At 43.7% G+C, this 49,164-nt stretch carries 44 protein-coding genes (1 of these 44 cut by a window edge); 16 read left to right on the top strand and 28 right to left on the bottom strand.

What is annotated here, in order from left to right:
* Together MD535_RS14645 and MD535_RS14640 are read left to right on the top strand one after the other, a co-directional pair.
* A partial coding sequence (locus MD535_RS14645) for a HAMP domain-containing protein (RefSeq protein ID WP_265675760.1) occupies positions 1 to 622 on the top strand: 622 nt, incomplete at its 5' end.
* Positions 606 to 3,017 (top strand): tetratricopeptide repeat protein, encoded by a 2,412-nt coding sequence (locus tag MD535_RS14640; RefSeq protein ID WP_265675759.1) that lies wholly within the window; start codon positions 606 to 608, stop codon positions 3,015 to 3,017. The genes MD535_RS14645 and MD535_RS14640, both read left to right, overlap by 17 nt.
* Positions 3,018 to 3,189: 172 nt before the next feature.
* Here the strand turns inward: MD535_RS14640 and MD535_RS14635 are convergent, their stop codons facing one another.
* The 10 genes from MD535_RS14635 to MD535_RS14590 form a co-directional block, all read right to left on the bottom strand.
* Positions 3,190 to 3,684 carry a YcxB family protein gene (locus MD535_RS14635; protein ID WP_265675758.1) on the bottom strand — a complete coding sequence of 165 codons (495 nt, stop codon included), beginning with the start codon at positions 3,682 to 3,684 and terminating at the stop codon, positions 3,190 to 3,192.
* Between the two features lie 679 nt (positions 3,685 to 4,363).
* On the bottom strand, positions 4,364 to 4,654 hold the full coding sequence (locus tag MD535_RS14630) for a hypothetical protein (RefSeq protein WP_102250172.1): 291 nt from the start codon (positions 4,652 to 4,654) through the stop codon (positions 4,364 to 4,366).
* Complete coding sequence (locus tag MD535_RS14625; RefSeq protein ID WP_265675757.1) at positions 4,635 to 6,665, bottom strand: PHP domain-containing protein; 2,031 nt, start codon at positions 6,663 to 6,665, stop codon at positions 4,635 to 4,637. The genes MD535_RS14630 and MD535_RS14625 overlap by 20 nt, the downstream gene beginning before the upstream one ends.
* 410 nt (positions 6,666 to 7,075) lie before the next feature.
* Complete coding sequence (locus MD535_RS14620) at positions 7,076 to 8,506, bottom strand: aspartate kinase (RefSeq protein ID WP_265675756.1); 1,431 nt, start codon at positions 8,504 to 8,506, stop codon at positions 7,076 to 7,078.
* 95 nt (positions 8,507 to 8,601) lie between these two features.
* Positions 8,602 to 8,988, bottom strand: coding sequence for an ectoine synthase (locus tag MD535_RS14615; RefSeq protein ID WP_265675755.1), 387 nt, complete (start codon positions 8,986 to 8,988; stop codon positions 8,602 to 8,604).
* Positions 8,989 to 9,002: 14 nt separating this feature from the next.
* Complete coding sequence (gene ectB, locus MD535_RS14610; protein ID WP_265675754.1) at positions 9,003 to 10,268, bottom strand: diaminobutyrate--2-oxoglutarate transaminase; 1,266 nt, start codon at positions 10,266 to 10,268, stop codon at positions 9,003 to 9,005.
* A gap of 10 nt (positions 10,269 to 10,278) precedes the next feature.
* Positions 10,279 to 10,833, bottom strand: coding sequence for a diaminobutyrate acetyltransferase (gene ectA, locus MD535_RS14605; RefSeq protein WP_265675753.1), 555 nt, complete (start codon positions 10,831 to 10,833; stop codon positions 10,279 to 10,281).
* Between the two features lie 512 nt (positions 10,834 to 11,345).
* Positions 11,346 to 12,458: an NADH:flavin oxidoreductase gene (locus MD535_RS14600; RefSeq protein ID WP_265675752.1), complete on the bottom strand. Its 1,113-nt coding sequence runs from the start codon at positions 12,456 to 12,458 to the stop codon at positions 11,346 to 11,348.
* A 312-nt stretch (positions 12,459 to 12,770) separates the two neighbouring features.
* Entirely contained in the window at positions 12,771 to 13,349 is a 579-nt protein-coding gene (locus MD535_RS14595; RefSeq protein ID WP_265675751.1) for a hypothetical protein, read from the bottom strand.
* 178 nt (positions 13,350 to 13,527) lie between these two features.
* On the bottom strand, positions 13,528 to 14,427 hold the full coding sequence (locus tag MD535_RS14590) for a LysR family transcriptional regulator (protein ID WP_265675750.1): 900 nt from the start codon (positions 14,425 to 14,427) through the stop codon (positions 13,528 to 13,530).
* Positions 14,428 to 14,552: 125 nt separating this feature from the next.
* Between MD535_RS14590 and MD535_RS14585 the strand changes: the two genes are divergently transcribed.
* Together MD535_RS14585 and MD535_RS14580 are read left to right on the top strand one after the other, a co-directional pair.
* Positions 14,553 to 15,617, top strand: a complete 1,065-nt coding sequence (locus tag MD535_RS14585; RefSeq protein ID WP_265675749.1) for an HlyD family secretion protein — start codon at positions 14,553 to 14,555, stop codon at positions 15,615 to 15,617.
* Positions 15,618 to 15,620: 3 nt separating this feature from the next.
* Positions 15,621 to 17,183: a DHA2 family efflux MFS transporter permease subunit gene (locus MD535_RS14580; protein ID WP_265675748.1), complete on the top strand. Its 1,563-nt coding sequence runs from the start codon at positions 15,621 to 15,623 to the stop codon at positions 17,181 to 17,183.
* Between the two features lie 99 nt (positions 17,184 to 17,282).
* Here MD535_RS14580 and MD535_RS14575 read toward each other — a convergent pair whose 3' ends face one another.
* The 3 genes from MD535_RS14575 to MD535_RS14565 form a co-directional block, all read right to left on the bottom strand.
* Positions 17,283 to 17,657 carry a hypothetical protein gene (locus MD535_RS14575; protein ID WP_265675747.1) on the bottom strand — a complete coding sequence of 125 codons (375 nt, stop codon included), beginning with the start codon at positions 17,655 to 17,657 and terminating at the stop codon, positions 17,283 to 17,285.
* A gap of 319 nt (positions 17,658 to 17,976) precedes the next feature.
* Positions 17,977 to 19,029 (bottom strand): permease, encoded by a 1,053-nt coding sequence (locus MD535_RS14570; protein ID WP_265675769.1) that lies wholly within the window; start codon positions 19,027 to 19,029, stop codon positions 17,977 to 17,979.
* Positions 19,030 to 19,369: 340 nt separating this feature from the next.
* The gene (locus MD535_RS14565; protein WP_265675746.1) at positions 19,370 to 20,662 is read right to left on the bottom strand and encodes an alpha/beta fold hydrolase; all 1,293 of its coding nucleotides are present in this window, start codon (positions 20,660 to 20,662) and stop codon (positions 19,370 to 19,372) included.
* A 245-nt stretch (positions 20,663 to 20,907) separates the two neighbouring features.
* On the opposite strand from MD535_RS14565, the gene MD535_RS14560 reads away from it, so the two are divergent.
* Positions 20,908 to 22,098, top strand: a complete 1,191-nt coding sequence (locus tag MD535_RS14560; RefSeq protein ID WP_265675745.1) for an alpha/beta hydrolase — start codon at positions 20,908 to 20,910, stop codon at positions 22,096 to 22,098.
* Between the two features lie 78 nt (positions 22,099 to 22,176).
* Here MD535_RS14560 and MD535_RS14555 read toward each other — a convergent pair whose 3' ends face one another.
* From MD535_RS14555 to MD535_RS14545, 3 genes are all read right to left on the bottom strand, one after another.
* The gene (locus MD535_RS14555; protein ID WP_265675768.1) at positions 22,177 to 22,797 is read right to left on the bottom strand and encodes a glutathione S-transferase family protein; all 621 of its coding nucleotides are present in this window, start codon (positions 22,795 to 22,797) and stop codon (positions 22,177 to 22,179) included.
* 93 nt (positions 22,798 to 22,890) lie between these two features.
* A complete protein-coding gene (locus MD535_RS14550) occupies positions 22,891 to 23,922 on the bottom strand; it encodes an NADP-dependent oxidoreductase (RefSeq protein ID WP_265675744.1) in 1,032 nt (343 codons plus the stop codon).
* 138 nt (positions 23,923 to 24,060) lie between these two features.
* Positions 24,061 to 24,645 carry a TetR/AcrR family transcriptional regulator gene (locus MD535_RS14545; protein WP_265675743.1) on the bottom strand — a complete coding sequence of 195 codons (585 nt, stop codon included), beginning with the start codon at positions 24,643 to 24,645 and terminating at the stop codon, positions 24,061 to 24,063.
* 417 nt (positions 24,646 to 25,062) lie between these two features.
* On the opposite strand from MD535_RS14545, the gene cspE reads away from it, so the two are divergent.
* Positions 25,063 to 25,275 carry a transcription antiterminator/RNA stability regulator CspE gene (gene cspE, locus MD535_RS14540; protein WP_102468934.1) on the top strand — a complete coding sequence of 71 codons (213 nt, stop codon included), beginning with the start codon at positions 25,063 to 25,065 and terminating at the stop codon, positions 25,273 to 25,275.
* A gap of 101 nt (positions 25,276 to 25,376) precedes the next feature.
* Here the strand turns inward: cspE and MD535_RS14535 are convergent, their stop codons facing one another.
* Positions 25,377 to 26,153, bottom strand: coding sequence for an AraC family transcriptional regulator (locus MD535_RS14535; RefSeq protein WP_265675742.1), 777 nt, complete (start codon positions 26,151 to 26,153; stop codon positions 25,377 to 25,379).
* A gap of 99 nt (positions 26,154 to 26,252) precedes the next feature.
* On the opposite strand from MD535_RS14535, the gene MD535_RS14530 reads away from it, so the two are divergent.
* Positions 26,253 to 27,434: a multidrug effflux MFS transporter gene (locus MD535_RS14530; RefSeq protein ID WP_265675741.1), complete on the top strand. Its 1,182-nt coding sequence runs from the start codon at positions 26,253 to 26,255 to the stop codon at positions 27,432 to 27,434.
* A gap of 121 nt (positions 27,435 to 27,555) precedes the next feature.
* On the opposite strand, the gene MD535_RS14525 is transcribed toward MD535_RS14530, so the two are convergent.
* The 6 genes from MD535_RS14525 to MD535_RS14500 form a co-directional block, all read right to left on the bottom strand.
* Complete coding sequence (locus tag MD535_RS14525; RefSeq protein WP_265675767.1) at positions 27,556 to 27,816, bottom strand: YdcH family protein; 261 nt, start codon at positions 27,814 to 27,816, stop codon at positions 27,556 to 27,558.
* A 100-nt stretch (positions 27,817 to 27,916) separates the two neighbouring features.
* Positions 27,917 to 28,678 carry a regulatory protein RecX gene (locus MD535_RS14520; protein ID WP_265675766.1) on the bottom strand — a complete coding sequence of 254 codons (762 nt, stop codon included), beginning with the start codon at positions 28,676 to 28,678 and terminating at the stop codon, positions 27,917 to 27,919.
* A 228-nt stretch (positions 28,679 to 28,906) separates the two neighbouring features.
* Positions 28,907 to 29,059, bottom strand: a complete 153-nt coding sequence (locus MD535_RS14515; RefSeq protein ID WP_250617636.1) for a hypothetical protein — start codon at positions 29,057 to 29,059, stop codon at positions 28,907 to 28,909.
* Between the two features lie 356 nt (positions 29,060 to 29,415).
* Positions 29,416 to 30,072, bottom strand: a complete 657-nt coding sequence (locus MD535_RS14510) for a Qnr family pentapeptide repeat protein (RefSeq protein WP_265675740.1) — start codon at positions 30,070 to 30,072, stop codon at positions 29,416 to 29,418.
* A 192-nt stretch (positions 30,073 to 30,264) separates the two neighbouring features.
* Positions 30,265 to 30,825: an HdeD family acid-resistance protein gene (locus MD535_RS14505; RefSeq protein ID WP_265675739.1), complete on the bottom strand. Its 561-nt coding sequence runs from the start codon at positions 30,823 to 30,825 to the stop codon at positions 30,265 to 30,267.
* A 377-nt stretch (positions 30,826 to 31,202) separates the two neighbouring features.
* On the bottom strand, positions 31,203 to 32,603 hold the full coding sequence (locus MD535_RS14500) for an alpha-amylase family protein (RefSeq protein ID WP_390902937.1): 1,401 nt from the start codon (positions 32,601 to 32,603) through the stop codon (positions 31,203 to 31,205).
* Positions 32,604 to 33,076: 473 nt separating this feature from the next.
* On the opposite strand from MD535_RS14500, the gene MD535_RS14495 reads away from it, so the two are divergent.
* Positions 33,077 to 33,451 carry a hypothetical protein gene (locus MD535_RS14495; protein WP_265675738.1) on the top strand — a complete coding sequence of 125 codons (375 nt, stop codon included), beginning with the start codon at positions 33,077 to 33,079 and terminating at the stop codon, positions 33,449 to 33,451.
* A 171-nt stretch (positions 33,452 to 33,622) separates the two neighbouring features.
* Here MD535_RS14495 and phnE (MD535_RS14490) read toward each other — a convergent pair whose 3' ends face one another.
* From phnE (MD535_RS14490) to phnC, 4 genes are all read right to left on the bottom strand, one after another.
* Positions 33,623 to 34,510 (bottom strand): phosphonate ABC transporter, permease protein PhnE, encoded by an 888-nt coding sequence (phnE, locus tag MD535_RS14490; protein WP_265675737.1) that lies wholly within the window; start codon positions 34,508 to 34,510, stop codon positions 33,623 to 33,625.
* The gene (phnE, locus tag MD535_RS14485) at positions 34,507 to 35,382 is read right to left on the bottom strand and encodes a phosphonate ABC transporter, permease protein PhnE (protein WP_265675736.1); all 876 of its coding nucleotides are present in this window, start codon (positions 35,380 to 35,382) and stop codon (positions 34,507 to 34,509) included. Before phnE (MD535_RS14485) ends, phnE (MD535_RS14490) begins: the two co-directional genes overlap by 4 nt.
* 130 nt (positions 35,383 to 35,512) lie before the next feature.
* Positions 35,513 to 36,436, bottom strand: coding sequence for a phosphonate ABC transporter substrate-binding protein (gene phnD, locus MD535_RS14480; protein ID WP_265675735.1), 924 nt, complete (start codon positions 36,434 to 36,436; stop codon positions 35,513 to 35,515).
* A gap of 64 nt (positions 36,437 to 36,500) precedes the next feature.
* Positions 36,501 to 37,340, bottom strand: coding sequence for a phosphonate ABC transporter ATP-binding protein (gene phnC / locus MD535_RS14475; RefSeq protein ID WP_265675734.1), 840 nt, complete (start codon positions 37,338 to 37,340; stop codon positions 36,501 to 36,503).
* 227 nt (positions 37,341 to 37,567) lie between these two features.
* Here phnC and MD535_RS14470 point away from each other — a divergent pair, with 227 nt between their 5' ends.
* Positions 37,568 to 37,996: a MarR family winged helix-turn-helix transcriptional regulator gene (locus tag MD535_RS14470; RefSeq protein WP_265675733.1), complete on the top strand. Its 429-nt coding sequence runs from the start codon at positions 37,568 to 37,570 to the stop codon at positions 37,994 to 37,996.
* A gap of 86 nt (positions 37,997 to 38,082) precedes the next feature.
* On the top strand, positions 38,083 to 39,294 hold the full coding sequence (locus tag MD535_RS14465) for a multidrug effflux MFS transporter (RefSeq protein WP_455433334.1): 1,212 nt from the start codon (positions 38,083 to 38,085) through the stop codon (positions 39,292 to 39,294).
* Between the two features lie 92 nt (positions 39,295 to 39,386).
* Here the strand turns inward: MD535_RS14465 and MD535_RS14460 are convergent, their stop codons facing one another.
* Positions 39,387 to 39,863, bottom strand: a complete 477-nt coding sequence (locus MD535_RS14460; RefSeq protein ID WP_265675732.1) for a peptide-methionine (S)-S-oxide reductase — start codon at positions 39,861 to 39,863, stop codon at positions 39,387 to 39,389.
* A 469-nt stretch (positions 39,864 to 40,332) separates the two neighbouring features.
* Here MD535_RS14460 and MD535_RS14455 point away from each other — a divergent pair, with 469 nt between their 5' ends.
* The 6 genes from MD535_RS14455 to MD535_RS14430 all read left to right on the top strand — a co-directional run.
* On the top strand, positions 40,333 to 40,863 hold the full coding sequence (locus tag MD535_RS14455) for a DUF3332 family protein (RefSeq protein ID WP_265675731.1): 531 nt from the start codon (positions 40,333 to 40,335) through the stop codon (positions 40,861 to 40,863).
* 71 nt (positions 40,864 to 40,934) lie between these two features.
* Complete coding sequence (locus MD535_RS14450; RefSeq protein ID WP_265675730.1) at positions 40,935 to 41,855, top strand: LysR family transcriptional regulator; 921 nt, start codon at positions 40,935 to 40,937, stop codon at positions 41,853 to 41,855.
* 163 nt (positions 41,856 to 42,018) lie between these two features.
* A complete protein-coding gene (locus tag MD535_RS14445; RefSeq protein WP_279348288.1) occupies positions 42,019 to 43,488 on the top strand; it encodes an MltF family protein in 1,470 nt (489 codons plus the stop codon).
* Positions 43,489 to 43,629: 141 nt separating this feature from the next.
* A complete protein-coding gene (locus MD535_RS14440) occupies positions 43,630 to 44,802 on the top strand; it encodes a MerR family transcriptional regulator (RefSeq protein ID WP_265675729.1) in 1,173 nt (390 codons plus the stop codon).
* 1,136 nt (positions 44,803 to 45,938) lie between these two features.
* The gene (locus MD535_RS14435; protein ID WP_265675728.1) at positions 45,939 to 48,668 is read left to right on the top strand and encodes a DUF1592 domain-containing protein; all 2,730 of its coding nucleotides are present in this window, start codon (positions 45,939 to 45,941) and stop codon (positions 48,666 to 48,668) included.
* Between the two features lie 4 nt (positions 48,669 to 48,672).
* Positions 48,673 to 49,164, top strand: the 5' end (the start) of a protein-coding gene (locus MD535_RS14430) for a DUF1552 domain-containing protein (RefSeq protein WP_265675727.1). The gene runs 741 nt beyond the window's last position; only the first 492 of its 1,233 coding nucleotides appear in the window; its start codon is at positions 48,673 to 48,675; its stop codon lies beyond the right edge, outside the window.

Genomic DNA, 49,164 nt, shown 5'->3' with positions numbered 1-49,164 from the left:
AAACGTTATGTTGCGAGCATTACGGCTGCCCACCATGCTAAAGGGAATACGAACATGGTCATCTAAGCGATTGATATGGCGAATATTATTTATTGCTTTGTTCAGTGCCGTCATCAACGCAACACAGTTTTATTTTTTTTATGCACAAACCCTGGATGTCCTTGCCCAACGGCTTTCTTTCCAGTTATTGCCTGAAGAGTTGAACGCCGTCGCGCAATCTTTACCATCTATGTACGATGCGATGAGTAACTGGCTTGTGCTACTGCTACTCTTACAGCTCGTGTTGGCAACATGGGCGGGGTGCTGGCTGAGCTATCGCCTATATGGACCCGTTGCTCGAATTCGCCATGCCTTAGTCGATATTTCTATGGGTAAACTCGCTACCGTCATTCACGTCCGTGATGGCGATGAGCTCACCGACATTGCTGAAGACATCAACGACAGTTCAGCGAGATTGCAAATTATGGTCATGAGTATGAAAGACAACCTCGACATGATAGACGGCTGCGATCTGCCCACAGAAACCGCGTTACACCTGGAGACGATTAGAGAGAACTTAGCCTATTTTGAGACCATCAACCTGGCCGACACTGCAGCGAATCCAAATGAGCCAACACAATAGTCATCAAAAGCGCCCAAGTTTACCCTTTGCGATTCTCATCTCGATGCTCATCGTAAGCTACGCATCACCGCTTAGCGCCACTGTAAACACCGATCCGATTGGCATCGGTATACAGTTTATTCAACAGGGTCAGCTCTCTCACGCTAAAACTCAGCTCGCCACGCAAACACCACCCTATCAAGGCGAAGCGTTATTTTTGGCGGCACGTATTGCTGAATTTGAGCATCGCTGGAACGACGCAATGTCACTGTATCGACGCTACCTCGCTCAAGATCCCTTTAGCGTTCATCGATTAGAAGCTCGAGCGGCCTTTGCTTTGCTGCGAGCGTATCGAAATGACCCATTACTCGGTGACTACCTTACTCTCATCCAGCTGCGTGATAAAAACCCGCTTTCAGAAATGCAGCAAGCCAGCCTTCGCTTATCCACTCGTTCTCCCCTTGAAGCGCTAGCTATAAAAGGCCAACTGCTTGTTGCTCATAGCCTATTGGAATTTGCCCAGCAACCTCAACAAGCATTGGATCATTACCTCAAGGTTGTTGCTGCAACCAAAAATATGGAAGCAGATTGGTATATTCAAGCTCTATTCGGTGCGGTGTTTTCTGCGCTCAGAGACCAGAAACCTGAACAAGCAAAACAATTTGCCAATCAACTGCAAACGAAACTCGATTCAAGTTGGGGCAGCCGAAATAGCCTGCTTGCCCGAAGTTGGCAGCAACGCTTGGACGCTATGGCGTTTATGTTTAATTTACAGCAACAGACTCGTGCCACGCCAAGCGACCCTTTTCTGTGGGGGGTCGGTGCTCGGTTATTGCTGGATCATCCTGTGGGCAGCGGACAAAACTACGCGCCTGTATGGGAGACCTTATCGGATAACCAACTCGACGTACAAAGTGTCACTTTGTGGATCACACAACACAGTGACTGGCACTGGTTACGTAGTGATCTACTTCGTGGCGCACATCAGCATGGTTATGTTCCCATGATCAATTATTGGTTTTTTGGCGATCAAATCAGCCCTAGCTATGTACAAGCTAACCGACAGCGCTATCTCGATGAGGTCAAAAAAAAACTTATTCCACTATTACGTGATTTACCTCAAGCCTATTTGATCCTTGAGCCCGAGTTTAATAAACAAGGAATTGAAACTTGGGATGGTTGGGATCCGCTGATGTTGGAAGTCATTGCGTTAATTCGAACGCATGCGCCACAAATTAAAGTGGGCCTTGGTCTTGGGGACTGGGATCAACCAGGCAGCACGCCCAGCTATAACAGCGCGAAAAAAAGCATTGAAGCAAGCGATTTTGTCGCCAGTATGTTAATGCTATCAAGTTACACTGAACGCGCGCACTCGGCTCCGGATTGGTCGCCGTGGATTCGAGCGCTTCGCTTAGGCGAGCAATTGCAACAGCGCTTTAATAAACCCTGGATGCTCGCCTATTTATCGATAGCCTCTCAACCTAACTGGCAAGCGCAACAAGCCAATGAGCTGGACAAACTGACCTTTTATTTACCCATGTTACGTCAGCTCGGCTTATTTGCACTCAATTGGTTTTCCCTCACAGACGAGCCCAATCAGACAGGATGGTTTTCTGATGCCGAACAAAGCTTTGGCTTACTTGATGCCAACTACCAGGCGAAAACAGCCTTAACCACTTATCGCTCACTCACCGCTCAGCACACCACGAACGCGTCGACGCCAAAGATCGAAGATTTCAGTGTGGAAAAACAACAAGGCAACCCATTACCTCACTGGCAAGTCAACGCGACAATGAGTCACTGGAGCCGATGGGAGCTGAGTATCTCACAAGACAGTAATACCTGGACAACTCGTGGTGCGGGGGATGCTTTCACCCTTAGCTGGTATGGGCAAATGCTGCCTAACTGGGCAGAAACAGGAACAGTGACCATTCAACTAAAACTTAATAATAAATCCGTCAAACAAGTGACCACATCTTGGATCGCCTCCTCCCTTCCACGTATGGAAATTAACGAACAAGCTAACCTCGCCACTTGGCACACCTGGCAAAAATTGCCTTGGCGCTCCCTTGAGCCCAGCCTGCTAGGGCGCCCCAACAGTGGATCGCTCGAGTTGGTGGTGACGGGGCTCAACACTGATCAACTTAATGGGCTCTATATCGGGTTTATCGACCAACATGGCTTCTATCAAACATTGTCAGCGTCTGGGTACACCTATAGAAACGAGGCCGAGATTGCAATTCATGTGCCCCTTTCTGATTTTAAGCAAAACTGGGGGAAATTTGAAAACGGCGTGCCGATATGGCGTGAAGAAGCGGTTGGAAACCTTGCCATTGTTATACAAAATACTCGTCAGCAACCACTGGCATTTAGAGTGAAAACCATGCAGTTGCTACTCCCTAAAGGTCAACAGTAGTGAGCAAGGCGTAAATAAGAAAGTTTCACACGAACGCCGACAAATCACCTAAGTCGAGAGACAACCGAGTATGAATGCACCATACTCGGCCGACTGATTGTGAGTCAAAGGCTTTTACAAACGTCATATTACAGAGTTAACTCGGATAACCTCAGCCATGCGCGCATTAAGGTTAGTTCATTTTTGATATGGCGTGCTGCTCTACAATGAACGCGATATTTTCATCATTTAAGCAAGATTTACTGACATATTGCCGCTGCTTACCCATATGAAAAATAAACCCTAAATCGCTTTGCTCAAGTTGGTCAATTTCACTCCAAGCGATGCTACGCGTGTTATTACCGTTTTTATACGTCACCCCGTTAGCGTCACCCTGAAATACCACTTTGCTACCAGCGCTCATACTGAGAGTTTGTCGCCATAGCCACCAAGTTCTCTTAAAGTAAACACTGAGCGCTTCAATAACACTCAACACAATAAAGAACCAACCAATGTAACTACTGGGCAATAGCTCAAACATAACTAAAACCGCGCCAAAAAGAAGAAAAAGTACGCCTTTTAAATAGGATTTTGGGAATGTAGTAGGCAGGCTAGTTTGATCGTAGCACTCTGCAAAAAAGGGTTTGTCGAGAGTGTATTCTGTGGTGAAACCAATATCTTTGGGCATATGTGGCAACTTTAAGGTTTTCTGTGAATGAGTATCGAATGCTGCGAGCTCGCAACTCCGGTATTGTATCGCTTCTTAGTGCTTATCTTTAGCTATTTTGCCGCTCTTTTGTAAATCAATGATACCGCTATGAGCGACTCACTCCATAGCCACTTTGCTATTAAATGAAGCATATAAAATAAAAACGAGGCATATAGTAGGGCTACATAAAGCTAATAAGGCACTGAGGGCGGTAAACGCTTAGGTCAGTGCCTTTTCCCCAGTCTGGCCGTCACCTTCCTAAAAACGGCGACCTTCCAACACGCATGACTCAGTTAAAGTAGAAATGAATAAACAAAGCGCCAATATCTTGTGTGTGCGTATTAACACGTTTTTGGGCAGAAGCTCCTCTGTCAGCAACTAAAACAACTAAAACAACTAAAACAGCTCAACAATTCGTCATTCAAACGAAGACAGGTATCTACCGACAACGCCCAACGAATCGCACGCTATACCATAGTTAGCTCTCTCGCGAGGCTAGCTTACTTTTGCCCCAAAATTTGTTAACCCGAGCTACGCCTCATTGTTCAACTTCAGTATTTGCAATAATTTAACTAATGGAAGCAAAAAGCAAGACGCGACCCCACTAACTCGTTAATATACCTTTTAATTGATACAGTCGATTAAATGCATTTGAAAACTATGAACTATATTTTTCAAATGCATGTTTATATCTCAATTTACTTTCCTCTAAGAAGTCGCTGCGCTCACTTATTAAAGAGCTGAATTTTTCATAGATACTGGAATAAATTATTTTATGAGCGCCATTTGCTATAGTCCCTTCCTCAGGAGAGTCCATCTCAAACCCTTCCGACGTTGCTTTGTCGATTAGAGCCAAAACATCTTCTTTACTTATTAGGTCAATGTTTTTCCAAATAGAACCATCAAGTGAGTATTGTGCTAAGTTATTTTCAATCTTGAAGTGCTTCATATTTCTCTCTTCTTTTATCATATGGTGTAAAGCCCGCTTCTAGGCAGTTAAGGGTAACGCTATGGTTTGGAATAGTGTCTCCATCCACACTGACCAGCTCGGTATCCGTTGGATAACCGGAATATAACTTGTATTCGAGATTCCCATCTACTAAGTTTTTGCAGGTATAAACAATGTAATTTGGTTCAATGGAGGCACCAACAGTGTTATTATGGGTGACCACAACGACGGGCATAGTTTTGGATATGTCTCTTAGCAATGCGTTAACTTTTGTTAGAAGGAACACGTTGTCGAAAGAGGATTCAGGCTCATCAATAAGTAATATGTCGAACTTTTGTGCTTCCTTAATCGATTCTAATAACCTAAATTCTGAACGCTCTCCACCGGAGACTCGACTTCCATAGGAGTTTTGTACTTCATAAGATATTTTGGCGAAAAAATTGTAATAATCGGATTGTGAAAGAGCATCTATTTCTTTTAATTCACATAGGTACTGGAAAGGAGAATAGTACTTTGAAAAAGCCCGCTGAAAAGAGCCTTGCCTTTGGTTACTTTCATTCTTAACTTCAGAAGTAGTCTTAAATACACCAACTTTAGCAACGACATTGTAACCATGCAGCGAGTCTAGATCTTTTTCTTTTGGAGTACGAACGAGTTCAACTAGGTCGTTAAATTTTTGAATACAATCTTTTTCTTTAGCTATGTCTTTAAAGTTTATATCTTCTATCTGGTTTGTGGCAGTCTGGACGCCTAGCTTAGATTTAATGTCATTGACGATAGAGTTTGCTTTCTGCTTTTTTCTATTGTGAGCTTCGTCATCACAATGGCGATTAATTAATTCCATGTACATATTAATCAAGTTTTGATGGCTAATATGTTTACTTATGATCGGCTCATACTTACTACTATCCATAAGCTCTTTGGTTGCCTCAATGAGCTTACTTAGAGCTGATAAATTCTGTACCTCAAATTCTGTTTCTGAGAACATAGCTGAGGAAGAATAAACGTCCTCACGATCTCTGTTAAAGGCAAACTGTTTTAGGCTATCTAAATACTTTTCTACTTTCTTTTCGGTGAAAGTGAAGTCGTAGTGGATTACCTCATCAACTACCTCTTTAAATTCTTTAAGGTAGCTCTGTTTATAGAGATCTCTTTTCTTCTTTATATGTTCTTCAAACTTATTTTCATCCTCACCAGAGCGCTCTAGTAACTCGAACTGTCGGATATATTTGATATCGTCAAACTCTGCTGTGGAGCAGATTTTATCAAGAGTATATGACTTACCAGTTGATCGTTGACCTAATATTACGTTCAGACCTGTTGATAGCTTGAGACCATCATCGAGCACTTGGAAAAATTCGTTACCTTCTTCCTTAGTTAACGATAGTCGACCTCTTGTATTGAGAGCATCCTTAAGAGACCCAAAATTAAGTTCCTGTACATCTACAAAAGTAGCTTTAGTAGGTATATTCTTGAGCCCGGATTTTGCTCTCATGTCGCTAAAGAGCACTGGAGGCAGTTTTTCTGGATTTTTATATGCATAAAGGAATTTTTTTATACTACCCACTTCTCCAGCATCAATAAATGGCCGGAGTTTCTCTAAAATAGAATGATGTAAAGAAGGATTTTTGTCGCTATGAGGGATTAAAATATACTTTGATAAATCGCCAAAAATCTCTTTAAATCGGTCTAAATCAATAGAAGAATCCTTATCGGGGATATCAGATTGTACTAGGCGGCATTTCCCTTCAAATGTATTAAGATCTTCACCGTTGGATATAACTAGAATGTGACCAATACCTAGGTCAACTTCTATTCCAGGCAATACTAGGATATCCAGACTACTCTTAATAGTTTCAAACTGCGATTTAATAAAAGTGTTGTGGTTAGTTATTGCTATACAATCCAATTCTGCCCGTTCGACATAATCTTTGAGTACATCAAAGGAATAGGTAAAAGGAGGATCACTTGGCGTCTGATGGGTATGTATGTGAAGGTCGATTTTTTTCATAGGTGGCTATACTCACTCCCTCATTCTGAGTTTTCTATTAGATATATACGACAGTAATAGTCAATCACATTTGTTATGAAATGAGAGGCATTTGATATAAATCTAGTTTATATGCAAATGTACAGATTTAACGAACCGATAGGGTCAAGTCTTGCGTTTTGCCTACCCAACTTTTCAATACCTGAATTAATCCGCTTTTAGCTAACTTTAGGAAAGTCACTGACTCATTCCTGTCCAGAAACATGTCAGCTCAGCTCTCGTCAATGCAGAATAGATTCTGGCATGCTACTGTTCCCAAAAATCAAAACTGTATTTTTAAGTTATAAATGGCAGTGTACGAATACTGCCATTTAGTGTCCTTCTTTATTACTCTCCCACAACAAAAGCCCCTACAACAAAATGGTGACGAATTACGCCACTTTTGTTGCATTAGAACATTCATCAACGGTGTCAAAAAACTCATCATGCAACGCGCAAATTGCGGCGCAGTACTCTTTATTCCCAACCACAAACTGTACATTTACGTTACGCATAGATGAATGCAGAGCCACTGGCGTAATACCGTTGTTCATTAGCGCCAACACACCTTGAGCTAAGGATTTATTGGTATCAATCTGCGATCCAATGACGGATATTAATGCCACCATGCGCCCCTTTATTTCTGCACTTGGATAACGTTTTTCTGCCTTATACAACACTTTATTTAGGCTTTCCGTGCTTCCACCAAGGTAGTAGGTCATCGAGTTAGCATTCATTTCTTTACCAATCAAACTGACATGTGCATCAGCAATAATCTGCATGAGTTCATAACTGACGTTATCAATCTGCCCAACCATGGCTTGATCGAACAAATGCAGTGCAAACACTTCCTCTTTACCGGCAATAATTTCAACTTTGTTCGCCGTTGGGCGGTGACCGCCACTGATCAATGTACCCGGATGATCAGGCTCAAAGGTGTTTTTTATCTGCAGTTCGATGTTGCTCTCTCGCAAGCCAGCCGCTGCATTGGGATGGATCGCTTCCATCCCTAAGCTTGCGAGCTGATCCGCGACATCGTAGTTGGTATGCCCTATAGGAAAGACCTTCTCTGATCCAACCATGCGCGGATCAGCTGAGCTTAAATGGTACTCTTTATGAATGACGGCAAGATCGGCATTGGTTATCGACGCAATTCGGCTGAATGTCATTTCGCTATAACCGCGATCGTAAGTGGACATCAACCCTTCACTGCAAGATGCATAGCCTGTCACTATCGGCAGTTCTTTGCTGACATCAATATCGCGAAATACCTCTCGAATGTGATCATCTAACTTCTGTGGCGTTTCTGAATTCCAACCCGACAAGTCGACAAACTTGGCGTTAAGACCCAAGTTTTTTAATTTTAACGCGGTATTAAACGCACTGTGCGCCTCTCCCATCGACGCTAAAAATTCACGAACTTGCGGCAGATAATGACGTAATGAAAACTGCCCATACTGACAAGTTTCTAGAATGTTTGAAATGCAGTTTTTTGCCTCTGAGAAGCGCGAACGAATAAATTTATCCGCGCGCATGCGGCTCATGGGATCCGCAAACATGTTTTCATTGGTCAGCAACATACGCTGCTCAACATAATTTAGGGCGTCTTGCCAATTCTCATCTCGCTTCGCAACTCGCTGATAGACACCGGGCTTACTGGTTTTTTTACACTCTAGTAATGCGTCTGTCATTCCGCCATACGCCGACACCACAAATACTCGGTTATAACGATGTTCTGGCGCAGGGTGCAAAAAGATATTTTCGAGCACAGCATCAAATGCGGTCATAGATGTACCGCCGATTTTCTCTACGGTATAAGTCATAAGGGGGCCTTAATAAAGTATTGCTTCGGTAAAAAAGAAAGGGAGTGAGGCATATCACCTCACTCTTCATAACAGTGTAAGGAGGCTTAATCGCCTTAATCGACTAGAGGATAGACACCATTTTCGTCGTGGACTTCTTTACCGGTTATTGGCGGGTTGAACACACAAGCCATCACCATTTCTGTACCCTTATAAGCTCTTAAGTAGTGCTCATCATTTTTATCTAAAATGTACAGCGTACCAGGTTTAATTGGGTAGGTTTTTCCATCTACCACTTCAATCTCGCCTTCGCCACTCATGCAGTAAACCGACTCGAGATGATTTTGATAATGAATGTGCGTCTCGGTATTCTCATAGATCGTTGTAATATGAAATGAGAAACCCATTTTGTCATCTTTGAGTAACATGCGGACACTTTCCCACGTTTCCGACGCTACTCTACGCTCGCTATCGCGACACTCATCTAATGTTCTTACTATCATCTTTACTTCCTTGATTAAGATGCTTTTTTAAAGCGTTTCGCGACAACGGATTCCACCGCATTTTCAAAAATAGACAGACCTTGATTTAATTCAGCCTGAGTGATCGTCAGTGGGCAAAAGAACTTCACCACCTCATCATTTGGACCCGCCGTTTCGATGACCATACCGTTTTCAAAACACGCTTTGGCGATGTCACTCGATAATTCACCATTATGGCACTCAACACCTATCATCATTCCACGCCCTTTTTGTTGAACAAACACTTCTGGATGACGTTGAATATTGCGCTGAATAACGTCAGAGACCGCTTCAGAACAGCGTGCGATATGAGTTTCAAGTTGATTATTTGACCAATAGGTCTCAAGCGCTTTTGTTGCTGTCACAAATGCATGATTGTTACCGCGGAAAGTACCGTTGTGTTCACCCGGCTTCCAAATATCCAGCTCAGGGCTCAGTAATACCACCGCCATTGGTAGTCCATAACCACCAATAGATTTGGATAGCGTCACCATGTCCGGTTTAATACCCGCAGGTTCAAAACTAAAGAACGTCCCTGTGCGACCACAACCGGCTTGAATGTCGTCAATAATCAATAAAATGTCATTCTGTTTGCAGATTTTGCTTAAACGCTGTAGCCACGTGTTAGACGCGACGTTCAAGCCACCCTCGCCTTGTACCGTTTCCATTAGCACAGCGGCAGGCTTGTCCATTCCAGCCGAGTTATCATTCAACATGGTTTCAAATAGCTTAAGGCCATCAATATCGGCATAACCTTCAAAAGGAATACGCGTCACATTGTTTAGGCTCATCCCTGCACCCTGACGGTGATGTTGGTTACCCGTTGCGGCTAACGCACCAGCAGTACAACCGTGAAAACCGTTGGTAAATGCCACAATCGAGCTGCGCCCGGTTACTTTACGCGCCAGTTTCAGCGCGGCTTCTACGGCATTTGTGCCCGTTGGACCGGTAAATTGAACCTTATAGTCCAATCCTCTAGGCGCTAAAATATAGCGCTGAAGCGCCGTTAAAAATTCCGCTTTTGCGTCAGAGTGCATATCGAGGCCGTGAGTAATACCGTCTTTCTCAATGTATTCCAGCAAGGCTTGTTTAAATACCGGATTGTTGTGGCCATAATTCAGTGATCCTGCACCAGCAAGAAAGTCTAGATAACGCTCTCCTTTGTCAGTTTCAAGCCAGCACCCTTTTGCTTTGGTGAACATAACTGGAAAACTGTTTGAGTAAGATCGTACTTTCGATTCTTGCTTGTTAAAAATATCCATGATAGACCGTTTAATTTCCTATTTTTTGAGTGTTTTTTAGCGGGATTCGATACAAGAATTCGGTATCGTGCTCCCCCTTAAAATGAATTTGTTCGTCTAGAAATGTACTGACTTCACCTTGTTGGCCCTGTTGCGAATCAAGTTTTTTAAACAATGCCCATGACGCGCTATTTTGTTTGGTGATCGTGGTTTCTACCGCTACGACAGATCGAAGTATGTCTCGATTGAGCAAATGGCTAAGCATGTTAAAAGCAAGCCCCTTACCTCGATAATTCGGAGAAACCGCTACTTGCCAAACAAATAGTGTCTCGGGATCGTCCGGCTTGCGATAAGCAGAAATAAAACCTGCAATGTCATCATCGTAGCGCGCGATAACACAAGTTCGGCTAAAATGCGTAGATTGCAAAAAGTTGCAGTATGAGGAGTTCATATCGAGGGGAGGGCAGACGGCAATAAGGCCAAAAATGTCATTTCCATCATCGCCAGTCGGTTCTAAAAACGTCCATTCTTTACTTGGTTTTTCACTCGTTTCGGGATACATCACCCAAGGTGCTGATGTAATCATGCGCTGATACATTTCCTTTGTACTCTAAGTAAAAATTCGCCTTTATTAGTTCATAATTAGAGAGCCAAATCAAAGTTAGGCGCCAAAAAACCCAAGAAATGTGAGCTATAGCGCATAAAGGAAATATATACATGCACAAAAAATCATTCACATGTGATTAGAGCTCTAATCTTTTTTAATCATTCACTTCTATACGTTTCTCATAAAGATAAACAAAAAGGCGGTAAATAGCTTAAAAACTCACCCTGAAATGAATGCCAGTTTCTCGTCTGTTTATGTGGAATAAAAAACCATTAAACGCGCTGGAACTCACGCTAAAAAATCAGCCACAATCAGCACAATTTTTGGGTGGCGAGAAGCAGTATTTGAGAAGGTTTGCGAAAGGCAGTGAACATTGAGGAAAATAACGACGCTATGACATGACCATGCGCTATCGCATTCGCAGATAGGCATGTACGCGAATAGGCACATCAACAGATGGACACATCATAGCTTGATAAGGGAATGGAGGGTTATAACGCGGCCAGTTGCGCTTTTCTGTCCTTGTTCACTACACAAAAATTACCACGTTTTGTGCGACACTTCGAACAACGCTCACATTCAACTGGTGAGCGATCGCCGGTTTGCCAACGTTTAATCAGGTGCGGTTCAGAAAGAAGCGGCCTAGATAGCGCAAAATATTGAATATTGGTCTTGGTCGCGATCGCATCAATTGCGTTGAACTCCTTTAAGCCACCTACCGTTATGACAGGCACACTCACTTCTTGACTAATTACGTCACCATATTCATGAAAATACCCTTCTTCTTGAATGGTGTAGCCATCATAAGATTGCCCAATCATGGTGTCGGCTTTACCGTGAACATTGCCTGAAATAATAATGCCATCCACACCAACTTGCTCAAGTGCTTGACAGATTTTACGTGTGTCATTAAAGGTTAAACCACCAGCAAAAAACTCCGAAGCCGTTAGCTTTACAAGTATCGGGAAAGCGTCTCCAACCCGTTGTCTTGTTTGTTGATAAATTTCTAGCAGAAATCGCATACGATTATCTAAACTGCCACCATATTCATCGTCTCGCTGGTTGTAATATGGGCTAAGAAATTGATTAATCAGGTATGTGTGCGCAGCATGAATTTCAATCCCATCAAAACCAGATTGTTTCGCCCTCAAAGCGGCTTTAGCAAACGCTTGAACGATATAGTCAATATCTGATTTTGTCATCGCGATGCCCGGAGTTTTCGTTCCCATTTCAGGTACATCACTCGGTGCGAAAATGACGCGTTCGCCAACATTGTAGGTCGTCTTTGTGCCCCCATAAGCCAATTGCATCACAATTTTTGAGCCGTGGGAATGAACACCTTCCGTGAGTGTTTTGTACTCATCAATAAAGGAATCATTGTAGATACCCATCATTCCTGCATTGGGTTTTTCTTCTTCAACAATATTGGCATAACCGGTAACAATAAGCCCTACTTCACCTTGTGCTAACTCTTCATAGATGGCGTATAGCTTGTCGGTCATATGACCGCTTTCCGTTGCCATATTTTCCCATGTTGCACTGCGGATAAAGCGATTTTTCAGCGTCATATTGCCAAGGCGGGTTTCTGTAAATAAGGTGCTCATTTTTTCTCTCACGTTCGATCATACGCCCTTCCTCTCTTTTAGTACTAAAGAGAACAAAAAGGACAAAAAGAACTGCCATTCACATAGGTGGCCGATCTTTTTGTCCTTTCATGTACGAGGTTAAAGGCTCGCGATTATTTTCTAGGGGCGATCATAGCGGCAACAGCCTCAACGAAACTTAATCTAGATTAAGATCACGTAAACTATTACCTAATGCGGATGAAGAAAAATACGCCGTAATGCATGCAGATAAGCATAGGTATACAAAATGGGGAGGAAGTGAAACCCAATCAATCCGACTGGGTTTAGCGGCTAAAATCTGAATCCTAGTAAGAAGCTAACCGTAGTCGCATCAAGACCAGTAGGCTCTTGCTCGCCGTCAATGTTGACCGTCTCGATGCCGGCAAAACTTGCATGAACATTAAAAACAAGACGCTCGTTAATGGGATACCCAAAACCTAAAAACGGCAGATATTTGCGTTCCGTCAGTTGATAAATTTCCGCGCCTACGGTCTCAGAACCTACCGTCCCATACGCGTCAGCACTCATGTCTAAAACCATCTGCGTCACACCCAATTTAAGTGATAACCCTTCCAACATGGTGTCAGAAAATTGATAGCCTACATAAAGGGTACCCAGTTGGCTGGAGCGCTTTTTAGTGTATGTTCCATTGCTGATCACCCCTTCATTGTAAGGGCCCGTTTCGTAATTATCAGTCGTGCTTAAATTAATCTGCGCACCAAGCACGTAGTTGTCGTAAACCAAACCCTCAATACCGGCAGCAAAAGATTTATTAGTATCCACGCCCGCATTAAACTGAAAACTATAAGCGCTAGAAGGTGCACTCATTATTAACAGGGTTAGCGGTAAGCTGAGTTTGTAAAGTTTCACTTTTTAATCCTTTAATCATTAGCTACCTAGCGCTAGATGGCTACAAAAACTAGATGCCTATAGACATTAGCACTTCTGTCGACGAATTATAGCGCACATTCCGCTTTTAAAAGAACCTCAAATATCAATTATCTGTATGAATCTACAACTGATTCTGTTCGCTTTGTTAACCACTCTTTCACTCTCCGCGTTGCTGGAAAGCCGCTAGCAAGTAATCGATAAATACCTTTTTTCGCTTAGGCATCAGTTTTCTCTCAGCATAGACAAGGCTCACCGACACCTCTGGCATGTTATAGTCGGGCAGTAAACGAATGAGGCGCCCGGCTTGAATATGCTCGCGGCAAATAAATTCAGGTAATACCGCAATCCCTAAACCGTCAATGCAAGCCGTCAAACAGGCGCTGATCGTATTGACTCTCAATTGGTAAGGCAGATCGATTTGTACCGATTCACCATCGGTCAATTGTAAATGCCATTTGGGTAAGCGCGCCGCTTTGTTAAAGACTTCAATCATTTTATGCGGTGACGTCAAATCATGATGGGTGTCAACATGACCAAATTGCGCCAAATATCGAGAACTCGCCACCAGCACACGCGACGATGTCGTTAAGTAGCGAGACACTAAACTCGAGTCAACCAACTCACCGATTTGAGCATAAAGGTCAACCCCTTCTCCAATGACATCAACCTCACGGTTCGTCAGTTCCAAATGCATGGTGACATGAGGGTAAGCCTTTAAAAAACCGTGAATATCCGACGCAAGTACCTGGTGACCTAGCTCTACAGGTAACACTACATTCAACTTTCCACGCACTAAGTCTTGGCTCGCTGATACCTGGATCTCGGCTTGATTCATGATCTCCAACATCTGAATACTCGATTGATAAAATTGCTCGCCTTCCGGAGTCAGCACCAAACTTCGCGTCGATCTCGTGATCAATCTCACACCTAGATGCTCTTCTAGTTCAGCCAATTTTCTACTTACTGTTGATTTTGTCATATTCAAAACTTCAGCTGCATGAGTAAAGCTTCCACAATCAACAACTTGAGTAAAAACACTCACCGCATTTAAATCCATAGAACTTCTCCACACCATCAATTAGTAAGAATATTGCAACAGTGTTTCTCTTTTTTCCCATCTTATCAATTAATGGGAATCATTTACAATTCGTTACACCTAATGCCTGACACGATGAGTACACTATGACCGATAACACCTCTACTTCACCAATTACCGCTAAGAAAAAACGCAATAAAGCACCGCTAATTGCCACTGCAGTGATGCTGTCATTGGGTTTGCTGGGAAGTGTCTATTGGTTTGGTTACGGTCAGTACTTTGAATCAACGGATAACGCCTACCTACAAGGCGATATTACCAACATTAGCCCTAAGGTTTCGGGCTACATAGTGAAGTCCTACGTCACCGACAACCAATTAGTGAAAAAAGGCGATCTGCTGGTGCAAATCGATGATCGCGATTATCAGGCGACACTCGATCAAGCCAACGCACATTTGTCCGTCATCCAATCTAGCGTGCACAACCTTATTGCTCAGCAAACGCTACAGCGCAGTCAAATTTCTCAAGCAGAGAGTCGAGTTGATTCTGCACAAGCCGAATACGACCGCGCTCTGCAGCAGTCGGCTCGTTCTCGTAGCCTTCATCAGCGAAATTACGCCTCACAGGATGAAGTAGACAGCATGCTAGCACAACAAAAAGTCGCCCTTGCCGTCCTAGAAGAAGCGAAAGCCAACGTTGTGGCCAGCAATGACCAAATGACCGTCATCGCCAGTGAAATCGCTCAGGCAAAAGCCTCTGTCACCGAAGCGCAAGCACAAGTAGAGCAGGCGCAACTCAACCTTGATTACACCAAAGTATACGCACCAAACGATGGCATTATTGGTAAACGCAGCGTACGAGAAGGCTTGCTTGTGCAATCTGGTGCTCCACTCATGAGCTTAGTGCCGAACAACAACGTTTGGATAGAAGCTAACTTTAAAGAAACGCAACTCAACGGCATTCATAAAGGTCAAAGTGTTGAAGTTGAACTCGATGCGTTTCCAGGTCAGCCTCTTAAAGGGGTAGTCGACAGCTTTTCCCCAGCAACGGGCGCTAAATTTGCGCTACTTCCGCCAGAAAACGCAACCGGGAACTTTACCAAGATCGTGCAACGTGTTCCGGTGAAAATCATCATCACCAATCAACAACAATTACAAGACCGTTTGTTACCAGGGTTGTCTGTTGTCGCTACGATTGACACGAGAGGTTAACCGATGAGCACTACCGCGACCATCACCTCTACCACCCAAAGCGACAACCAAACGAGCGACGTTTCGACCCGCCATTGGATCGCCTTATTTGGCGGGTTAATTGGCGCTTTCATGGCTATTTTAGATATCCAAATCACCAACTCGTCACTCAAAGACATTCAAGGCGCGCTCTCCGCAACACTGGACGAAAGCTCTTGGATATCAACATCCTACTTAGTCGCTGAAATGATCGCGATCCCTCTCAGTGGCTGGCTGTCAAAAGCACTAGGCAAACGCCGATACCTGACGTGGACCACCACTATATTTACCTTGTCGTCATTGCTCTGCTCATTTTCATGGAACATGACCTCAATGATTGTATTTCGTGCCATGCAAGGCTTTAGTGGCGGTGCGTTAATTCCACTGGCCTTCTCGCTCGTCATTCAGCTACTGCCGTTAAACAAACGAGCCGTGGGTATGGCACTGTTTGGCGTCACCGCCACCTTCGCCCCTTCCATTGGGCCAACCTTTGGTGGCTGGCTAACGGAAAATCTGTCGTGGCACTACATTTTTTACATCAATATTCCGCCCGCACTACTCGTGATATCGATGATTCGTTACGGGCTAGACGATGAAAAACTCGACCTAGGCTCGCTTAAAAAAGCCGACTGGTTCGGGATTGCTACGATGGCGCTAGGCTTAGGTTGTTTAGAAGTGGTGTTAGAAGAAGGCAATCGCGAAGAATGGTTTAGCTCCAGCTTCATTATTGGTTTAAGTATTATTTCTACCGTCAGCTTGGTTTATTTTGTCATCAATGAGCTGCAACACAAAAAACCACTGGTCAACCTGAGGCTACTGAAAGACGGTCAGTTTGCTATGTCTTGCTTGGCCTATTTGATTTTGGGGATGGCACTGCTTGGATCAATCTATGTATTACCGATGTACTTAACACAAATTCAGCAATATAACGCGATGGAGATTGGTGAGGTACTCATGTGGATGGGCTTCCCACAATTGCTGATCTTTCCGTTGGTACCCAAGCTCACGCAGATAATTAAACCGAAATACTTGGTGACGTTTGGTTTTGCCATGTTTGGCTTTAGCTGTTACGTCAATACGCACATGACCGTTGATTTTGGCGGCCACCAATTAATTTTTTCAATGCTGCTTCGCGCTATTGGTAGCCCATTTATCATGGTACCGCTGTCTTTGGTCGCGATGAAAAACATCAGCAAAATGGATACCCCCGATGCCTCCACGTTAACCAATGTGATGCGCAACCTGGGGGGAGCATTTAGTATTGCCATCATCGCCACTCTGTTAGATAACAAAACCCGTGAACATTTAGGGCATATTAAAGAGTCTCTAACAAGCGTGAGCCAGCTAGGGTGGCAAACCCTGCACCAGCAGCAAGCCTTTTTTATGCAGTCTGGCAGTGATGCAGCCACAGCCATGCATCAAGCTCAAGCAACCCTATTAGCAACAATGCAGCGCGATGCGGCGATCATGGCTTACAATGACGTGTTCCTAATGATGACAGCATTTCTTGCCTTTGCAGCGCTACTTATTTTGAATATGAAAGATTAACGCCGACAAAAATGAAAAAAGCGTTAGCGACTTCTACGTCGCTAACGCTTAAAACATCATATTATTGATGGCAGCACCCATCTAGCTAAACGAGAACACTTAGTCTGACACTTCATCCGTGTCGCAATCGGTACAACTTTGCAACGCAATCTCATGTTCAAAAATAACAACATCGTTACCTTCTTCCATTAGCTCTGCGACTTCTTTTTCGTCTTCCGCTTCAACTTGATTGACGAGTTCTTCTGCTGAGTAACCAAAAAAGTTCAATAATAAGTATTCACGCGCTTCGTCTTTGGTGCACGTCACATTCACCGAAAGATCTGGCTCAATGCTGTCTTGCGCAATAATCGATGCAATTTGCGCTATAACATCGTCTTTCATCGCAGCCGTTAACCAACCAAGGTCAGTACTTACAATGGTTTTTTTACAGTTAAAACAAGGCAGTTGATGAAAGTAATATTGAAAATCAGTCATAGGTAGTTTCTTCTTTAAGTGTTGTATAGCGAGATTATGCGCGTTTTCTGAAAAAATACTATCTCAATAAACATTGAGACCGCCGAATAACGTCACGTCATTGATTCGGTACTCAGGTTTCTAACCACATTCCGTCGTGCGTAGATTTGTTCCTGCACCGTTCGCTTTAGGCGATGGACTCATTTGAATAAGCTATCTAACGATTTTATACGACATAAGGTCATTCCTTAAACAACGGTGTCGTATGGATAAGGCTAAGGCAACCAAAATTCAACAACACCGCCCAGAAGATTCCCTTCTAGGCGGTGTTTATGTCACCTTAACCAAAGATGAAGCTATATAAGAATCCAGCGCCAATCGCCATTGTTAGTATCACGACTAAGAAGGCAGCGATCATTTGATTACGAAAAATCGCTTTGAGCAAAATAACCTCTGTAAGACTTGCGCCCGCACTACCAATAATCAAAGCCATTACCGATCCAAGCGCCATCCCTTTCTTCACCAGCGCCATACTTAATGGAATGACCGCTTCCGCTCGGATATACAGTGGAATACCAATTATCGCGGCAATCGGGATGGCATACCAAACATTATCACCAGCATACTCTACGATAAGATCGGTTGGAATAAATCCATAAATAAACGAACCGATAGCCACACCAATTAATAGGTATGGAAGAACTTGAATAAAGTCAGCCCATGTCGTGGTCCAAATACGCGCCCAACGACTTGGATCTTTAACCGCCGTGACGTTGGTTTTGTCTGTACTACAACAAGAAGACTCTTCTATAACGCTTGTTTGGGCTTCGCTTCCACAGCAAGATGGTGATGCTGCGACAGGTTCAGATGTACAGCATGACGCAGTTTCTTCCTTCTTAGGTTCAGAAACACAACATGATGCCGCTTTATTGGAAGAATCGTATGCTTCCGGCTTAACGTATTTCTCAAAACCAAGCTTCTCTAAAACATATCCTGCGGTTACGGACACACTCATTGCGATAGCGAAGTAAAACAGCGCGACTTCCCAACCAAATGTCACAACAAATAAACCAATAATAATTGGGTTCAGAAGCGGACTCGCAAACAAGAACACCATCATTGGACCAAACCCGGCTCTCGCCCTTAATAGCCCTTTAAGAAAAGGAATCGTTGAACACGAGCAAAATGGCGTGATAGAACCCAACAACGCCGCGATGACATAACCTTTACCTTGCTTAGAGCTTAATATCGACTGCACTTTCTCAGGCGTCATGAAATCTTGAATAATGCCAACAACATAGCTGATGACTAGAAACAAGATGACTAATTCTGTCGCGAGAAAAGCAAACATGCCCAGTGCTTCTTTTCCCATATCTATAAATGTAGGACTCATCATTTTTTTAACTCTTCATTTCGAATATTCCGGAATTATAGATCTACAGCGAACCATGTCAATATATATTTCGAAAACATTAGAAATATCTGTTTTCACCCTAGGCAATGCACGCTATGACAATGACATTGCGGTATGAGAGACTTTAGCGGTAGGTTACGGTAAGTAGCTTTAACGGCTGTTAGCTTTAACGGCAACTAACTTTATCTTTACTGCGAAGCACTTCGCGGGCGGTTTAGATTATCAAAATGACAGAATGCAAAACGCCGCGTAAAGCGGCGTTTTGCATTAATCTATCTTGTCATAGAACTTGTCTATAGCACTTAGATTGATAAGGCGATCACTGGGGAAGGTTATCCAGCGCATTCGCCATCGTCACTAAACTGTCCAAAATACGTTCACCATCTACCCCAATACCATTATGCTCATACTCATTAGTGATCCAAGCTTTCGATAATGGCAGCGCAGCCAACGTTTCTCGGCTGTAATCAAGCTCTACATACATATCATCGGCGTAAACCGCACAAGCGACGGGGACGGTGTTCTGGCTCAGTATTTCAGCGTTATAGAGCTCGCACCAATCTTCTTTTTTGGCCAGTAGGTGGGCAGCTTCACGCAGTGGCTTTAAGGTTTCTAGCTGATCAAACATCCATGGATAGACCATTTCGCCAGTAAACTTAAATGCTTGTCCTGGTTGATAATTAAATGTCGCGTACTGGTCACGGACTCGATGAGCAGACCAATTAGACGCCGACCCTTGGCAGTAGATTGACTCATGCAGAATCGCATAAATGGGGTTCGTAAGGTACGCTTGCTCTTGTTGCATCTGATTCAAAAAGCTATAGCTCAGCTGCTTCTGTCCGTTTACTTGTATAAAGGCGCTCTCGAGCGTTAAATACAGTGGCATATTCGCACCACCTCGACCAAGATTAATACCAATCAATTGAAACTGTTCAACGGTAAATGGTTGGCCATTTGGCAGTGTTACGTTATTTTCAAGCAAATACTGAGCAATCTCGCAACACATAGCTTGAGCCTGAGGAAACTGAGCAAAAAACGCCGCATTCTTGTCTGTTACTCGTTGATAAGTGGCTTGGTACACATCGTCAGCATGACGTGAAATTGAAGGTATCCCTCCAGTCACATAACAGCGCAGTAAGCTTTGTGGAAACAGCGATAAATACGTTAACGTACAAAATCCGCCAAAACTTTGCCCTAATGTCGCCCATTGTTTTATACCTAATCGCTCACGTATCGCTTCCGCATCTCGGACAATATTGTCGGCGCGAAAATGCGACAAGTAGTGAGCTTGCTGCTCTGCGCTGAGGTGCGCTAATGACTCTTGATTTATGACCGAGCTATTTCCAGTGCCACGTTGATCGAGCAGTAACACTCGGTATTCTTGTAGCGCACGTTTCAACCATCCCGACTCTCCACTTGCGCGCGGAGAAGGAAAGCCCGGTCCGCCTTGAAAATAAACCAACCAAGGAAGATCTTGACCGTCTTTACCCAAATCAACAAGTTCACGAGCAAATACTTGAATCCGCTCACTGCCCTCATCTTGATAATTCAAAGGCAGGGTAAAAGTATGCTGGCGATACAGCGTGGTTCCATCAATAAAGCTCGATTGCACGTCACTTTCCTTTTTATCACGTCGTGTATGAGAGGCTGCCTAGTCACAAAGGCAACGCTTAGCCAAAAATATTACCATTAATTTTGAGGGAAAGCGTAAAGCTAATGTCATGAGGGATTACAGGGATTATTATCACAATAATTAAAGCGTGCTGTACCTCACCGAGAGGTTCACATTTTTTCGACATCGCTAATATTACTCTAGCGGCACTCAGTTTCTCTACCCTACCCAATAAAGAGTACCGCATGAACATAAAACTAATTTCGTTAAACGTATTACTTGGGCTCGTCTCTTTTGGCTCATTAGCCGCCAATATCGATGCTCACGAAAAATTCCGTGGTGAGCAAGCCCTAGAAGCTGACCAATCACAATGGTTTCGTGAGTTGAGAATGGAAAACTGGACAGAAATAGTACCAGAACAAGATATTCGAAATACACTCAGTAAAATCAATTCGGGTCATACGCTCCGTGACTTCATTAATAATAATAATGAACCCGGTCACTGGACCTATGAATTTACCAAAGTAGCGAATGACTACGCGGCCTCAGCCAACGATTATGATTCCTATCGTCAGGCTTCTATGATGTATCTAATTGCCTCGTACCCCAACCATATGACACAGCACGAACATGTCGCGATTGAGCGTTCCGTCGATCTGTATTTACAAGCAGAATCATTGAGTCAGACTATCGATGTTGAACGCATTACGATGCCTTTAGCCAACGGGCTCTCGATCACGGGTTTATTACATCGCCCAAAGGGTGTATCGAAGCCAGCGGTAGTCTTGTATACCGGAGGGGTGGACAAAATTCTAACGGAGCACAGAGCAGCGATTGAAGGGCTATTAAACCAAGGCTTTGCAGTGGTGACATTCGATATTCCCGGTGGGGGGTTGAATAACAACATCACCGTTGAGATAGGAAAAGAAGATCAGGCTCATCAAGCCGCACTTGCTTATGTCAAATCTGATCAGCGACTCAATGGCAACAATGTCGGCGCACTCAGTTCATCTGGCGGAGGAGTGTCATTAATGACATTCATCTTAAATACTCCAGAACTAAAAGCGGGGGTTGCACGTTGCGCTGTCGTAACAGACGTACTTACCGATACTCAAGTTTTCCATCATGCACCGCTCATGTCTTCCATGTCTTACGGTTATCGCATCGGGGTTGAAGACGTCAGCGATCTCGACTCGTACGGTAAATGGACCATCCCGTTAGCACTGAAGACAAAAGGCTTCAAAACCAATGAAACCGACGTGCCTGTGCTCGCAATCAATACTAAAGATGACATGGTTAACCCACCAAAAGAGATGGAATACACCGCTGGGCTATCCACAAAGGGGGAGGTGGCGTATTTTGGAAATTCAGGCCATTGCCCAGATGGGGAAGAAGCCGAAAACGCGGTCGTTAACTTCTTTGATAAGTATATGTAAAGCGCAAAAAACGAACCCTACACCAGCACAAACCATGAATAACGTAAGCTGTTACTCATTAAGTGATAACAAACTGCGCTATGATGAATAGCTGTCTTCTACCTGATCGGCCTTATTGAACGCATCATGAGTAGCAAGTAACTTGGCGTAACGCTCTAGGTTGGTGAAGTGCACAATTGAACCGTTATTGACCAAGTTTTCAATAATAAAAGACATCATAATATCAGCGCCAGTTAAGCGCTCGCCAACCAAGTACGTTTTGCCAGCTAAGCTTTGATCAAAATAGCTCAACACCTTCAACGTTTCTGTGTCTGCATAGTCAGCTAAGAAATTCGTTTTACAGCCATCTTTCGTCACAAACAGCTTTAAGAGTAACGGCAGCATGGCGGAACTTTCGGCAAAATGCAGCCATTGTGAATACTCGGTATATTCACGCGTACCGCGCTTTGGGGCCAATGCTCCCTGACCATACTTATCAATTAAATATTCCGTAATCGCGCCTGATTCGGTGACAATCAACCCATCGTCTTCCAGTACCGGAGACTTACCCAATGGATGAATACTTTTGAGCTCAGGTGGTGCCAAAAATGTCACGCTGTCTCTTTGATATGGCGTAACCTGGTAATCCACTCCCAATTCTTCAAGTAACCAAATAATGCGTTTAGAACGTGATTTATTTAAATGATGTAGCGTAATCATAAATGTCCCTTTGTCTGTTTCGCCGTGTGTAACGGTCGTATTCATTCACGCCTCGCACTAGTGAGTCCTGATACGAGGCGTCTGATATCGGCGTTATTTAGGCTGGTTAACCTGAATAACTAACTTACCAAAGTTTTTACCTTCAAGTAGTCCCATAAAAGCTTCTGGCGCTTGCTCTAGTCCATCGACAAGGTGCTCACGATATTGCATCTTCCCTTCTGCCAGCCACGCCGTCATATCTTGAGCGAATTCATTGTAACGATGCGCGTAGTCATCAAAAATAATAAAGCCCTGCATTTTAATGCGTTTCACGAGCAGTGCACCCATCAATGCTGACATGCGATCTGGGCCCTCTGGCAGTGAGGTAGCGTTGTATTGAGACACTAAACCACACAGCGGGACACGTGCTGCGGTATTCAATAGCGGCAATACCGCATCAAACACTTTACCGCCAACGTTTTCAAAATAAACATCGATGCCTTTATCACACGCCGCCGCCAGTTGTTCAGCAAAATCCTCAGCTTTATGGTCGATACACTCATCAAAGCCAAGGACGTCTTTTGCATAACGGCATTTTTCTTCACCACCAGCCACACCAACAACACGACACCCTTTTAACTTACCGATTTGTCCAACCGTTGCGCCAACAGGCCCCGTCGCCGCGGCAACAACCAAGGTTTCCCCCGCCTTCGGTGCGCCAATATCAAGCAGGCCCATGTAAGCAGTAAAACCCGGCATACCCATGATGCCTAGTGCAAACGAAGGATGCGTTGGATGTTGTCCTAGCTTAATGAGACCTTCTCCATTAGATACTCCGTAATCTTGCCAACCGGTATAAGCAAGTACCCACTCACCCACTGGAAAGTCTGAATTATTTGACTGCTCAACTTGGCATACTGTTGCCCCAACCATCACGTCATCAAGCTCAACAGGATCAGCGTACGATTTCGCGTCGCTCATGCGACCACGCATATAAGGGTCCAGAGACAAATAAATACTACGTAGCAACATTTCATTGTCGCCAATAGCGGGTACATCAGCGTTTTCAATACGAAAATCCGCTTGAGTTGGCGCACCAACAGGACGAGATGCCAGCACGATACGGCGATTGGTAGCTTGGGTCATTGGGTTTTCCTTTTTGTCGTAGTAACACTGATCCATCAATATAATTAGACCAGTCGTCTAGTGTTTGTTTCTAAAAATCCCGCCCTCTACTTGCTGCTAGAAACACATCTACAACAAGTAATCTGGCGGGTCTATTTTTTATTTAGCTAGAAGCTGCTTTGTTGTTGTAAAGGCTTGTTCTAACCCTAGTTGATCTTGAGTAAGTTTGCTCATTAGGCTTGCACCAAGCCAAAGCTGATAAATAACTTGCGCCGTATTTTTGCTATCGGTCACATTAATCGAGCCATCTTCAATCCCACTTTGCAAGCAGTTAGCAATTGCAGCGACCACACTGTTGGCCCCTGATAACAAGGCCTCTCGCATTGGCGTAGACAGATCTGAAACTTCAGCACTGAGCTTAACGACCAAGCATTTATGTGCATTACAACTGCCATTTTCCACGCTTAACCAGCGACTAAAGTATGTTAATACTCGCTCTAGACCAGAGCCTTCTCCACGAACTAAGATAGCGTTAATCCGCTCAAGATAGTGGTAAAAGTAATCTTCAATCAACGCTTCGCCAAATTGCTCTTTGGATTTGAAGTAATGATAAAATGAGCCCTTAGGCACATCAGCGCTTTTCAATAGTTCAGACAAGCCAACACTAGTGAAGCCCTTCGTTACCACTAACTGGTAACCGACATCCAAAATATGCTGACGTGTATCGTTGTTTTTTGTATTCATGTCGTTACCATACATAAAAATAGACCAGTCGTCTAGTTTCATTTTAAACCCTGTTCTCGGGTTTTCTTTCCAAAAGAATTGAGCATGATTTGGCAAGGTCTATCGTCTTTTACAACATAATAAGGGAATGGGGCTTTAGGATAAAAACGGTAACATCTTGTCACCACTGCAATTTAAATAAAAGTCAAAAAAAAGCTGTACAAAAAACAAACAATCTATACTATATCGCTCAGTTGTTCAGAGAGTTATTAAATGCAGCATCGAGTACAAGTAAAACTTCCACTACTAAACCTTGGTTTTGTAGTTAGGCGTTTCCCTTTTATTTAAGCGTAACATGATATAATTCAACCAATTAGCAAGCTACAATAGATTGTTAATATTGAACTTTTCTTAAATCAAATGAATAAGGGGCATCACATGTCTAACACAACAACTGGTACAGTAAAATGGTTCAACGAAACTAAAGGTTTCGGTTTTCTAACTCAAGATAACGGTGGCGATGATGTATTCGTACATTTCCGTGCTATCGCATCTGAAGGTTTCAAAACACTTAACGAAGGCCAAAAAGTGTCTTTCGAAGTTGAGCAAGGTCAAAAAGGCCTACAAGCGAACAACGTTGTTGCTATCTAACTAGCCGCAATGAGTATTCATTTCGGTGAATGCTAAAACGAATAAATGAAAGGTCGCCATTGGCGGCCTTTTTTGTGCTTGCTGTAAAAACCTATGTCGCATTAGAGCTCGCGCTGCTTGGTAAAACTTAACGGCGTCTCCCCTGTATGCTGTTTAAAAAAAGCAATAAATGCGCTGTCAGATGAGAAAGCCAACCTGTGAGCAACATCCCCAACTTGCCCTCCTTCGCATAACCACTCAATCGCTTTAAGTAATCGCCACTGCTGACGCCAATCTTGGTATGGCATGCCCGTTTCTTGTTTAAAAATGCGCGTCACGGTTTTAGTACTTGCGCCGACTTGTGTCGCTAACGTGGTAAGGCTGGGTGCTAAATACGCGCCGGATGAGAGTTGCTGATTAAAGCCTTGCAACCTCTTGTGCTTGGGAAGAGGCAGATAAAAGGCGTGCCGCTTGGCTTGATGGAATTCTTCCCAAAATAACGTTGCCGTTGCATTCATTTTTACAGCAGGCAGATCCCAAGGCCACAGCGCCATTTTATTGATCAGCGCTTTCATCACTTCATTCACTTCTATTGTGGTGATCGTCTTTGGTAGGGTGAACTCGCTCGGTTCAAAATACACCGAACGATAAGCCACCACATTGGTCATAAATGCTCGATGCCGTGTATAAGGCGGAATCCAAACCGCTTTGGTGGGCGGCAGAATGCACAACGAACCTTCAAGTTCGAAACTCATGCAACCCTGCGGGGCATACAATAACTGTCCTTTATTGTGCTGATGTAGGCCAGAATCATGCTGGCCGACGTCTGCAGCAATACCAACAATAGGCACCCGGATACTATCGGCATCAAAGGCTGTACTCTCGGAAATAAATGCCATATGTCCTTATTTTGATGTTATTGGTATTAATATTGTTAATGGGAATAGAGTAGTCCTATTTATACTTCTCGCCAAGTTAAATCAATACGAGAAAACACAATGAAAACCAAACCTTCACTGGGACTCATGGTGACGATGCTGATGTTTCCGCAGATAGTGGAGACGATTTATAGCCCCGTTCTAGGCTCCATCGCACAACATTTTTTTGTGACCGATGCACAAGTCGCACAAACTTTATCCATCTACTTTATCGCTTTTGCTATTGGCGTTGTGGCTTGGGGCGTGTTCGCCGATAAATATGGCAGACGACCTGCAATGCTTTGTGGATTAATTATTTATGCAGGAGCCTGCGCGATCGCTTTATTGGCAGACAACTTTGCCACCATAATGTTGGCGCGATCACTTAGCGCCTTTGGTATTGCAGTAGGCTCCGTGGTCACGCAAACCATGCTTAGAGATGCCTACAGTGGTGAAGAGCTAAGTAAGGTATTCAGCCTTATGGGGATGGGTATTGCTATTAGCCCGGTCGTTGGCATGCTACTAGGAGGGCAGTTAGCGCATCTGGGAGGACATCAAGCGGTGTTCTTTACTTTGTTAGTCATGGCTATGCTGTTATTGCTATTTAACGCGGTGAAACTGCCCGAGACTCAACACGAAAAGCGCCCTCTTAAGCTAACGGCTTTAGCAAAGAAAATGTTAACCGACGTCAAAGTATGGCAATCGGCGATATTGGTCTCGGTCTACAACATTGCCCTATTTTCCTACTACCAATTGGGAGGATTTGCCTTTTCAGACCTAGGGTTAACGGCTGACGAGTTTGGCTATAGTGGCGTTGCCTTAGGTATTGGGACACTGTTAGGAAGCACTCTCAATCGTTATTTACTGTCATCACGCTTGCTTGCCAGTCCATCGTTATCAAACACTAGCGTTCAAACCCGCCTATTAGGGCTATCAGCAATACTACTGATGACTGGAGGGCTTGGCGTCAGTTACACGCTAACGTCTATTTACTTCCTTATTCCAATGATGCTTATTCCCATGATGATGGTTGTAATGGCCTTTGGAATCGCCATCCCAAACATACTGAGCATTGCGTTAGTCGACTATAAAGCACAAGCGGGCAGCGCTGGCGCGTTATTTGGCCTCAGTTATTACTTAATGATTGGCGTTGGGCTTGCGGTAGCAGGGTATATTCAGCACTTAGGGATAGTGTTAATGGGGTGTGGTGTTATCGCGATTGTCATCATGGTCATTGCGTACCAAAAAGAGCGCCGCTCATAATTCTTTCTCTTCTTGCTATTCATGGCGACTTGTCGTTATGTGCAACACAAACTATTGCCAACTCTGTCGTGGTGGAGTTCAGAGTTGGCATCGCTAATTACGCCTATAATAGCCAGTGATCTTATTGCGGACTGGTGTGCTTATGGTGCTCTGTTAGCTGTAGATAAAGTTGGTCTTTTAGCTCCATCCGCTTCACTTTAAGAATATGCATATTCTCATCGTCAATAGGACTGCCGGAAATCTCTAGCTGGCGGATATCATAATCAAGCTGATGGTACTGTTGAAGGTCGGCTTTAAATGTCGGGTCATCGTGGTTAAGTTGAACAATATCGAGTTTAAGTTCTGGAAAATCCAAAATAAAAGCATGATTTTCATTGAGCATCGGCATTCCCTCTTCCGTCTAATTACTTATGAGTATAGAAGTTATCAGCGCGCAGAAATGTGTCTTAAAACGCAAAGCCAAACATTGTTCGACCATTGAATTACTGTTCTGCTTCACTTAAAGCAAATTGAATCTCTTCCGAGGAGTATCCCTTACGACTCAACATTCCATAGGCTTTGCTGCGTTCTTTTCGATTCGTAAGATCATACGCTTTCTTTTCTAGCTGCTCTAAGCATTGCTGAAAGAAATCGACCTGTTCCGACTCAGTCAAACGATTGACTACCGCCTCCAAATCAGAAATATCAATCTTTCTTTGCCTTAGCTCTTGGCGGATCACAATCAGCCCTTTCCCTTTACGTGCCAGCTTTAAAACCTCTTTCTCTATGTCGGCTTTTTGAGCCTTAATCTCCAGCTTAGACTGAAGTTGACCCGCATCGGCGTGTTGGTTAACGGCTTCTTTTACTTGGGAAAAGCTAAAGCCACGGTTTTGTAGAGTAGAGAACAATTTCTCTTTACTCATTGTAAGCTCTTGATAGTAGTGGTTTACCCTATCATTCAAAATGATTTGTTCATCAATGGCTTTCTCTGCTTTTACCCTATCGATGCATTCCAAAATAAGCGCGTCTGTTAACCCTTTGAGCTTCAATTTTTTAATAATATAACCAGAACCATATTCCCCCATAAATGCACGCTCGGTAAATTGCAGTGCAAAGTCTTTATCTGACTTTAAATAACCAAAGTCTTGCAGCTTGGCCATTGTGTCTGCGATCCATTCTTCATTGTCTGTTTTGACTCGCAACTTGCTCAGCAACTCGCTTTGCGTCATGTCTTGGCGGCCAAGATGCCACAAAGCTGAGTTCATCACGCTCTCAATTCGCGTCGCTTTTTTTATTGGGTTTCGATCGTTACTCAAATTTAATCATCCTACTTATCCATTTCACTCAATGAAGATCAATCTAGGTCATGTCGCCACACCCAGTCACTCAACTTAGCGTAAGATGCCCAATAGTCATAACAAAAACGCCTTTCTTTGCCCCAAAATGAAAAAGGCAGCCTGAAGGCTGCCTTTTAAAATCAAATACGCTAATAATTATGCTTTTTGAAGGTCACGTGCTGGGTAAGTCAGCGTCGCGCCATCCACTTTAACGTGAACGTAGTGACCGCCAGCGCTTGTGCCAACAACTACCATTTGACCCAAATCCACACCTTTCGTTGCTACTACTAGATCATCAATCGCGAACATGTATACACCTTGAAATAAACAAATAAAAAATGAACAACATTTATGCGCGCATTAAACCAGACCAGTACCTTAGGTACTAATCGGATTCTTTGTCGTATTGATTAGTTTTTATTGTTTAACACTGGCGGTATTTTAACGCTTTATTTAACTCAGTTGTATGAGGCGTTAGCCTGTCAAATCACAGATTCTTCCGAGTATCGTACAAATGACCTAGTCGATCATAACTATTAAGAAGCTCTATACCAATCGCTTTAGCCACTGACATGATGGCGCCTCTATGTGTTCATCGATGTATGCTACCTATGTAATCACCCGTCTTTAATGCCTATCGACATTAAAGACTCCATACTAAGGTCTTAATCCGGCATCACAACCAACCCAAGTGGTTCTAGCAACTGCTCCTGCTGCCACGAGCAAATTTTCACTCCTGTCAGGTCAACGCGTCGCGGATCAAGCCCTTCTAAATCCGCATGGCACAAGTTAGCATTTTGAAAACGAAACTGAGACCAAGCATCAGGGGAAAACACCCCTCGGCTCAAATCTGAACCAGTAAACGACGCGCCTTGAAGGTTCGCGCCTACCCAACGGTTCTCGAACAAATCACACTTCTCGATGACCGAGCGCTCGAAGTTCGTGTAAGACAAATTGCAGTCGGTAATATACGCCGAGCAAAAATACATCTTGTAACTGACCTGGTTGGCAAATCGAGCCCGTGAAAAATTCGCACCTTTTAAGTCACACTCACGCAGCTCTATCCCAAAGCACTCGGCACCTTCAAAGTTACACATCGCCATTTGACACTGCTTAAAGCTGGCGTCTTTTAAATTTGCATAATCAAAGTGACAGCCTGTTAAATCGGTTGTTTCTACAAACTTACAGTGCATAAAAGCGCTGTCACGTAAATCTGCTCTGGAAAAGTCACAATGGGTAAACTGGCAATGGTCAAACCGATGATCAGATAAGTCTTGGTTAGAAAAATCGTGGTGTTCAAAATGTTTATTTTTAAAAATCATGTTAGTGCTCCTACCTACAGAAGAAGACTAACATCCAGCAATCTTAATTCCTAGAAATAGAAACCCATTAAAAACAGTGATTTACATGGGGCTTAAATCGCCAATTTAAGGCACTAAAAACGCAATCTAAGCAAGGGGTTTTCTTTTATTGGTACGAGCAAGTTTAGAAAATAATTTCTCTTCACTATGGAGCTAAGAGAGCTTTTTTAGTTTCATGCCGAGAAACACAAAGCTGATGCCTTCGATTAACAGCGAAATTCCAATAAACGTTCCCAACAGTGCGGTAGAGAATGCAGGGTCGTCGAGTAACAAAAAGAAATAGCCACCAATCACCGTCGACAGTAAACCACTGGCAATAATAATGCCCCGGCTAGGTAACCCTTGATTGCCAAGACCAAAAAACACGCGAGTTAGACCGTTTAATATCATGACTATCACCATGAGCATTGTGATAGTCACTAGCCCCGCAAGTGGCTTAAAGAGAATAAATAAGCCTCCAACGATATACAACACCGCACTTAATACATACCACAGTTTTTCTTTCCACGAATGGATCGACAATGTGTGGTAGGCCTGCACTAAACCACTGAATAGTAATACCGCTCCAATAAGCGTTGAAATCGTCACACCCGCCAGTATTGGTAAGCTCATCGCCCCTATTCCTGCCAGCGAAATAACCACTCCGACGATGACAAAGTATTTCCAACCTTTAGACAGAAAAGCAGACTGTGGTGACTGATTCGAATTTTCCATTTAAGACCTCTTAAACAATGTACTGAAACAATGCGTTAACTGCACAATGAGTCTAGTTCAAGAAAGTTATATTCGCTTCCAAGGAATCGCTTTGCTCCAAAGCGTAGGTTAGACAGGCGTTCAAAAAACGGTCATTAAGCGATTGGCATCAACTATTAACTATTAACTATTAACTATTAACTATTAACTATTAACACGTTAAGTAACTCACACAGTAAGTAATTCACACACTAAATAATAAAGCGCTCTGTAATTTTCATACTCACGAGCGCTTTAAGGTCTGTCGTATTCAATGAACATAGCAATGATGTCGTCATCAATAACGGGTCATCTTTAACGATCCGTCATTCATTATTCACTATTCACTACAACTGATCTCATCTCTTAAACATGCTGGCACTGCGCGGTGGCAGAGCAAACGCATGGTAACGAGTCGTGATAGTCTCTTTAGCATCACTCAATACATCGTGGTATTCCACATACCAGTTAAACTCAAATTGATACGTATCCACGGTAATCGTTCTGGCCTCACCACACTTGTTAATGCCCACGATGCCCTCTTTGCCTCGCTTAAAGAGCAAACTACATTGATCACTATACAAAACCGTCATTGGTTTTCCTTGCATGGCATTGTGGAAGCTCAACATACTCTTCATCAAGGTACTGTCCCACACCTGCCCCCAGCGACCGTTGTCCTTATCTTCGGAGTCGGGTAAATCGTCACTATAAACAAGCGGTGTTCCCCCATCCTTACCAAGAATATACGCGTAGGCGAGTTGTTCGTCTTGCGGATCCATTATCTGATAACGAAAGCCGTCATTAGTAGGGATGTCATGGGTGATGGTAAAGGTAATCGCTCGAGAATCATCAAGTGCTTGACCATAGGCTTTTGGGTCATGCAGCTGATTTAAGCCACCATTCATGGAAAATGCCGAGCGTATTGTGGCAAATAAAGGAAAATCATAAGCCGCATGATTGGTGTTATTAAGATAAGGAGCAAGAAAAGCTTCATAGCCTCCATCCCCCTTACCACCACTCGTGATCACCTCACCAAATACGTGCATGCCTGAGGTAATATCAGCTGTAAATATCTGATCTATTTGATATTGACTCATGTGTTTAACAGCATCAATACGAAAACCTTTCACGCCCATAGTCTTTAATGCATTAAGGTATAAACGTTGCTGAGAAACCACCCAATCATTGGGGTCGAGATCCGGCAATCCCGTATCTCCGTCACCGCCACATAAGCGCCAATATTGAACATCACCAGGGTTATTCCAATCACTTATGCAGCCCGCCGGGTGAAAGTCATTTTCAGAAAATAAACCGTGTTCAAGATTACCGTATAGGGTCTGACTAGCGTAGTAATCTGAGCGATTAGCATAGTCGCTCAGCACCTCTACTCCAGGGTAATTTAAGTCACTACGCTTCCAACTTTCATTCGCCATGTGATTAAGCACCACATCCGCATACACATCGACACCCACCGCTTTCAAGGCATCAATCATGGTTTGCAAATCTTGTTTGTTGCCTAAGGGAGAATCGATAGTACGAAGATCTTGTGGCTGATAACGCGCCCACCACTCACTACCACTCGATTTCATCGCCGGTGATATCAATACTTTCTTATACCCTGCCTGCGCAATTTCAGTCGCATTGGTTTTAACATCGGCATACTTCCAATTAAAAGCATGCAAAATAGTGTCAGCATGAGTGACGGCACTGTATCCGCTAAAGGCGAATGCCAAAATCATACAAGCCCCTGTCCGTTTCATAATATATCTCTCTTATTATTTATTCACCAAGATGATATAAAACCAAACGCCTAGACAAACTAAAACCTAATCAGATTTTAATTCACGTCGCTTTCTGTAGAGGTCATATTCACGAATCTGTGCGCTATTTATCCTTAGGAGAGACCCCCTCTGTTTAAATAGGACCGAAACGGACTGTCAGGCGCACAGAACGCTCAAACCCATGGCCACAAACACAACTTGCTCATAAACTCACCACCAATTGCTTAAGGCATGGCCTTAACGAACGTAAAAAAATGTAATTCAACTGATATCCATTGCATTACCCCACAATCTCCCTAAAGTAGATGCTGAAAGAGAAACAACAGCGTAGACTGACAGACAGTAGAAATAGATGATATCAGCCACAGGCGGCTCATCTAAAGCAATCAGGAGTGATCCATAGCCCATTGAAACGGATATGGTGAGTGCCAGTAAGAAAAGGAAAATCAACGATGACTCATGAAACAAAAACAATGGAAGTGCCTGTCGCGATCGCCGATAGGGTTCAAGCTTTGATTGATGCCTTTGAAGCCAAAGAGAAATTTAACGCTGAACGCCAGATCGTGGTAAACAACTTTCTATCTATGGACAACCTAAGTTGTGAAATGGCCGTTTATAGCTTGGCTCAAGATGAGTTACTCGACACTCTCCGCTTCGTGTACGAACTATCAGGAACCAACAGTCGATTCGTCAAAAACATTCTGACTCAGTCTAGAGAGAACCCAAAGAAAATGCTCTCCGACGCTCAACGTTCTTCCGCTAAGAGCCTTCTGTTCAATCTTCTGAATGACCCTTCTGTCATCTCTGCGATGAAAGAAATGCAATAACGCTACGTTCTCCCAATAGCAAGAAACCAGCGAAAGAATAGAAAAGCAGGAACAAGGCCTCCCCTGTTCCTGCTTTTTAAGCCTTACGGTTACTCGTTCGCGCAGCGGATCTCCCCCCTGAATCACCGAGCCTACATACGCCAGCTGACACATTAGATGTTGAAGGCTGACCTAAGATCCTTTGCCATACGACGTTTTACTATCAAATAGCGGGATATTCTCACCGATAATGTATTTTTGACGTAGCACACTCGATACTTTATCCATTGCCATCACAATGACAACCAGTATCAAAGTAATAAAAGTCACCACATCCCAGTTCCATAAACGCATGTTTTCTGCATAGACCAATCCAATGCCCCCCGCACCAACAAATCCAAGTACCGCGGCTGAACGAGTATTAGATTCTAATTGATATAAAGTGAGCGCTAAAAAAGTGGGGAAGGACTGGGTAAAAATCCCAAAGCGATGCTTTTGTATATGGTTCGCGCCTAGAGAAGTTAGCCCCCTAGTCGGTTTTCGATCGACGGCTTCATGACTCTCGGCAAATAACTTGCCAAACAACCCAAGATCTTGGATAAATACCGCCATCACGCCAGCAAGTGGGCCCAACCCAACCGCACGTACAAAAATCATCCCCCAAATCGCCATATCGACACCACGAAGCACATCAAATATACGGCGAATAAATAGAGCGATTATCGCAAAGGGGCCGGTCATAACGTTACGCGCCGCAAAAAATGACAGGGGAAGCGCCACAACAGAAGCGGTTAACGTGCCACCGAGTACAATCGCGAGCGTGATTCCAATCTGAGAAAAATAATACGCAAACGGCCAATTCCAAAAGTCACGCCAAACAAACATATGCAAAAAATAGCTGCTAATTTTGCTATTTCCCATTTCCCACTGCTGTTGTGTAACACCGAAAAAGGCAAAAAATGTTAGGTAATAAACCACCACAGCTAAGGCGGCAATAATGACCACGCGAAGATAACGCCCTTGGCTTGCAAAAATTTCTTTATTTTCTTGTTTTACTTGTTGCAACGTTAAAGTGCTCATTTTATCTCTCCGCTGATAACTTGCTTGCGCAAAAACCCAGACAACATATCAATCAAGGCCACAACAAGAATGATCAGCAGTAATGTCATGCTGACTTGGTCATTACGACCTAAACTGATATTCGTCATTAATTCTTGCCCAATGCCTCCCGCCCCTACTAACCCAAGAATGGTTGACGAACGAAAGTTAATTTCAAACCGCAAAAAGACATAAGAAAGAACAATCGGCTTGACCTGAGGCCAGAATGCAAACCTCACACGCTGCAACGGACTTGCTCCTGCGGCCGTTAACCCGCGAATCGGTTTATCAGATACCGTTTCAATCGATTCATAAAAGAGTTTGGTCAAGCTCCCAACCGTATGTAAAGCCAATGCCACAAATCCAGGAAACGTACCCACACCATAAGCCATCACAAACATGACCGCCCACGCCAACTCTGGCATCGTGCGCAAAAACGCGACAAAAGCGCGCACACCCATACGAACTGATGGCGGCGCATAACCATTGCCCGCCGCGAGAAACGCCAAAATAATCGCAATAATCGAAGACACAAGCGTCGCAGCCATTGCTACATTCAGCGTCTCCCAAAGCAGCGGAAGCTGAATAGGTAACCGATAACCCCAGTAAATAAGAGAGCCAGGTACTGCGTGTCCTGCTTCATCTCGCCCCGCAAACAAAACGTCCCAAGACAGATTCGGAACCGTATCCAAGATATAGTCAAAAAACGCAGGGGCATTATGAATAATCTGACCAAGACTAAACTCGGCAAAATGCCCGGAAATAAGATATAAAACCATAAACATGGCAGACCACATAAATGCGTCCACTTTCTGCTTACGTCGAATCTGTTGGTAATAGTGTTCAAACAACATGATGAAAACCAAAATGAGATAGCGGGGTCAAAAACCAAGTAGGCATATCTCCCGCTATAGGTGGGAAAAGAAATTATCGCGAAGCAAACGCTTTATTTTTAAGTAAACGTATCATCTTTGAGTAAACCGACTATCTCTGAGCAAACTTCGTCGCCTTCACTAAATCAATGATCGACTGATATTCTGCAACGCTGGTATCCGCAAGATGTAACTGCCCACCCGCGGCCTTGCTAAAGCACTCATTGTCTTCTTTAGCGAGTTTCTTCACTGCCGCAACTAAGTCGTCTTTAAACTGAGGCTCAAGCTTGTTGCTAACAATTGTTGGCCCATTGGCGATAAGTGGTGATTCCCAAATAATACGGATTTTATCCATCAATTTAGGGTCGTGGCTCATATAGCGCAGTAGTGCGCCCGCGGTATACCCTTGCTGAGCATCGCCGAGCATTGAAGACCAGGTTACTGCAGCATCAAACTGCCCATTAAGTACACCAACAATGTCTTGCTCATGACCACCGGAGAAGCTAACGGATGTAAAATAGTTATTGAAGCTATTATCCATATTGCCTCCCAAGCGAGTCTCTAACTGATTATTGGGAATAAGAAACCCTGACGTTGAGTTAGGATCGGCAAATGAAAAAGCCGTACCTTTAAGGTCATCAATGGACTGATACGGACTGTCCTCTTTAACAAGAATCACCGAGTGATAACCACGTGAGTCATCACTGTTATCGACGGTAATACCCACAAGATCGACCGCGTTCGGGTCATTTAGATAAATCTCCGCATAAGATTTTGGCGACATATTGATCACGAGATCAATTTTTTCGCCCAATAGTCCCTGAATGACGGCGTTATAGTCTGTTGAGTTTCGTATGTTGGTTTTTACGCCCAGCTCTTTATGGAAAAACGTTGCCACACATTGATTATCACCGATCTGTGCTGCTGCATTTTGCCCCCCTAAAATACCGAGGTTAATTTCATTTGGTGCAGACGCCTGCGCGTTAAAAGAAAGGGCAGCCGCAATGGCACAACCTACTGAAAAAAGCTTATTCATTTTGTCTTCCTTGTTCATTATGATCACTGGTGGCCGAGGTGCCAGTCAGCAAAATTGTTTGTGATCAGCCAACCTGATCGAGTTCATCACCGTACAGGCGATGTAAAACGTCATCATTTAATCCTGACGGATGTCCGTCGTATATCACTCGTCCTTTTGCCAGACCAATGACGCGCGTGCAGTATTGTTGAACCAGTTCAATAGAATGAAGATTCACCATCACTGCGATGCCGTCAGTACTGACTTTTTGCAATGCTTCCATAATTCTTACGGTGTTTTTGGGATCAAGTGAGGCAACGGGCTCATCTGCTAGCAGAATCTTAGGGTTTTGCATCATGGCTCGACAGATAGCGACCCGTTGCTGCTGACCGCCTGACAGATTTTCCGCTCGTTGAAGGGCATAAGGCAGCATGTTTAGCCACTTGAGTAAATGAATGGCTTCCGCTCGATCCTCATCACTAAATACTTTAAATAACGACTTAAATGTTGAGGTGTGGCTCAGGCGTCCAAGCAATACATTTGAAATCACATCAAGACGCGGTACGAGGCAGAAATCTTGAAAAATCATGCCACAGTGTGTTCGCCAATCGCGAAGTTCCTTGCGAGTCATCGACAAAACGTTGTCCGTAGATTGGTCTGTGTGGACATTTAAGATCTCACCACTTGTTGCTGCAATCGTGCCATTAAGTGTGTGTAATAACGTTGACTTACCCGCACCAGAACGACCAACAATCGCAACAAACTCACCGGCATGCAGCGTAAAATCAATGCCATCTAGCACTACTTTATCGTCTTGATACGACTTGGTAAGTGCTCGAGTCTCCAGCACCTTACGCCCTAATAGGGGTGTGACTACATTACTAGTTTCACTGACAACGGTCAGCTCCGGCGCAATCATCGCCATAACGTTTCTCCGAATCACCTTTCATTTATTTGACTGCTATTTCAACGCAACTAGTTGACGGTTTTTCGATGTTTTTATGACTATGGTATGAACGTTATCAATAGACGAGTTTGATATTGTTGCCGTTCGATATCGGATATAAGGCGCCTTCTTCGGCTTTTTAGTTGACCAAATCAACTAAAAAGCCGACAATCGTTGACTAAATCAACCAAATACCTCAGCAATCAATGACAACATACCGAGACATCAGCCATACCCTGCGTGAAATTCGCATGAAGACTCGTGGGAAAATGGTGGCGGAAGTCACTCGCCAGAAAGTTGAATTCTCTCCGCTTGAACATAAAGCGATGAGTGATATTCGAGACAGCCAAGGGGCGTCACAGCAAATGCTCGTGGAGTCAATGAACCGCGACAAAGCGCAAATTGCCCGTATCGTCGCGCGACTACATAAACAAGATTTGATCATCAAACAGGCAAGCACTACTGACAAACGTTCAGTCGAACTCATGCTAAGTGACAAAGGGTTAAAACTGCTTGAGCGATTAGACGAGGTCGAAATGGGCATGATCAACGATATGCTCACCGGTTTTTCGGACGACGAATCCGAAACCTTACGCGCCCTGCTTAAACGCGTTAACAACAACCTGGCTTATTAGTTAAGTTCGGACCGTACTCATCAACCATTCATCCATTTAAACGTCTCAACAACAAAATATTCACGGACGCATTCAGGAGTTACCATTTGAAAAAACCTCAACCGATACTAGGTCAAAAAGGCATGCTCTTTTTTCTGGTTATTATTAGTGCCTTTCCAGCGCTCACCATCGATTTATATTTACCTGCATTACCACAAATGGTTGAGGTATTTGATACCCAGCAAGCCATGGTCAATTTGACCCTTAGCAGCTATTTTGTGACCTACGCTATCGGTCTGCTATTTTGGGGGCCACTCAGTGAGAAGTTTGGACGCAAACCGATATTATTGACGGGTATTGGTGGTTATATGCTTGCGAGCCTCTTTTGTGCCTTAGCGGGTAGTATTGAGCAACTCATTGCTGCGCGCGTTCTACAAGCCTTTGCTGGCAGTGCCATTACCGTGGTGGCAACGGCCATTGTTAAAGACCTTTATGATGGCAGGGAACGAGAAAAGATAATGGCCACCATTATGTCACTAGTGATCATCGCCCCGATGATTGCACCAGTGCTTGGGGCCTTTTTGCTGCAGATTGCATCATGGCGAATGATGTTTGTCACACTCGCGGTATTTGGGGGCTTTGCCTCTATACTGGCATTTTTCTACAGAGAAACACTCGAAAACAAATACGATGGTTCAATGCTTCGGTCATGGAGCCGACTCGGTGTGGTCATGAAAAACCCACGATTTGTTGCATTGCTCGCCATTTTTTCCGTGACACCGATGGCACTCATGGCGTTCCTTGCTAGCGGATCTTATATCTATATCAATGGGTTTGGCCTAACGGAACAAGAGTTTAGCTACGCCTTTGCCTTTAATGCCATGTGTGCTTCTTTTGGTCCAACAATCTATATGAAGCTGTCTCGCCACATATCAGTACAAAACGTCATTTCGCTTTGCTTTGTACTACTCGCGATTGCTGGCATCCTCACCCTCACCATTGGCGACACTTCTCCTTGGCTTTTTGCCTGCATCGCAGCGCCAGCCACGGTGATGGTTATTGCTATGCGAGTGCCGGGAACAAACTTAATGCTAGACCAACAAGATCACGACACAGGCTCTGCCGTGGCTCTAATTCAGTTTTTCGCCATGATTTGCGGCTCCATTGGCATGGTATTAGTGTCCCTTAATCCTGAATCCCTGATCAATAACTTAGGCACTATTCAGCTGTTTGTTGGTATAACAGGAGGGCTCTTGTGGCTATTAGTGCGCCATCGTTCATTTGTGACCGACAGCTTGGGTAAATACAATAAGAAATAAGAAATAAGAAGTAAGAAGAACACTGGCGGCCCGTCCGTGTTCTTCTTCAAGCCTGGTGTTCTTCTTTACAGTTACAGAGAAAAAAGTCGTCGCTAACGCTTTTTGTATCGGTGCAGAATGTTTTGCGGAATATGGCAGTAATCATTGGGGTGTACTGTTAGCCTGTCTTGATGTTCATCATCACTTTTCACATAATTAGATAACGGCAGTACTTCTATCGCAATCCTATCCACATCTTCTCGCGCTTGTAGATAACGCTTCACCTTAACTAAATGCTCTGAATCAAGGCTATAAACACCCGTTCGATACTTTTCTCCAACATCATCACCCTGTTTATTGATACTGTAAGGATCGATGATTTCAAAAAAGTAACCCATTAACGCCTCTACCGATACCCGTTTCGGGTCGAACTGAGTCCGAACGCACTCCGCATAACCGTCATAGTTGGCTAAAGTCGTCTCTGCAGAACCATTGGCACGGCCTGCTTGCGTTGAAATGACACCGGGTAAATGGCGCATAAATTCCTGCACGCCCCATAGACAACCACCAGCAAAATAAATCTCTTCCACTTGTTACTCCCGTCACTCACCCCTATCGTTCGCGACGAACTGTAGCAAAGATCGCCTCAGACTTTAACTTTTCATACCGTTCTAAGACGACACGCACGGTCGCTTTTTTTATATATCCAAACGTCGCGTTGTCACTGCAGCCCTTTAACTCTCCGTTATAACGTTAAGTAAGCGCAGCTATGTTTATGACCCTATGTGTAAAATCGTAAAAATAACACCAAAATGTTTCATTGTATGTCCTTCCACGAGCTAAACAAAAGGTAACCGCATGATTAAAAGTCATAAATCGTACTCATACTAACCTTTAAGCTATCGTTAACTGTTTCTTAATCCATTCCCATTTATCACTATGTTTGCTGGTTATAGACTCCGCCTCCCTTGTCGCTCAGCACTGTTGAGACCTTATCTACACACGCGATTTGCGAATGAAGTGAGCGACCAAGACTTTAGACTGACAAATAGGAAAATTATGAATACCAAAATCAAACTCGCGCTATTAATTGCTTCTTCTATTACTTTAAGTGGCTGCGTGGGTAGTAACGCCGTGACAGAGAAATTGATGGGATTTAACGTTAAGGTCGTTGACAACCGCTACGCTCGAGCAGGGGTTAACTTTTTATTGTCTCCTGTGTATGGCTTCACATTGTTATCCGATGTATTCGTGGTGAACTCTATTGAGTTTTGGTCTGGTACCAACCCAATCAATGGGAAGACTCACGTTTTTGACTCTAAAACTGAAACTTATATTGAAGTTAACGATAAAGTTGACTCAAGCCTACACGACGCGCCCATTGATCCCCTAACGATGACAGAGCCGGATAACGGAACGATTCGTTATCTAGACGAAAATACCATTGAAATGGAAGTGGTATTAAGTAATGGCGAATCTTCAAAAGTCATTGGTGTTCAAGAAGGCGATACCATCAGCTATTACATTGAAGGTCAATTAGTCTCTAGAACAACATTGGACGCATTAGAGAAAGAATTTTCAGCTTCATAGCAATAAATATCTATAGTTAATAACATAGCCAAGGATGGTTACTCGGCTAATTTACTAAAGATGACCGTATTATGACTCAATATCACAATATCGATTTAAACCTGTTTCGAGTGTTTGTCGCGGTATTCCAACACCGCTCTATCAGTCGCGCATCGGAAGCATTAGGAGTGACACCAGCATCAGTAAGCCAGTCCATTAAAAAACTCTCCTCCGATCTAAATACCCCTCTTTTTGTACGCCAAGGGCGAGGAATTGCCCCCACCGTTCACTCTCAGCAACTCATCGAACAAGTGTCACCGCTCATTTCTCAGTTTGACAACGTCATTGAGGGCTGCATCTATAACGAGCAAAAGCCCAATTCGAGAACGCTCATCGTTCACGCTCCAGAAACCCTGATTTACAAGCATATAAAAGATTCAGAGAAAGTGAATAATGACACCACTCGATATAACATCGAGTGGGTAGACATCTTATATCGAAGCAGTGATAGCTATGAGACACTAAAGTTTCATAATGCTGATGCGATCATCGATATATTCCAGATCACCGAGCCCAATATTTGCAACGATTTTTTATTTGAAGATGAAATGGTTGTGGTTGCTGCCAATAATCACCCTAGAGTAAGTGACAGCATTACTGAAGCCCAGTTCCTGCGTGAATCTCATGTCATCTTGAACTATCAGTTTCGAAATGCTTCTCTGTTTGAAATGTTCTATAACCGACCACCGATAAGACGCAAAATTTTATCAACACAAACATCGATAACCTCCATGCTATCACTGGTGGCTCGCTCAGAAGCCCTGTGTTTGTGTCCTAAACAATTTGCCCTGCAACAAGCACAACTCCTTCCCATTAAAACCCTGCCTTTTCCGGGAGTCATTGAACCTATTAACTACTGGTTAATCTATCCTGCGGAGCAGAGCGAAGCGGAGTCCGTGAAATGGCTCTACCACACCTTAACGGGCGAGCAACAACAAGCTGGCTTGGAATAAGTGCCCACTTGAGAGCGAAATATCACATCCTCCCACACCATAAAACGTTCATCGCGTAGCGTATAGCGCCCACCAAACCACTTATTTTTACGGCGCTTTGTCGATGACAAAGTGTGATCCCGTGATTAACGCCCAACCGTATTTAACATGAGGTACGTTGTACATGTTTAAACCTTTTAAGTTCTCTATATTATCCAGCGTTTGTATTTTCGCGTTGTTTGTAACTCCGGTTTCTTTTTCACTTGAGTTACCCACCTCGACCTTAAATACTTACATAGGTGACTTTGATAGCATGCAAAAAAAGGGCGTGATCCGTATTTTAGTCTCAGCCGACCTCGGTTTTTATCACATGGAAAATGGGCGACCGAAGGGTATTACGGCAGAGCATATCCAGCACTTTGAACGCGCTATTAAAAAAAGTCACCCACTGTTAAGGGTCATTGTCGTTCCGGTCAAACGCTCAGATATCATCGACAATATTGAGCAAGGTCTGGGAGACATTGCTATCGCCAACTTAACCATCACAGAAAAACGGCTGAGGAAGGTAGACTTCAGCCAGCCCATTCGACGAAATGTGACGGAATATTTAGTCACGCATCCATCCATGCCCGCTTTAACGAAAATTGAGCAGTTAGCAGGGAAACAAGTGTGGGTAAAAGCGGGGTCTAGCCATTTAGACAGCGTACAAAATGTCAATCAAATGCTTAAACGCGGTGGCAGAAAACCGATAACGATTCGAATCATTGATGACAATTTGCAAGACTTAGATTTGTTAACGCTACTCGAATCTAGCGCGATCACCGCAACCATCGTCGACAACCATAAACTCAAACTCTGGACCCAATTAAGCAGTCAAATACAAATTCACGACAGTATAGCGCTTCGTAATAAAGGCGAAGTGGCTTGGGCAATGAGGAAAGACAGCCCACTTCTAAGCAAAACCATTAACAGCTATCTCGCATCGTCAAAGCAAGGGACGCTACTGGGAAATGTCATTGATAATCGCTACCTAAAAAAGACCAATTGGATGAACCGAGCATCCAACCCGATAAAAAACCAAGAACGCGCAAAACTAGAAATACTCTTCGGGCAGTATGGTGATAAATACGACATCGATTGGATGATTTTGCTCGCACAAGCCTTTCAAGAGTCCGCCCTAGATCACTCTAAAGTCTCGCATAGAGGGGCTGTCGGCATCATGCAAGTCATGCCAAAGACTGCGCTAGATTGGTATGTAGACATCAATAATGTCAACGACTTAGAAAGTAATATTCATGCAGGAGCAAAGTATCTGCGGTTTATCCATGACCGCTATTTCGATAAACCAGAGATTTCAAAAGAAGACAAAGTTTACTTCAGCTTAGCCGCATACAATGCGGGTCCTGCTAAAATCCGCCGCATGAGAGCACTGGCGAAGAAACAAGGCTACAACCCCAATAAATGGTTCAACAATGTCGAGATTGTCGCCAAAGCAAACATTAGCAAAGAACCGGTCAACTATGTGGCAAATATCAAGCGCTACTTTACTATCTACAAACGACTTGATGCATTCCAAGATGCAAGAGAAGATCAGTACCTTGGCAGCACCATAGCATTAGACATAAAGGCACTCTCACCCTATTTTGCATACTGATTAAGCCATTCTTTGCTCATAACCTTTAGCATCACTCGAATGACTAGACAACTAGACAAAACAGGACTAACTTGGTCTTGACCTGTCTATAGCTTCATAGTTTACAGTCCAGTTAATACATCAATGATGTGGAGTACTAACGTGTATCGAATCTCAGAGTTAGCGAGCAAAGTCGGGCTATCGCGCAGCGCACTGCTCTATTACGAGAAGCAAGACCTTATCCAAGGTCGTCGACTCGATAATGGGTATCGCGTTTATAACGACCATGATGTGCAACGAATTCGTTTGATCCAGCGCCTACAAGCGGGTGGGCTGACGCTTAAAGAGTGTCAATCTTGCTTGCAAGCAAAAGTAGATCGGCACTTGCTACTCGAGCGGTTAAAAGCCTTAGATGAAGAGATTGCGCAAAAGCAACAATCTCGTCAACTGCTGGCGGCAATGTTGGGTGAAGGGGATACCCGAAGCTGGCATGAACAAACCGACAAACTTGCCCCCGATGCACATTTAGATTGGTTAAAGAAGCAAGGCTTTAACGAGAAAGAAGCCCTGCGATTAAAATGGTTATCAAAAAACATGAATGAACATGAACAATACATGGCAGACTTTATGACTGTCTTTGAAACACTCGAACGATGGGGTCCAGGCAGCGAGAGCGAAACTTTACGTGCTCTTAAAGAACTGCCAAGCACGCCCAAGAAAATTCTTGAAATCGGCTGTGGGAAAGGGCTCGCGACGACAATACTCGCAACCCATAGTGGGGCTGAAATTACTGCGGTAGATAATGAGCCAAGCGCTCTAGAGCAGCTTACACAGCGACTAGAAACCTCCGCACTATCATCACAAGTTACCCCAGTTTGCGCCAGCATGACGGAGCTTCCGTTTGAGAGTTCAAGCTTTGAGCTTATCTGGGCGGAAGGCAGCGCCTATATAATGGGCGTCACCAACGCGTTATCGCAATGGAAGCCTTTATTACAGCGCGACGGTCTGCTTATGGTAAGTGACATGGTCTGGTTAACCGATTCACCAAGCCAAAAAGCGCAATCATTCTTCCAAAGTGAATACCCCGACATGCAAACTGTCGAGACTCGCCTTGAGCAAATGACGGCGGCAGGCTACGAAGTGGTAAGCCACTTCACACTCAGCCTTGAGGCATGGCAGAATTACTATGAACCACTGAAGCGTCGCATTGAAACTCTTGCTCCAACTATGGCAGAGTCCACGGCATTGAAAGACATTGCTAGAGAGGTTGACGTGTTTAATCACACAATCGGTGAGTATGGCTATCAAATGTTTACGCTGAAGAAAAAAACATAGAGAAAGAAAAGCCAGAGTAAAAGCTCTGGCCTTTCAATGAGTGGCGACAATCACTAGGGGGAAATATCGGTAATTCACTAACTATTGTCGTCACTATCGAGTTTGATGCCAGTGCAACGCACTTATTACTCACTGTATACTAGAATACGCTTGCCTGACATTACTTATCGAACTTATTCTGCATTAAGTACACACCTTAATATAACGTGAGGCTTGAGCCTCTAATAATAGATTCAAAGATAACAAAACACCCTCTATACAATAGCAAATAGCAAATAGCACATTAAGTTAGATAAACACATTCACCTCTATTCAAAAACCTGCCGCATTAACATTGCGTCACACATTTCCCAGCAAAAGGAACTCTACGTCAAAATTAAAAAATAACGAAAAGTGAGTAAATTACACACTCACGACCAACAACTTACTCACCATTGACAGCATGACCTATATTTACTCTTGCACCTCTTCGCATTATAACCTACACCACTATTTATAGAATACTTAAAATAACGTCTAACAACATGTCAATGAAAGTCATCCCCCATAATCCGCTACGTTTATGAATACGTTTAAGCCCCTACTTAAGGGCCCCCCTATTTCTAGGCGGCCTGTTCGCATCAATAACCAAAATAGAATTAACCAACTGTTTTTATTGCCATTTATTCACTACTGAAAGATTACACATAGCAACAGTAACATCATTAACCTATCAGCGTGGTATAGCAATAAGCCTCACACGTATTCTTAGACAACTCACACGTATGGTCACCAACCGTTTATGAATATTCATAGGCAAACAAAATACAAACTTTATGGAAAACATTATTCTTATATTCACGAACATAAATCCACATGCACATTATGTCGTAATCACTATTATTGACATTAATACAATTAGATTAAACCTTTGGGATTCGTTCCATTTTTCACGAACAGGAAGAACAAAAACTCAATTAAACTAGCATATTTTAATTTTCAGTCTATAAAGTCACTTGCATAAAGACCATACAAATATTAATGCCATTAATATCAATAATGGCATCGTAAAATACCATTATTCCCAATGGTGTTCGTGTTAAACACGCCAGAGAGATATCTGGTCTATTTCACCTAAAATAGGATACCTAAATGTTATGAAGCAGAACGTAATAAGTGCTTTAGTCACTACAGCATTACTTTCCTTCTCTAGTAATGTACTCGCTATAGAAGATTGGCAGCCCCAAAACTATAGTGGTGGCGCCGAAGTTTGCTACCAATCCAATCATTTTCAAGCGAAATGGTGGGCAAATAGTAACGATGTACCTGACGTGAACGGCCCTACAGAGGACACACAACCAAACTGGGGAGTAGCACCTTGGCTTCCCTTGCTGGACTCAGAACAATGCAGTTCGGTAGAGCCTCCCCCAAGTAACACCCCTCCAGTCGCAGACGCAGGCAGTGACGTTTCCATTCAATCTCCAGCCCCGCAAGTCGAACTGAATGCGAGTAAGTCTTTCGATCCAGACGGCAACCCATTATCTTACTACTGGACACAGGAAAGTGGTCCCGATGTCGCTATCAACAATCAAGATCAAGCTATCGCCTACTTTTCTATTCCTCCTCTATCACAAGATACGGAATACCTCTTTCAAGTCATGGTCAGTGATGGCGAAGACGAAACTTCAGCTCAAGTAAAGATAACCGGTAAAGCTGAAAGCTCATCGTCTTCATTGACGATTAAAACGCCAGCTAAACCGACCAATGCTCCTGATAAAGCTGCGCTCTTTTTAACGTCTGATACTGGAACGGTCGAAATTATCTCAGTTGATTGGAGCAAGACAACCAATGCAACGATACCAAACGCCAATTACAACACCGTGCTGCCTTTCACTCAGTCCGCTATCCCTGATCCAATGTCTGCGACATTTGCCATTTCAGAAACAGACCCAGCTTCACTAAGTTGGCGCTATAACGAGCACAGCTCTGATGAATCTTACTTCAAACAAATGGACTCTCAGAGCTGCTCGGCTTGTCATAATGGTGGGTATAAATCAAAGCTAACTGATGGTCCTAGTGAAGGGTTGTTAGCTGAGTACGCGACCAACCCAAACATTATCAGTCAGAAGCTGAACAAAATGGCAATTCGATTTGGTGTCACTTGCGACGTACAGTGTCAGAAAACGATGTCTCGTTACTTAGAGGACGAACTGTGGTCTGAAGCATTAGGAAATATCGCACCACGTGACGATGTTTATGGCAAGCGACATATTCGTATGTTGACGCGTAAAGAGTACATTAACTCCATACAAGATCTGTTAGGGGTTCACGTTCCTCCGAATGTATTGCCATTAGATGAACGTTCCGTGTCTTCTCTCTATGACAACCCTCCATCCCTCGGTTACCTAACAAGTGACAAACTCAATGCGTACCTGAATTCCGCACTCTTTGTGCAGGACAATCTCGATATTGCCGCCGCGAGTGGGTGTGAGATCAATACTGGCTCCGTTGAACCTTGGAACAGCGAAATCAACTATCCAACTTCAGGGACTCGAGTCTCTCATAAAGGTGATATTTATGAATCTATGTACTGGGTCGGCCCTAATATTGAACCGATTAAGAAGGAGTATCGACCCGGTGACCATTGGAAATACATTGGCCCTCACGGCGAAGGTGACTCAGAATGCCTACCTAAATGGCTAACAAATACCGCAGAAAAACTGTTCCATCGACCACTCACTGATAGTGAGATCAAAACGTATATCAGCGAAGATGTGCCTACAATAAAACAAAACCTAAGTGCGATGTTGGTGTCACCACACTTTCTTTATCGTCGAGAGGTGGGCGCCTCTAATGCTAACCACCGCTACAGCTTAAACAGTTATGAACTGGCTACGATTCTTTCCTATACCTTATGGGGAAGCGTGCCCGATGATGTGCTTTGGGCTCTTGCTAAGAACAACGAGTTACTTAAGTCTAACGTTCTCAAAAACGAAATTACTCGCATGCTAAACCATGACAATGCGAAAAGGCAGTTCGCTAACTTTATGATGCAAACGCTCGAATTTAGTGATGACCGAGTCATTGTCGATCGAGAAGGCCTTAGTAAAGAAATCGGTACCGCCATGCTAGAGGAATTTAGGCACTACATTGAGCATGCTGTATTTGACGATAATCAAGGGCGCTTTGAAGATTTAATGTCTTCCACAACAACCTTTGTCGACCATTCCCTTGCACAGCACTATGGCCTATCTGGTTCATTTGGCGCTGATTTCAAGGCCGTCACTATCCCACCAACGCGCGGTAAAGGTTTACTAAGCCTAGGAGCAATTGCCGTGGCATATAGTACCAGTGATAAAACTCGAGTGATTCCTCGTGGCCGCATGGTGCAACACTCTTTACTTGGCTGGAATCAATCTGTCCCCTCAGGGGCCGCACCCGATGATGTAATCGGTGAGGTGTCAACGCGTGACTTCTGGACTCAAGCTACAGGGCCAAGTCAAAGCTGTTGGGGCTGTCATGTAAAAATGAACGATATCGGCTTTGCTTATGACGTACTAGACAAAAATGGTCGTTATCGTACCTACGAAGACTATATCTCTTTATCCGGCGAAGAATATCCAAATGTGTTGTTAGAGACATCGGGGACACTTAGCGGTATTGATAACCAAGATGTCGCAATTAGTGGACTTGGTGATATGGCGACAGCGCTGAGCATCAGTACTGATGCTAAAAAAACCTTTGTGAAAAATTACATGACTTACACATTAGGCTCTAATTCACCTGAATATAGTACTTTATACAACAAGCTTGCATCTTTTGAACAGTTTAAACAGCTAATTATCAATATCTTAAGTTCCGATACAGTGCTAGAGCGCGAGGAGTAACAACATGACAAATCATTTTAATCAATCGCGACGCAACTTATTGAAAACCAGTATAGCGGCTGGTGTCGGATTAGGGTTTTGCACTCTCCCAACCTTTGCAAAAAGTACCGCAACAAACAATTCAGATACCAAGTTTATCTTTGTTAACTTTTCTGATGGTTATCCTAGAGGAAAATGGCATCCCAAACAAAGCTCAAATGGTCTAGAAATGAATGACTGCACCGCTGAGTTGGATCAGTACAAAGACCATATCGTGTTCTTTTCGGGATGTAAAAGTACCGGAGGAACCGGACATGATGGCTATAAAGGGGTTTGGCAGGAAAATGTCGGTCAAGGCTCTATTGATTTTCACTTTGAGAACTACTTTTCCTCAGGAATGCCCAAAAGGGCTTTACGCCTCGGGGTAGATACGAACTATTGGGGCCATGGCGGATTTGTCACAAGCCGTAACTTAAATGGCGCTCTCATGCACAATGATGATCCTCAAGCCATCTTT

The organism is Vibrio qingdaonensis (assembly GCF_026191675.1).
GTDB lineage: Bacteria > Pseudomonadota > Gammaproteobacteria > Enterobacterales > Vibrionaceae > Vibrio > Vibrio qingdaonensis.
The sequence above is the reverse complement of the archived record's forward strand: the minus strand, read 5'-3'. Positions and strand labels throughout refer to the sequence as shown.

What these genes read in the sequence shown, in the direction of transcription:
- MD535_RS14640 (WP_265675759.1), top strand. Translation starts at nt 606, where the DNA reads ATGAGCCAACACAATAGTCATCAAAAGCGCCCAAGTTTACCCTTTGCG.
- MD535_RS14635 (WP_265675758.1), bottom strand. Translation starts at nt 3,684, where the DNA reads ATGCCCAAAGATATTGGTTTCACCACAGAATACACTCTCGACAAACCC.
- MD535_RS14630 (WP_102250172.1), bottom strand. Translation starts at nt 4,654, where the DNA reads ATGAAGCACTTCAAGATTGAAAATAACTTAGCACAATACTCACTTGAT.
- MD535_RS14625 (WP_265675757.1), bottom strand. Translation starts at nt 6,665, where the DNA reads ATGAAAAAAATCGACCTTCACATACATACCCATCAGACGCCAAGTGAT.
- MD535_RS14620 (WP_265675756.1), bottom strand. Translation starts at nt 8,506, where the DNA reads ATGACTTATACCGTAGAGAAAATCGGCGGTACATCTATGACCGCATTT.
- MD535_RS14615 (WP_265675755.1), bottom strand. Translation starts at nt 8,988, where the DNA reads ATGATAGTAAGAACATTAGATGAGTGTCGCGATAGCGAGCGTAGAGTA.
- ectB (WP_265675754.1), bottom strand. Translation starts at nt 10,268, where the DNA reads ATGGATATTTTTAACAAGCAAGAATCGAAAGTACGATCTTACTCAAAC.
- ectA (WP_265675753.1), bottom strand. Translation starts at nt 10,833, where the DNA reads ATGATTACATCAGCACCTTGGGTGATGTATCCCGAAACGAGTGAAAAA.
- MD535_RS14600 (WP_265675752.1), bottom strand. Translation starts at nt 12,458, where the DNA reads ATGAGCACCTTATTTACAGAAACCCGCCTTGGCAATATGACGCTGAAA.
- MD535_RS14590 (WP_265675750.1), bottom strand. Translation starts at nt 14,427, where the DNA reads ATGGATTTAAATGCGGTGAGTGTTTTTACTCAAGTTGTTGATTGTGGA.
- MD535_RS14585 (WP_265675749.1), top strand. Translation starts at nt 14,553, where the DNA reads ATGACCGATAACACCTCTACTTCACCAATTACCGCTAAGAAAAAACGC.
- MD535_RS14580 (WP_265675748.1), top strand. Translation starts at nt 15,621, where the DNA reads ATGAGCACTACCGCGACCATCACCTCTACCACCCAAAGCGACAACCAA.
- MD535_RS14575 (WP_265675747.1), bottom strand. Translation starts at nt 17,657, where the DNA reads ATGACTGATTTTCAATATTACTTTCATCAACTGCCTTGTTTTAACTGT.
- MD535_RS14570 (WP_265675769.1), bottom strand. Translation starts at nt 19,029, where the DNA reads ATGAGTCCTACATTTATAGATATGGGAAAAGAAGCACTGGGCATGTTT.
- MD535_RS14560 (WP_265675745.1), top strand. Translation starts at nt 20,908, where the DNA reads ATGAACATAAAACTAATTTCGTTAAACGTATTACTTGGGCTCGTCTCT.
- MD535_RS14555 (WP_265675768.1), bottom strand. Translation starts at nt 22,797, where the DNA reads ATGATTACGCTACATCATTTAAATAAATCACGTTCTAAACGCATTATT.
- MD535_RS14550 (WP_265675744.1), bottom strand. Translation starts at nt 23,922, where the DNA reads ATGACCCAAGCTACCAATCGCCGTATCGTGCTGGCATCTCGTCCTGTT.
- MD535_RS14545 (WP_265675743.1), bottom strand. Translation starts at nt 24,645, where the DNA reads ATGAATACAAAAAACAACGATACACGTCAGCATATTTTGGATGTCGGT.
- cspE (WP_102468934.1), top strand. Translation starts at nt 25,063, where the DNA reads ATGTCTAACACAACAACTGGTACAGTAAAATGGTTCAACGAAACTAAA.
- MD535_RS14535 (WP_265675742.1), bottom strand. Translation starts at nt 26,153, where the DNA reads ATGGCATTTATTTCCGAGAGTACAGCCTTTGATGCCGATAGTATCCGG.
- MD535_RS14530 (WP_265675741.1), top strand. Translation starts at nt 26,253, where the DNA reads ATGAAAACCAAACCTTCACTGGGACTCATGGTGACGATGCTGATGTTT.
- MD535_RS14525 (WP_265675767.1), bottom strand. Translation starts at nt 27,816, where the DNA reads ATGCTCAATGAAAATCATGCTTTTATTTTGGATTTTCCAGAACTTAAA.
- MD535_RS14520 (WP_265675766.1), bottom strand. Translation starts at nt 28,678, where the DNA reads ATGAACTCAGCTTTGTGGCATCTTGGCCGCCAAGACATGACGCAAAGC.
- MD535_RS14515 (WP_250617636.1), bottom strand. Translation starts at nt 29,059, where the DNA reads ATGTTCGCGATTGATGATCTAGTAGTAGCAACGAAAGGTGTGGATTTG.
- MD535_RS14510 (WP_265675740.1), bottom strand. Translation starts at nt 30,072, where the DNA reads ATGATTTTTAAAAATAAACATTTTGAACACCACGATTTTTCTAACCAA.
- MD535_RS14505 (WP_265675739.1), bottom strand. Translation starts at nt 30,825, where the DNA reads ATGGAAAATTCGAATCAGTCACCACAGTCTGCTTTTCTGTCTAAAGGT.
- MD535_RS14500 (WP_390902937.1), bottom strand. Translation starts at nt 32,603, where the DNA reads ATGAAACGGACAGGGGCTTGTATGATTTTGGCATTCGCCTTTAGCGGA.
- MD535_RS14495 (WP_265675738.1), top strand. Translation starts at nt 33,077, where the DNA reads ATGACTCATGAAACAAAAACAATGGAAGTGCCTGTCGCGATCGCCGAT.
- phnE (WP_265675737.1), bottom strand. Translation starts at nt 34,510, where the DNA reads ATGAGCACTTTAACGTTGCAACAAGTAAAACAAGAAAATAAAGAAATT.
- phnE (WP_265675736.1), bottom strand. Translation starts at nt 35,382, where the DNA reads ATGTTGTTTGAACACTATTACCAACAGATTCGACGTAAGCAGAAAGTG.
- phnD (WP_265675735.1), bottom strand. Translation starts at nt 36,436, where the DNA reads ATGAATAAGCTTTTTTCAGTAGGTTGTGCCATTGCGGCTGCCCTTTCT.
- phnC (WP_265675734.1), bottom strand. Translation starts at nt 37,340, where the DNA reads ATGGCGATGATTGCGCCGGAGCTGACCGTTGTCAGTGAAACTAGTAAT.
- MD535_RS14470 (WP_265675733.1), top strand. Translation starts at nt 37,568, where the DNA reads ATGACAACATACCGAGACATCAGCCATACCCTGCGTGAAATTCGCATG.
- MD535_RS14455 (WP_265675731.1), top strand. Translation starts at nt 40,333, where the DNA reads ATGAATACCAAAATCAAACTCGCGCTATTAATTGCTTCTTCTATTACT.
- MD535_RS14450 (WP_265675730.1), top strand. Translation starts at nt 40,935, where the DNA reads ATGACTCAATATCACAATATCGATTTAAACCTGTTTCGAGTGTTTGTC.
- MD535_RS14445 (WP_279348288.1), top strand. Translation starts at nt 42,019, where the DNA reads ATGTTTAAACCTTTTAAGTTCTCTATATTATCCAGCGTTTGTATTTTC.
- MD535_RS14435 (WP_265675728.1), top strand. Translation starts at nt 45,939, where the DNA reads ATGAAGCAGAACGTAATAAGTGCTTTAGTCACTACAGCATTACTTTCC.